Genomic DNA, 57,671 nt, shown 5'->3' with positions numbered 1-57,671 from the left:
GTCTGAATGGCAGGCAAACACAGTATGTAAATCATATTTCTCAGGCTGGAAAGCATTTACTCAGCCTTATAAATGACATACTTGACCTTTCAAAGGTTGAAGCAGGTAAAATGGAACTTACGTATGAACTTTTCTCTGTTTCTAATGCTATTGACGAGGTGAAATCATTAATATTCCCTCTTGCCATGAAAAAGAATATTCGGCTGGATGTTGAGGTTGATCAACAACTTGAAAGAATCAATGCCGACAAAAGTAAGATCAGACAAATATTCTATAATCTTGTAAGCAATGCCATAAAGTTCACTTCTATCAAAGGTTCAGTAACGATAAATGCACGATGTACAGGCGACATGGTTCAGGTCAGTGTAAAGGACACAGGAATTGGTATTTCTGAAGAGGATGTTGAAAAACTCTTCCAGCCTTTCAGGCAATTAAATTCGTATCTCACACATGAACATTCTGGGACGGGGCTTGGCCTTGCTCTTGTTAAGAAATTTGTTGAGCTTCATGATGGCAGGATATGGGTTGAGAGTGAAGTTGGTAAGGGGAGTATGTTTGTTTTTTCGATTCCCGTGGGTTCAATGCAGAAAACGATATAATATACTAAAATCTCAAATTTATCTGATTATTCCGATGCCAGAAACGACAGTATCTCGTTTGCATATTCTTCTGGGAGGTACTGCTCCCCTAAATGTCCTCCACCATCAAATCGAACAAATTTTGCATCAGGAATATTTTGTGCCATTTTTATGGAAATATCGGGTGGAGTGAGTGCATCCTTGTTGGCTGAGAGAAGCAGGACTTTGTTTTGAATTTCAGGCAGGCGTTCATATGTGCCGTTCCACTTCAGATTTGCTTGGGCATACTTTCTGAGGATCTGGTTTGTATCAGGGTCTGTGGAACGGTATTGAAGTTTGCTCTTCAGAATATTTGCCTCCGGGGCATCAAGGCTATAGGTTGTTGATGAAAGGATTAGCCGGTTCACTTTTTCAGGGTGAGCAAGAGTCAATTCCTGAGCAATTACCGATCCCATTGAGGAGCCGAATATATGTACGGAATCCAGTCCAAGTGTATCCATCAGGCCTGCAGTATCGTTGACTAACAGTGAGATTGAGAGTGGTTCGTTATTGTCAGATGAATATCCCATTCCCCGGTTATCAAAGAGGATAACTCTGTAACCACTCGATAGCTGCTTTACAAAGGAAGCATTACACATGTCCATTTTTGTGGCAAATGGCATAATCATCAACAGTGGCTCACCTGATCCAAATTCCCGGTATCCTGTCTCAATGCCATTGACAGAAACATATTTTACCGGTGAATCAACGATTGAAAAATTACTAGCATTGCAATTTGTGCTTCTGTTGTATATTGAATAATCATGCTGTATGTTCTCGCTTTCTATTCCAATACAGCCTGATAATGCAAGGGTTATGAGGATTGAGGTCAGAATCAGATTTGGTCTTAGTTTCATGTAATCGTAGAAAAGCAGCTTTCAGCACTCTTAGAATCGCAAAATAAGCATGATGGGCCCGGGGAGATTCGAACACCCGACCTCTGCCGTGTGAAGGCAACGTCATAACCAGCTAGACCACGAGCCCAGACTTAGATACATTATGTTCCCTGTCTATAAAGTTATCGTTAATTTTTTTGTTATTCTAATGTCAGCTCTTTTTTTTTACCAGAAGGTAAGTGGCAAGAGCTACAATGATGGTTCCTATAAAAATAGTAAGCAACGCTGTTGTAGATTGTAATGTCTTATGCGCTATGATTGCCAATAGAGTTCCAAGAATCACTGCAACAGGTATGAGCAAAGCAGTTTTCTTCATTGATTTTTCATCAAGGTCTAATTGTGCCATTTTAATCCCGTTTAAAGTGTTTTACTATAAGTGGTATAATATATATACAATTATATGAACATAGTCACTATAAATAGCTATTCCTTCATATTTTGTTGTTTCAAACATTGTGGCTATGAAAAAGATGTTTCACTGGATACTTGCCAGCGTCGTCAATGTAATGTATGCCAGTGCTGCGTATCTTGCCGTTTTCCCTATGAACACGTAAATAGAAAATGACTTAAAATCAAGTTTTAATAGTCCACCAGTCGCTGCAATAGCATCTCCTATCAGTGGCAACCACGTTAAAAGAAGCAGAAAGGTTCCGTATTTTGCAAAAAGCTGGTCTGCTTTTTCAAGTTGTTTTTTGGATATCGAAAAGAATCTTTCTATTATGTCCATTCGTCCCCTTAGTCCTATGTAATACGTAGTACACGCTCCAAGATAGTTGCCTATTGAAGCTACCATTATGACCGATGGGGTATCAAAGCCCTTGCTGATAAGTAATACGACAAGTGCTTCAGAACCAAGTGGTAAAATTGTGGAAGCAAGAAAGCTTGTTATGAACAGTCCAAGAAATGCATGGTCTTCTATTGATCCAAAAAGAGATTCTATCATTTTTAGTTCCTTATGTTTTGATCTTTTAAGAAAATCGAAAATCCAGTGAATGATATTTATATATTAACAAGTATATATGATTGATATGCAACAATTGAACATTTCCTTAAATCCACATTATCATATTAACAATTACCGAATCTCTATAATCTCAACTTATATTTTATCATAACACCACCCAAGGTTTACAGTATTATGGACAAAAAATTCGAATATACCATATTGGTCGTTGATGATGACCCTCTCAACGTCAAGCTTCTAGAAGTTTTCCTTTCAAGGGATTATGTTGTACGAGCAGCTTATAGTGGTTCAGAAGCTCTTGATATCATAGGATCTGAACATATTGATCTTGTGCTGCTCGACATAATGATGCCAGGTATGAATGGCTATGAAGTGTGTCATAGGATAAAGACTTCTGAGGCAACACGTTTTATTCCGGTCATTATGATAACTGCCCTGTCATCGAAGGACGACAGAATTGAGGGACTTGAGGCCGGAGCAGACGAATTTCTTGTCAAACCCATTGACAGGGTTGAGGTTCTTACAAGGGCACGTAGCCTCTTAAAGAACAAGCAGCTATATGATAAGCTTACCTTCGAAAGGGACAGGGCACAGAATTATCTTGATACTGCAGGTTGTATGATTATTGCTTTTAACAAGGATGGTACTGTACAACTTGCCAACAATAAATGCTGTCAGGTTGTCGGATGCGAAGAATCTGATCTGATTGGCAAAAATTGGATAGAAATGTTTGTACCTCCTGATGAGAAAGATGTTGTTCTCTTTGTTTTTAACAGTATAATTCAAGGTAACATCGATGAAGTAAGGGTGTTCGAAAACAGTATCCTCACAAAGAATAAAGGAAAAAGGATAATCCATTGGAACAATTCACCTTTTAAGGATCTGGACGGGAATATTTCGGGAATACTCAGTTCCGGCTCAGATGTGACGGAGGAGCGACTGGCTTCAATGAAATTGAAAGCATCTGAAGAAAAATCCAGGGTGCTGTTTGAAAACGCTGCAGATGCAATTATTATTTTTGACTTTGATTGCAATGTTATCGATGCAAATTTAGTTGCATCTGATATGCTTGGTTATGAAATTGAAGAATTGCTGATGATGACAAGGCATGATCTTGTAGCCCAGGAACATCAGGGAACCTGTGATGAAAAGGTGGCAGCAGTAATTAAAAATAAATATGATAGATTTGAGCTCACATATTTGAAAAAAGACAGCACCCGTGTTCCTGTTGAAATGGGTGTAAGGGTAATTGAATATAATGGGTCGAATGCTCTTTTGAGCAACTTAAGGGATGTAAGTGAGCGCAAATTCGCAGAAAAGATCTTAAAAGAAAGTGAACAAAAGTTCCGCCTTCTTGCTGAAAATGCAAATGATGTGATATGGACTCTGAGTCCCGAAGGTAAATTCACATATGTCAGTCCATCTGTTTTCAAATTACGAGGATATACGCCTGAAGAAGTTATCAACCAGACATTTGATGAAATCTTCCCTCCCGAGCATAAGAACACAATAGTTGGCGCAATTAACAGGTTCTATGAGAAATTGAAGGCTGGTGAAGATCACTATTCAGAGACTTTTGAGCTAGAACAATTTCATAAGAATGGATCTCGCGTGTGGACAGAAGTAGTTGCAAACCCTGTTTATGATGGCGATGGCAATTTCCAGTTCTTCCTTGGTGTGACCCGTGATATTTCTGAGCGCAAAAAAGCTGATGAGGAAATCAGTTTGTATACTGAGGAATTATCTCAAAAGAATGAGGAACTCAAATCTCTTGAGAAGATGAAAAACGAGTTCATTTCCAACCTGAGTCATGAACTCAAGACTCCTCTCATCTCTATTAAGGGGTACAGTGAACTTGTACACGACGAGGTACTGGGTCCGCTGAATGAAAAGCAGAAAAATGCCATGCAAATAGTACTGGATAAGTACGATCACCTGAGCTTTCTGCTGGATTCTCTCATCTATATGAGCATCGTGAAGTCCGGAAATGTCAATTACAGGTTCGATCCCATCAGGATTGAGGAAAGTTTGAAGAAAGTGGTAGAATATTTTTCATTCCGATCCCAGGATAAGGATATGATACTTCTCCTTGATTTTGAAGAGAATCTGCCGTTAATAAAAGGGGATGTAGGGTACATGCCTTATCTTTTCAGATCCATAATTGATAATGCCGTAAAATTCAGTCCCAACGGTTCAAAGGTTCTTATTCGTGCGTTTAAGGAAGAAGACGATGTTCATATAATGATCAAAGATTCCGGAATAGGTATCCCAAAGAATGAATTCTCAAATATCTTTAAGCGCTTTTACCAGATCGATGGTTCAATGGCAAGAAAGTATGGCGGCAGCGGACTTGGATTGTACGTGAGCAAAATGATTACGGATGTCCATGACGGAGAGATATGGATCGAGAGTGAAGAAGGCTCCGGAACAACCGTTCATGTATCTTTCCCTTCGTACTCTAAAAGCAAAAATCAATGTATAAGCAAATAACCCAGCAGCGCTTCTTTTACATTGAAAAAACCGCTTGTTTGCATTTCATCCTTTTTGAAGCACTGTTCACAAAGCATTTTATATTCCGGTGCCAGTCAATATTCTGATGTATGTGGAAGAAGTGCTCTCTCGCCTGAAAGAGCTTTATCCTGATGGATATTTTCATGTGAACCGGGATCCTTTCTATCTTCTTATCTCAACCGTCCTTTCCCAGCGAACCCGTGATGATGTTACCATTCCTACAACACAGAAGCTTTTCAAAGTATTCGGTAGTGTCCGGGAAATGGCAGAAGCAGATGTGGATGAAATACAGGAACTGATAAAGAACGTAGGTTTCTACAGGGTGAAAGCCCAGCGCATAATAGACATTTCCAGAATCATTTTACAGGATTACGGGGGAGTTGTCCCAAACAATATGGATGAACTTCTAAAACTTCCCGGTGTTGGCAGAAAAACTGCTAACTGTGTGCTTGGATATGGATTTGAACAGGACGTAATAGCAGTAGATACACATGTACATAGGATTTCCAATCGTATGGGACTGGTTGACACATCGGAGCCTGATGAAACAGAAAAAGAGCTTGAGAAGGTAGTCTCTAAGCAGGACTGGAAAGATATCAACGGGCTTATGGTGCTGTTCGGACAGAATGTTTGCCGTCCCGTGGGTCCGAAATGTAATGAATGTATAATGAACAATATATGTCCTAAGATTATTTAATATTTTTCAAACAAAAAAGGGAAGTTTCAACAAACTATTTATTGATCTATATTATATAAGGCACAAATCTGGTGTCATGCCGCAACTATAATATAAAAAGCGCTGGTTTTGCACGAGAAATGATAATTTCCATACTTACACTAGCATTAATTAACTAATAAACGACATAATATTTATCTTGTACATACGTAGGTGAATCATGTTACTAATCGGAGAAGCATTAATTGGCGAGAACCCAGAACTCGCACACGTTGACCTTATGATCGGAAATAAAGACGGTCCTGTAGGTCAGGCATTCGCAAACGGCTTAACACAGTTGTCAGCAGGTCACACACCTCTGCTTTCGGTTATCCGTCCAAATCTTCCGGCAAAGCCAGCTACACTTATTGTGCCAAAGGTTACGGTAAAGAATATGGATCAGGCTGCCCAGATATTTGGTCCTGCACAGGCTGCAGTTGCAAAGGCTGTTGCAGATGCTCTTGAAGAGGGAGCATTCGGTGACCTCGATATTGAGGACCTCGTTGTAGTAGCAAGTGTTTTCATCCACCCTGAGGCAAAGGACTACAACAGGATCTACAGATACAATTACGGAGCTACTAAATTGGCAGTAAAACGTGCAGTAGATGGCTTCCCTGACATTGATACGGTACTCAAGGAGAAGGATAGAATGGGTCACGCAATCATGGGATTCAAGGTATCCAGACTCTGGAACCCACCATACCTGCAGGTTGCACTTGACAACCCGAACCTCCCGGTTATCCAGGAAATTGTCAGACAGATTCCAAAGAGCGATCACGTAATCCTGGAAGCAGGTACACCTCTTATCAAGCGCTATGGTGTCGACGTTGTCACCAAGCTCAGGGAGATCCGTCCGGATGCATTCATAGTTGCTGACCTCAAGACTCTTGATACAGGAAACCTCGAGGCACGTATGGTAGCAGACGCAACAGCAGATGCAATTGTTGTTTCAGCTCTTGCACCAATCGCAACTCTGAACAAAGCAATCGAGGAAGCCCACAAGACCGGTATCTATGCTATCATGGACACCCTCAACTGCGATGATCCTGTAGCTGTACTTAAGGAGCTTGATGTACTGCCTGATGTGGTTGAACTCCACCGTGGAATTGACATAGAAGAAACTGCGCATGCATGGGGCAACATCGAAGACATCAAGGCACTCTCACCAAAACTCCTTGTAGCAGTGGCTGGTGGCGTACGTATCGACACAATGCCTGACGCACTCAAAGCAGGCGCTGATGTCCTTGTAGTCGGAAGAGCAATCACCAATGCAAAGGATGTAAGGCAGGTTGCAGAGAAATTCATTGAAGGTCTTAACAACCCTGAAATCGACCAGTTCAGAGTAATGACTGACTTCTAAGCGTGTGGTTTTCCACACGTCCTTTCTTCTTTTTAGTTTTTCAGCTTTTTTTGCTTTTCTTCACTTTTATATTTATAGTTGGAGTTACATCTATAATGCTGCGTACATTATACGTATACTGGTTATTCATATTGGAGTGATCGAATTTGAGTTCTACATTAATAGTCCTGAATCTTAAGACATATCTTGAGGGTACAGGAGAAGGCGCCGTAAAGGTTGCACAGGCATGTAAGGAAGTTGCAGATGATTCTGGAATCGAAATTGGTGTTGCACCGCAGTTCTGTGATATCTATCGTGTAGCATCACAGGTTGACCTGCCGGTATATGCACAGAGTCTTGATCCGGTAGGTGCAGGCAGCTTTACAGGACATGCTTTTGTCCAGTCTATCAAAAATGCAGGTGCAGTAGGAACCCTAATCAACCACTCCGAATGTCGCCTTACCCTGGCAAACATCGATGCATCCATAACAATTGCAAAGGATGCTGGTCTTAAGACAATAGTATGTACCAACAATGTAGCAACATCAGCCGCAGCAGCAGCTCTTGACCCTGATTATGTGGCAGTGGAACCCCCAGAACTCATTGGTTCTGGCATCCCTGTATCAAAAGCAGACCCGGGAGTTGTCACAGGTTCAGTTGAAGCGGTAAAGAAGATCAATCCGGCAGTACAGGTTCTCTGTGGTGCAGGTATCTCAAAGGGAGAAGATCTTGCAGCGGCTCTTGAACTTGGTTCGGTGGGTGTCCTGCTGGCATCGGGTATTGTGAAGGCTGCCGATCCGAAAGCAGCACTGAAAGACCTTGTGAGTAAGGTCTGAATCTTTTTTACTTTTTTAGGGCAGACTCAGCCATGCAATAAGCAATAGCAGAGTTGTAGCTATTATCCTTACACCCATCGAAATATCAACATTGAATTTTTCTTTAAGCATTCCGTATATGCCTACCGGAGGAGGTGCGATCAAAAGTGCGGCAACAAATAGTGGGATACCAGCTATGAAATTGTTTTCCACAATTATAAGGTAAAGTCCGTGGATTCCCAGATATATTCCAAAAGCTGCGGTAAAAAAGACACCTATTTTGTAGAAACGGATGTATTGTTGGGGATTTTGGGTAGAAGCATTCACATTATCACTTCTTTGAAGTAAGTTCAGATGCCTGATAACGTTTACCCTGATAACTTGTCAGAATAGTGTGAGCGATTAACCGGTAATTCAATTGCAATGCGTATTATGTTCTGAGTTTGCAGCCTATGCCGCAAAGCTGTTCCACAATCTCGTCATTCACTCTTGTTGCATCGGAATCTCCGGTTATATTGATGCGGTAAGTTACACTGGTTCTGTCCGTTCCTTTTACTCCTATGTACGTATCGATTTTCCTGACGGAAATAATATTGTCATTGCAGGCAATTACATTGCAAATAGCTTCAGGTTTTGACCCTTGTGGTATAAGTACTGAGATATCTCTTGTGTGATGCCTCAAAATCTTATTTTTCCATGCTTTTAGCTCTTCTGTGGAAAGGAGGCGTACATTCTCCATTTTAAGGGGCACTAATCTGTTACCTACAAAAAGGATAACGCTTCTCGGAGTAACCTTTTTTACTATTCCTACATGCACAATATTGGAATATATGTGCCTGACTCCAATTTCCTGGCCAATGGAAGCCAGCAATCTGTCAAACTCAGCTATCTTTGAGTTGATGAGTTTGTCCGAACGGCGCAGTGCCGATGCCGTATCCCCGAAATGCACCGCTGCATCTTTCATTTTTGCGGTAAAGGCTTCAACATCTTTTTTTCTGACGATGGAAGACATTTCGCTGCACTGCTCCATGAAAGCATCATGTACCTTGAGTACTTCCGGGTTCTCCATCTGGATATATGCATAGAGATATGGATTTTGTCCGATTATCCTACCAACGAAATCAAGCATAATGTCGTAAACCGGACTCATGAAGCGTCGGGACTCGTTCACACTGAAATCAAGGCTGTCAAAGGTCGTGCCAATGGTTATGTATGCAAAATGTGTCAGTCCCTGCACAATGGACACGAACCTGTCATGTTCTGTCGGATTGATGACTTCGATGTGTGCCCCGTTATCCTCAAAAAGCGATCTCATCACAGGGAACCATTTATCACAGCGTCCATTGATAGGTGTAAGTATGAATATCTGGCCGTGCAGGCTTGGAATGGATGGTCCGAACATAGGGTGAGTACCAAGAATCTCAACATCTTCAGGAGCGTATTTTTTCATGGCCTCCGTGGGTCCTACCTTAAGAGATGTAAAATCCATTAACAGGCTTCCACTCTTCATTTTAGGTGCAGTTTCGCTGATGACCTTTTCAGTTATATTGATGGGTACAGTAACGATTACTATGTCGCTTGTACTTATGGCCGCATCAAGGTCATGGGCAAATTCAACTCCCATTTGCTCTGCGACATCAACCTTTCCACTGCTGCCCCATACGGTAACCTCATAGCCGTGTTTTTTGAAGAAAGGGGTGAACCACTGTCCCATTTCTCCGGTACCGCCTATGATAAGGACTTTCAAATTCAGAGTCCCTCCAATACTGCTTTTTTCATCACGTCAATCGGGGGCTCCACTCCTGTCCATATTCTGAATGCTTCGGCACCCTGGTAGATGAGCATCATTTCACCGGTGACAGCTTTTGCACCTGCCTTCTTTGCTTCCTTCAAAAGTCTGGTTTCAAGGGGATTGTAAACGATATCAAAAACTGTGAGTTCAGGATGCATGTCCTCTGCTGTAGCTATCGTTCCATCGGTATTGGGATGCATTCCAAGGGTAGTGCAGTTAATAAGTATATCACTGTCAGCTATCACTTTTTTAATGTCTTCAAGACCACATCCGGTGGCATTACCAACTGCTGAAACCTCAGAAGCCAGGTTAACCGCCTTACTTTCGGTTCTGTTGGCTATGTTTATATTTGCCCCTTCCTTTGCAAACTGGAATGCAATTGCCCTAGAAGCGCCGCCTGCACCCACAATAAGAGCATTTGATCCTTTTATTTCAACATCCTTTTCTTCAAGAGTGCGTTTTGCACCTAGTCCGTCGGTGTTGTAACCTTTCATTCCGTCTTTGAAATCCACAGTGTTCACTGCACCAATACCTTCAGCAAGCGGATCGGCATCAACGATCTTCAATGCTTCCTGTTTAAGGGGGACTGTGAGATTCACTCCTCCAAAACCCATTGCTTTTGCTCCGAGAAGTGCATTTTTAAGATTCTCTGGTTTAACTCTGAATGCATGGTATGTACATTCCATATTGAGCTCCCTGAAAGCTGCATTATGCATGTCAGGGGATTTTGAATGCGCTATGGGGTCTCCGAATACACCGAAAACTGTTCTCAAAAGAGTATCTCCAGGGCTGATTTTAATTCATGTATCTTGATCTGTCCGGGCGCGACAGCTTTTGCTATTGCTCCGTATGTAAGAAGTGATCCGTAGCATGGGGCAACTATGCGGCTATGCTTCCCGACTTCACCCATTGCAATGGTGCACACAGGCTTTTCCATGTCTGCAGTTGCCTGTAATACATTAAGCACGTCCTGCTTTGATTGCGCCATAACTGCAAGTTTAGCAATATCTGCTCCTGATTCATGAGCTATGCTAAGTATTTTTTCCATTTCTTCAACGGAAGGCGTGACATTGAAATCATGAGCAGAAACAATAACTGTGACTCCAATTGCTTTTGCCGCCTCTATTACTTTATTTCGTTGCTCTTCATCTGCACTGAGCTCGATATCAACAGCTTCTACAAAGGGGAGTATGTCGATCAGGACTTTGATTCTTTCGCCCTCGCTACCTTCCCACTTGCCACCATCAGATTGTAATCTATTGGTTGCAATACATGGAAGGTTAGTGTTCGCTTTAATTCTTTCAATGGTTTTTTTAGTTTCATCAAGGTCTGAAAAATTGAGGAGATCAAGTCTCAGCTCAAGTACGTCAGCACCCAGCCAGTTTGCAGCCTTTGCGTTCTCTGCCGGATCATCGTCTATCACTGAAACGATCGCAGGCTTCTTATCAAGATCGAAGGTCCCTATCTTAACCATAAGCAACACCCCGGTGTTTACTTTTCGATAATTGTCTCTTCTATCTTCATTCCGAAGTGGCGGCCAATGTCTTCTGAATGGACAAGTATCTCATCGCCAACTTTGAGATCCGTAACAGCTATAGGTTCTTTATCCTTTGTAACGAGTTTAATGGTTTCAGCATTCTGCAGGATATTTTTGATGATCTTGCCGTTGAGGTCTGCCTCAACAAGGATCAGCGGCCTTCTTTCTATTTTCACCCTGCCGACTACTCCCGTTCTCTGCTTTCCTTCGCCGTCTACTATTGTGACTTCGTCACCTGCTTTAAGTTCGGAGAGGTAGCGGGTCTTTTCTCCTACCTTTATGTAAGCATGTACTGCACCGGCATTAACCCTGAAAGGACGGGATGCAACGTAAGGACTTTCTTCAGATTCCGAATGCACAAGGAACATCCCGTTTGCCTGGGAGCCCACAAGCATGCCCTCGCCCCTGATCATGAGGTTGCATGTATCTACGCAGACCCTGTCGCCCATACCGATGGACTCGACCCTTGTAACAACGGCAGTCTGAATTGGAAGGCTCTTGACACCTGCACTTTCAGCAATTTCCGCTGTTTTCTTGATCTGGCTCAGGTCCTTTGTATCAAGCAGGACACCGTCTGTTCCATGCTCCATCGTCTCGAACGCAAGTTTAGCCTCTTCTGAGGTCTGGACTCCGGACAAGAGCTTGACATCCTTTTTCTGAAGTCCTGCGATAAGGTTCTCCAGGGGAATTACCTGCCAGTCCGTACCTATGGTGATGAGATAATCACAAACGTTTCCCATCTCTGCTGCAAAGTTCTCATAATTCTTGTTGCGAATGATAACATAACCTGCAACCTTCAATCCTTTTTCCTTCAGACGAAGGGCTGTTGTTACATCAAGAGAACCACTGTAATCGGGTGGTAATGGCTTTGTACCGTCACCTTCTCCGCCTTTGCCTACTACAATTATGTCTGCTCCCTCTACGGGCTCTGAAGCAAAGGCAGCTACTTTAGTATTTCCAAGTTCCTTTACTCTCTCAACATCAGCAGCATCGACCAGTGTGGCATCCACGCCGGATTCCATCCCGGTGGTGATCACTGCCTTACGTTCATCCCAGTCGCCTTCATCGGCCTTGATCCAGATTATCTTATTATTCATATGAGCACGTCCGCAAACACAGAAAGCCGGCTGAGTTCATTTAAGCATTTCCAGTGCTTCTTCAACTGACTTTTTATGGTGCACTATCTCTGTTATTGCTCTTGTAATTTTTGTAGGGTTGTCGTGCTGGAATACGTTCCTGCCGATAGCAACACCTCTTGAACCACCTTCCATTGCACCTTCTATCATTTCAAGGAATTCCTTGTCAGTGTTTGTCTTCGGTCCGCCTGCAATTACGATTGGTACAGGGCATCCGTTCACGACTTCCCTGAAAGTATCAGGGTCCCCGGTGTATACGGTTTTTACGATGTCTGCGCCAAGTTCCGCACCTGCCCTTGCTGCATGTGCCACAAGTTCAGGATCATGTGGGTTTGTTATCTTCTTTCCGCGGGGGTACATCATAGCCAATAATGGCATTCCCCAGAAATTGCATTGTTCGGCAACAGTTCCCAGTTTCTGCAACTGGCCGGCTTCTGTTTCGGAACCTATGTTTACATGGATGGAAACCGCATCAGCTCCCATTTTCATGACCTCTTCAACAGTGCAGACCTGCACTTTGTTATTCGGGTCAGGTCCGAGGGACGTGGATGCGCTCATGTGGACGATGAGTCCTACGTCATGCCCGTATCCCCTGTGGCCGTGTTTTACTATTCCCTTCTGCATTAGTACGGCATCTGCTCCTCCTTCCGCAACCTTGTTTATAGAACCGGCTACGTCTATGAGTCCTTTTATGGGCCCGTCAGATAATCCATGGTCCATAGGTATGATGACCATGTTCCTGCTGTCTCTGTGCATGATTCTTTCTATACGAATACTTTTTCCGATATCTGTCATTTGCTTTCACCCTCATTTAATGTATGTATATGTACGTTAATGCACTTTATTGAACGTTAGTATATTTATTAATTCTTTGTTACTATGTCACATAGTAGCACGGTTTATTATTTAAGTTTTTTGTAGGGCTAAGTAAAAAAATAGGTAACTATTCAGCCTGATAAAAACGCTATCAATAACAATCTTGACAAAAAGTTGAAACGTAAATTTCATTAGAATCATTTATTTTGATTGTTGCTATTGATTGCTTTTTTGATTGTTAGATTGTTAGTGAGCAGACATCTCTATTTCGATGAAATCAGTACCAATAGGCAAATCGTGCCAGGCTGAATAGTTACAAAAAGGTTACAAATCCTTAAGGAACTTGCCGATTTGTATTCCGTCAGAATTGATGTTATATCCAATAAGATGTTTCTCATGGTCACTGCCATGCATCTTCATAATTGACATGGTTTTCCTGATCTCCTTCTCGATCTCTACGTGTTTTAGAAGTATCAGAACGTCCACAAGTGAGGAGACTGGTATTTCACTTGTAAGTACATTGTTGCCAGCTGCCCTGTTGCCACTGATCAGCATGGATGTGAGTCCCATATCCTTAAATATCCTCATCATGTTGGCGATATGCTCTCTTTTGGCAACCGGATCACTAAAGACATAGTCAAATCCGGATATGTCATCCAGAAGTATTCTTTTTGCTCCCATATTTTCAATAGTACTCTTGAGCTTTACTGTATGCTTGCAGGCATTTATCTCTGGGGGAGGCGTATAAATGATTTTGACCAGCTCTTTCTGTTCTAATTCTTCAAGCTCAAGTCCAAGACTTGCAGCATAACGACGTAATTCCGCAGGGGTATCCTCAAAGGTACTTATTATTCCAGGTTCTCCATTCCTGGCACCCTGAATTATAAAATAAAGTCCAAATAATGTTTTCCCTGTGCCTGTATTTCCTGCTATCAATGTGGATGATAGTTCAAAGAATCCACCACTTATCAACTCATTGAATCCGGGAATGCCTGTATCGACTCTTGTTTCCGGTGATAATTGCTCGGTGACCTGGGTGGTTATTCTTGGGTAGATACTGATTCCGTCGTTTGAAATATCAAAAGTGTGTTCCCCTTCAATGTAATTGGGAAGGTTCATTTTCACGATCTTTATCGTACGGTTGCTTCCCCTTCTTTCGATATTTTGCGAAAGGTATACTATTCCTTCAACCACGTCACTAACGACTGATCTGCACACATCAGTCTGTGACATTGTTCCTGTCAGATACACAATGGCATCCCATTCTCCAATTGCGGACATGAGGGAATACATGAATCTTCTTCTTTCAGCTTCAGGAAAACCAAACCCTATTGGGGTGACGGGGTCTATCAATATCCTGTCTGGTTTAAGGGATGCTACGATGTTCCCAAGGTCAACCAGCATGGTAAGTGGGTCTCTTTCCACGGAACTGGCGTTGAATGTATGTATGGTCAATGACTCCTCGTAAAAATCATAGTTAGAGAGGGCTTCTCTTACGGAAATCTCTGATTTAGAAGTCATGCATATATACAGTACATTTTCTCCGCTCCTTGCCGCTTCACACAAACCCTGGACTCCAAGTACAGTCCGCCCACTACCTGGGTTACCTGCTATCAATATTGTCGAAGGGGCCATTATGCCTCCACCGAGTATTTCGTCAAATCCTGGTATTCCTGTGGGTTTACTTTCCAATGTGGTACCTCATCTAAGCATTGTTATGATGGTAAAGAGAACATTCATACTCTAAGTTTGTATGAAATTACCTCTCCCTTATTTAGTTTACTTTGTACTTTTACTTAACATTATTCATTAGTATGTGTGGTAATGATTTTATACAGTCTCTTTTGAGCACAAAATATTATAACGGTATTATAAGTGTGAAAACATCTTATATGGTTAATTACTATTATGGCAATATTGCTACACTTATTAATACAAATAAATTCAGGAAACAATCTATGAGAGAATTAAAGATTCTTGTTATCAATAACTATGGGCAGTTTTGCCATCTGATTCACCGTGCTGTCCGTGATCTGGACATGGAAACAAAGATTGTTGCCAACACAAGCTCCGTCGAAGATATACTTGACGAAGAACCTGACGGGCTTATACTAAGTGGTGGTCCCACAATGGAGCGGGCTGGTATATGCTCGGAATATATTGAAAGCATTGACCGTCCTATTCTGGGTATCTGTCTCGGGCACCAGCTCATCGCAAAGACTTTCGGTGGGGAAGTAGGTTCGGGTTCATCAGGTGGATATGCGGACATCGAGATTGAGATCGTTGATGAAGACGAGCTCCTGAAAGGATTGGGTCCGAGGACCTCTGTGTGGGCATCACATGCGGATGAAGTTGTAAAGCTACCCGAGGACTTCATACAGCTTGCAAAGTCAAGTATTTGTGAATTCGAAGCAATGAGGCACGTAGATCGCCCAATATTCGGTGTCCAATGGCACCCGGAAGTGGCACATACGGAAAAAGGAGAACAGCTTTTGATGAATTTCTTTGAGATATGTGAGAACTACTGCTCTCACATACCCATTTTCTTCATCATTTTTTGCATATTGAATTTTCCACCACGGAATCCTTTCATGGCGGTTTGCATCATTTTGTGATATTTCAGTAATTCTCTGACGTCGTCGGCGCTGCATCCTGATCCCATGGCAATCCTTTTGATACGAGAACTGCCGATAAGCCTCGGATTGAGCATTTCTTCTTCTGTCATCGAATCCATGAGTACCCTGTAGCGCTGCATCTTGTCGCCGGTAACCTGGTACGCATCTTCCGGTATCTTGGCACCCATGCCTCCCAGAGGCAGCATCTGCATTATCTGCTTCATAGGCCCCATCTTGTTGAGACTTTCAAGCTGCTTGTACATATCTTTGAGGGTGAAACGCCCGGTCATCATTGCTTGGACGTCGATTTCTTCTTCACCCATTACCTCTTCTGCCTTTTCAATGAGACTCTTTATATCGCCCATTCCCAGAAGCCTGGAAATGAATCTGTCCGGCTCGAATTTTTCAAGGTCATCAGGTGTTTCCCCGACACCGATAAAAGCTATCGAAGAGTTTGTTTCGGATACAGCGGAAAGCGCACCACCACCCTTTGCGGTACCGTCAAGTTTAGAGATTACTACTCCGGATATTCCTACCGACTCGTTGAAAGCACGGGCTTGTTCGCTTGCCTGCTGTCCGATCGCACCGTCGAGTACAAGCAACTTGTAATCAGGTTCTGCGATTGCATGTATGTTTTCCATCTCAACAATAAGGTCGCTTTCAAGAGAGTGACGTCCGGCTGTGTCCACGATTATGACATCGTTCTTCTGGACCTCTTTAAGACCTCTTTCAACTATTCCCACGGCATCAGGGTTGCCTTCTTCTCCGTAGAACGCAACATTAAGTTTGTCACACAAGGTCTTTAGCTGCTGGTAAGCACCGGGACGGAATGTATCGGCACAGATAACCGCAGGCTTAAGTCCTTTTTTCTGGAAATAACGGGCAAGTTTGGAAGAGGTTGTTGTCTTACCGCTACCCTGCAACCCTATCATCATTATTTTCTGGGGTTTGAGAGGAATATCCGTACTCTTTCCGATGATGTTGGTCAGTTCCTGGTATACTATCCTGATCACATGTTCCCTGGGGTTCATTCCCGAGGGTACTTCTTCCTTGAGAGCACGCTCTTTGATGTGCTTTGACATCTCCATGACCAGTTTGACATTCACGTCGGCCTGAAGCAAAGCTCTCTGGATATCCTTCACAACTTCGTTTACAGTGCGTTCGTCAATACGTCCGGATTTTACCAGTTTTTTGAGGGCATCCTGCAAGGAACTTCCTAATTTATCCATAACCATTTAAGGATCGTCCTGTTCATCTTTTTGCTTTAATAAATGGGCAGTTCGTATTTAATCCTAGTGGGAATATGATTTTTTGCATACATTTTTCTGACCTTTTGTAATCTATATGGTAATACTACTGTAAGGGTGGTATTGAATGTCGCATATTCTGGACAACTTTGAATGTGGGTAAATAAAGCACTCCTCTTTCCATTTATGCTATCAGCACAACAGCTGCCATTGTAAAGATAATCCCTGCCCATTGTCTGTATACAAGCTTCTCTTTCAGGAACATCCATGCAAGCAGTACAGTTACGGCAGGGTAAAGCGATGTAAGGACTGCTGCGATATCCAGTCTTCCTGCCTGGGCTGCCAGCGCGTAGAACAGGTTTCCTCCGGTATCAAATATGCCTGCAAGCAGAATAATTGGAAGGTACCTGATGTCGGGTACTTTTGTCTGCTTCATGAAATAAGCAACAATTATGAATGTTGGAATAGTTGCCATCCTGGCTCCCACAAGAGGCCAGAATATTCCTTCGGCCTGTACCTGATCAATAAGTATCATAAACATCCCGAATCCAGTACCTGCAAGGCAGGGCAGTTTGAGTTTCTGCAGTTCTATTTTCGAACTCTCATGATCTCTGGATATAAGCCATACGCCGATGAGTGCAAAAAGAAAACCTATAAGCTGGCTTGTGTCAGGCAGTCCCTCTGTTATCATTCCAAAAACCACGGGAATGAGGGCACTCATAACAGCTGTGACCGGTGCTACAATTCCCATTTTCTCAACGGATAATGCATGGTACAGTGCAAGAACTCCCATTCCTCCGGCAAGTCCCGCAGATGCACCCCATAGCATGTCTGTCGTGGATGGTACGCTTTCAGAAAAAGCAAGTGCTGCTGCAATGAGGAGGATTATTCCAGTTGCCTGTGAAATGATGGCAACTGTCAGCACACCACTACGTTTTGTGGCAAAACCTCCACTAAAATCTGCGGTTCCCCAGCAAAGTGCTGCAGTAAGCCCGAATATAATAACAAACAGTTCCATCTATGTCCTCTTCAGTTTATTGAAAAAAGTAGTTCATGAATCATTAATAAGGTTGCTATTTGAGTAGCATCAAAAAGTTAGACATTTTGAACTCAAGAGCACAATAATAATTTAGAAAAGTAGCGGGGGATGGATTCGAACCATCGGTCTACGGGTTATGAGCCCGTCGGGATCTCCTGGCTACCCCACCCCGCTTCGAGGGTTGATGTTTAATTTGGAAGGATAATCTTCCTATGTCTGCATGCTATATATGTATATTTCCAAAATACGTCTCTAACACACTAATTGATAATTAAATCAAAATTGTAATATTAGTAAAGTAGCGGGGGATGGATTCGAACCATCGGTCTACGGGTTATGAGCCCGTCGGGATCTCCTGGCTACCCCACCCCGCTTCCTTGATTGATGTTTATTTTGGAAGGGTACTCCTCTTTCAACATCTACATCGTATATACATGTTTCGTATGGCAGTATTTTCAATATTGAAAAAATATATATCTTATCTTTTTAAATATAGTGTCTCGGAGAGAATACAAATGGTGTTACCTGATAAATTCAAATGTGTTGTTACTAACTGGGATTACATTTACGACCTTTGCAGGGAAGTTGCAAATGATGTGAAAGCTTCAGGATATGAACCTGACATGATAATAGCCCTCGCAAGAGGTGGATGGTTCGCAGGGCGCGTACTGTGTGATTTCCTCGGTCTTGATGACTTGACAAGCCTGAAAATCGAACACTACCTGGGTACTGCACTCGCAGGTGACGAACCCAAAATCAAGTATCCTCTCGCTGACAATGTCGTTGAAGGAAAGAACATTCTCATAGTTGACGATATCACAGATACCGGCAAGAGTCTGGTGCATTCTATTGAATATGTGAATCAAAGGGGCCCCAAAGAAGTAAGGACTGCAACCCTCCAGTACCTTGACTCATCTGAGCATGATCCTGATTATTGTGGTGAACGTCTCGAGGAATGGGCATGGGTTGTCTTCCCCTGGAATTTTATTGAGGATATGATCGAGCTGATATCGACCCTCATGGAAAAGGAGGACAGAAGCACATGGGATATACCTGCTATCCGGCATGGTCTTTATGTTTATCATTCACTTGACTCCTTTGCATTTGAGATTGCACAACCAGGCCGACTTCCTGAGGTTATGGCAGAGATGAACCGCAGGGGAATTGCAAGTTCTGTGAACGAAGATGGAAAACAATACTGGAAACTTGTCTAATAAAATGAGGGATAAAATGCAAGAAAATGTTGATATTGCGATAATTGGCGGAAGCGGCATATATGATGGTAATCTTCTGGACAGAGTTCGTGAAGTTGATATTGATACCCCCTTCGGAAAGCCTTCCGATTCTATCACCATAGGTGAACACGGTGACAAAACCATATGCTTTCTCCCCAGACACGGTGTAGGTCACAGGATTTCACCTTCCGAGCTGAATTCAAGGGCAAACATCTTTGCACTTAAGAAACTGGGTGTCAAACGTATTATTGCCGTATCTGCGGTGGGAAGTCTTAAGAAAGAACTGGCTCCGCTGGACATTGTTATTCCCGACCAGATATATGATCGCACCAGGTCAAGACCAAGCACTTTTTTTGAGGACGGTATCGTTGTTCACATAGGATTTGCAGATCCTTTCTGTCCTGAAATGTCGGAGACTGTAACGAACGTTGCAAACTCGAAAGGGTACAATGTCAGGCAGGGAGGCACTTATGTATGCATGGAGGGCCCCCAATTTTCAACACGTGCAGAATCCTGTGTCTACAAGGCACTTGGTTTTGATATAATAGGTATGACTGCTATCCCTGAGGCAAAACTAGCAAGGGAGGCTGAGATATGCTATTCCATGATAGCCACGGTTACGGATTATGACGTGTGGCATGATGAGGATGTCACCATTGAGACTGTCATTGCAAATGCAATGAAGAACGAAGAGGCTGTAAAGGATATTCTAATGGATGCCCTGGAGAAAGTAAGCATTGAGCAAAACTGCATGTGCAAAGATGCCCTGGCAGGTGCTATTACTACAACTCCTGACATGATACCGCACGAAACAAAAAGACGACTCGATCCTCTGATCGGCAAATACCTTAAAGAGTGATGAGCCTGCTGTCTATTACATGCTTGTCGTAAGTGTTTTAATATATCATTATGCTTATATAATTCGGTGAATCATGCCTCACAAATGTACCAGATGTGAATCTATCTTTGATGACGGTGCTTCTGTCATATTGAGCGGATGTCCTAATTGTGGCTGGAACAAATTCCTTTACGTAAAGGAAGATGAGCTTGAGAAGTCAGTTACCAAAAGTACTGAAGAATCTGAACACGAGGAAGTGCACAATGTTATTGACGAAACCTCCTCTGCAAAAACAGATGATAAACCATCTGAGCCTATCGTCCGTGAGATCGATGATATCATTGGTGATGATAAGGACATGGACAGTGTTACCGAGGAGGAAGGTGATCGTGTGGAATCCGTACGTATCCTTGGTCCTGGTTCATATGAACTCAATCTTGATTCTCTTCTCGACCGCAAGGAAATAGTCATGGCGATAAAGGAAGATGGAGCCTATGCACTGCACCTTGGCTCTGTTTTCAAGGATAATAAAGATAAGAATCGGGATAAGAAAAAGAAGAGAAAGTGATATTTTTCTTTCAGGGCCAGACAATGGATAAGATCCAGAAAAAACGATTCTTTGAAGTTGACGCTTTCCGCGGAATGGCCATCTTTCTGATGGTTATCTATCATTTCTTTTTTGACCTGGATTTTCTCGGAATCTATGAATTTAACACACATTCCGGCATTCTACTTGTTATCGGACGCAGTGCCGCAATTCTATTCATTTTCCTTGTGGGCGTTTCCCTAACACTAAGTTATTCCCGTGCGTTATCCTTACACGGCACACAGAACCAGTTCTCTCATTTTCTCAAAAGAGGTGCAGGTGTCTTTTCATGGGGTCTTGTAATCACAGTTTTCACAGCTGTTTTTCTTGCACGAGGAACAATCTATTTTGGAATACTGCACCTAATAGGTGTTTCTATTATCCTTTCATATCCATTTCTAAAATACAGGAACTTCAGTCTGATTGCAGGTATTCTAATCCTGTTTGCAGGTATTTTCATGGAAACTGCCTATGCAGATTTCTCCTGGCTGCTCTGGCTTGGAATAAAACCCTACGGTTTCTATACTCTTGACTACTTCCCACTGATTCCATGGTTTGGTGTTGTGTTGTTGGGAGTTTTTGCAGGGAACCGCCTGTATCCTGATTATCAGCGGAGTTTCAGGATGTGTGAGTGCGAGAACAATTCTGTTGTGAGATTGCTGGGATATTTGGGGAAAAAGTCGCTGCTGATATATTTGGTGCATCAGCCGGTGATTGTTGGGATTTTGTTATTGTTTCTAATACATATGTAATATTTTTAAGCATATTTATAATGGATGTATGTGTATTCATCTCTTGAATTAATATGTCGATGAAAGAACTAGAATTTGAAACCTGGTTGCTTAATGAATTGAAAGAGAGAAGATTTCATGAATTAATTGATAACTTCGATGAAATCAAGAATTTAGCAAAAGCCTATGAAAAAGATTCATTCATATCCAATTTGCATGGTTCTTTCAATCAACTACTAGTTCAAAATTGGTCCCAAGGAATTCTATTGATGGAACAATTGAAATTGGTAGATAATCAAATCGATATTATTAAAGGAAAAGGAAAGCCAAGTCAAATAGACATACTATTTCGAATCGAAGAAAAAGGTCTTTTTTCGATTGTAGAATTGAAAAGGCCGTTATCTCAAAAGAGTAAGAATAAATCAACAATAAGGGAAGCAGTTTCCGAAATATTAGGGTATGCAAATGGATTATCCACTGTATTTCCTGGGTTGCCTAGTAAAAGTCACTTGCTTATAATCGTATCTTCGGAATGGCCACAAATTATTTCAAATGCTATTTCTTTGCTATCTTCATTCCATGGATTTTCTATAATTGAAGTCAATGCAGAATACAAGAGTCCAGATGAAATTAGGCTGACTATAAGAAATCCTACTGATTTGTATTTGTCCAAAAAAGGGGGAATCAGCGCCGACATAGTCGAGTGTTTTAGCTTTGAATTTTCTGATGAAAATATTAAGCTTCAACTTTTACTAGATATGATTAAGCAGCAGCTACAAGGTTCTGATTTAAATGGATTTTTAATTTTATCTCAACCTTTAAAAAAGTCAAATGTAGATAACTTTATTTTGTCCTTTTGCATTATCAACCCATATTTACTATTACATAGCACGCTTGATGAAAGTGCTATTTCGTTAGTCAAGCAGAGTTTGGGATTACCATTTGAGTGTAGTATAGACGATGTAAAACTGGAATTGAATAATATTGCAAGAGAATGGAATTCAGGAATTGAATCAACTCTTTTAGAGAGCTTTAGTTTATTAAAATTATTCGGTATAGAAATAACCCCCTCGTTCAAAAAATCAAATTTGGGTTATTTTGTTAGTTATGGGCACAATGAAGAACTGATTTTCCACATTGATTTTATTGGTTTTATGACTGATTATTTTGTTCTTTGGTTCAAAAATGAAAAAAACAGAACTTTGATACAGAAATTCTGTTCGAATTTAGAAGGATGGGCGTATTATGAACAAATCCAAAGAAATCCTTTAACGAAATTATTTGCTATATCTGAATTATTTCAGATATCGGAGTTCAGAAGGGAAATCATAACTGCACATGATGTTTTTCTGCATGGAAGAAAATGGGGTAGAATTACAAATATTGCACTAATGGGTAGTAGTGAGGAATATGATTCGGAATTCCCTTTTTTCTTTATAGGTTTTGCTAGGTCTCCTTTTAAGATACCTATTACTATGGGGAAAAAAGGTATTGCAGAAAATGGTGAGAAATTTGTTGAAAGTATGTGTGAATTGTTATCTGATAGAGGAAATCCTGTTTATGGCTATCTTTTATTGATAGGTTATCTTTTGGAATCCAAGCTTTATATTCCCGAATCTTTGAGTATAAATACGTTTGTGCTTACTAATTTAGAAGAGCGCATTACTAATTTAATAAGATTAGTGGAAGAATCTGGCTACGATGATTTTTCCAATGAACTATCTAATTTGATAAAACATATTGATTTTAGTAACTATTGTATAGGATTATCAGATGACGTAAAGAACAGTATTGCTACATTTGAGACATTTTTAATAAATGACAATAGCATTGATTCTATTGGTTGGCAATATCTCGCAGGCCCAACGGTATGGACTTCTGATTTTAAAAAAATTAGTAACTATTCAGCCTACCACAATTAGCCTATTGATACTGATTTAATCAAAACGGAGATGTTTGCTCACTAACAACCTAAGAATCAAAAAAGCAATCAATGGCAACAATCAAAATTAATGATCCTAATAAAATGTAGGTCTCAACTTTTTGTCAAGATTGCTATTGATAGTGTTTTTATCAGGCTGAATAGTTACCAAAAATTATTAAATCTGATATTAAGAAGCCTTCATTTATCTATCCAATAGTTGTTGTATTGCCGAATGGAGATTTCGGTTACAATGGTTTGGAAAAAATTCCAGACACAATGCATCTTATAGATATCTGGAAAAAAACGGATATAGATTCTGAATTCCTAGCTATAGATTTAGGAGAAAATGCGGGTGTTGTAAGGAGAATCCCATTTGGAGATGACAATAATCCCGGTGTGGTTATAGATGAACGCTATGTTGAATATAATTCAAAAACAGAAGTAATAATTTGTCCAAAAAGTACCAATGATGTTGATGGTCCAAAATGCGTCTTATCATGTCAAATTTGTCCCATAAAAGGTTTGATTGATGTGCCAATGTTCAAGTCATTTTTATCAAAGTGCACCCTTCCAATGGATGAGAGAAAAAAAATGATACTGACAATTTATGAAAATATGTAATTTTTCACTTCACAAAAGTCCCGTTTCTGTAATCCTCAAACGCCTGCTGCAATTTGTCCCCTGTGGTGACAGTCTCCCCGATGGGCTTGCTGTTCATCAACAGGACACGTACGCCACTCTTTCCGGCATATCAATAAAAAAAGAATGTGATGCCGTTTATCCCGACAAACATCACTATGTTATTTTTTTGTCAGTGAATAGTCTACCATGACCTGCAGGAATTCACTGTCCACTTCCATGAGGACTGTCTGGAACATGGCGGCATGTACTTTTTCTTCTCTGGCTATGTCAAGCAGGATGATCTTGAGGTCCTCGTCGTCGGTAAGGTTTGCCATCTGTTCATACATGTTTATTGCATCGAACTCTGCCATGATGGCAACTCTCATGATCTCCTTGTCAAGGTCTTCTTTACTTACTTTTTCAATATCGATTGGAACTTCTGAGAACAAACTATCATCTCCCGGAGTTATTTTTCCAATTCTTCATCTACTTCTTCTCTGCCGGCTTCAAGTTCTTCTACCTGCTCCTCGTCCATTCTTAACAGGAGTGTCTGGAACTCTCCGATGTGGGTCTTTTCTTCTTTTGCAACATCAAGCAGAACTCTTCTTACTTCATCGTTCTCGGTCATATCTGCCATCTGCTCGTAAAGATTGATTGCATCCAATTCTGCGATAAGTGCAGCCCTGAGCATTTCTTTATTTATGTCTTCCTTGCTCATCTTCGTAATATCTATGGGTACTTTTGAAAACACTCTTTCACTCCCTGTTTACCATTTCTCTAACTGTGGATTGATTGGTTCTTCGAATATTTACTATTCAAACGTCTGAACCTACTCCCATTTATTCATGAGCGGCCTGATTACTTATATCTGCCGAGACTTGTCAAAAAAGATATTACAAAAAATCACTCAGAAATGTCTGTCTTTCATCAAGTTTCTCAAGTTTTGTGACTCCCACGCCAAGTAATCTGAACCTTCCCTTTCCAATGAACTCCTCCATCAGATTCAAAGCAGCCTTTGTTATAGCTTCCTTATCAGTGGTTGCTGCATGCAGGGTCTTTGCCCGTGTGTAAGTTCTGAAATCTTCAAAGCGGACTTTTATTGTCACTGTCCTGAATCGGAAATGCTTTTTGATAAGTGATACATGCACCTTCTCTGAAAGCTCGCTAAAGGATCTCTCAATTTCCAGAGGGTCATATATGTCTTCGTCAAAAGTATCCTCGGTACTTATTGATTTGACTACATCGCGTTCCTTCACTTCGCGCGTGTCGATACCGTTTGCAAGCTGATGCATCAGGACTCCTGATTTCCCGAAACGTGCAATAAGAAGCTGTACATCAATGGTAGCAAGTTGTCCTACCGTTTCTATACCCATTTCCTTCAGGATGGGCCGGGTCTTTTTCCCTATGCCGGGTATTTTCGAGACAGAAAGAGGAAACAGAAAATCTTCAACCTCTTCAGGCCTTACGACTGTCAGACCATCGGGTTTGTTGAAATCAGAGGCTATCTTGGCTATTATTTTGTTAGGCGCCACTCCGATGGAACATGTGAGTCTCTGCAAGCGCTTGACTTCACTTTTTATCTTTTCTGCAAGCAGTATTGCAGACTCGTAATCACTTATTGAATCTCCGATATCTATGTATGCCTCATCCACGCTAACCTGCTGGAACCTGTCTGCAAAGATGCGTATCAGGTCCATTATGTTTGCTGAAACTTCCTTGTAGAGTTTCATATTCACAGGCAGGTAGACTGCATCAGAGCAGAGCTTGTATGCTTTGGATATGGGCATTGCTGAATGTATCCCGAATTCTCTTGCTTCATATGAACATGTGCTGACAACACCTCTCCCTTTTCCTTTTCTTGGATCCGAGCCAACGACCACCGGAAGTCCTTTTAGTTCCGGCTTCTCCCTGGCCTCCACTGATGAGTAGAAACTGTCCATGTCCACATGGAGTGTTATTCGTTCTCTGGATGAGTTTTCCATTCAACACCTATTATATTCAGGGATTTAATTAAATTATGCATCTATTTTCTTCCTGCAAGATTCATTGCTGACGGAATCCTGATATAATATCACAGACCTTGAACAGATAACAGGTGCAAACATGTATACATATATAGCAATTCTGGCTTATGTTGTGGTTCTCTTCCTTACTTTGCGGGATGTTCGCATATATAAAAGAACCCGACTAGACTCTTATCGTAAGGGTGCTATGAAAGGTATATTTGCATCAGCTCTCGTTATGCTCGGTGTACTGTTCTCTTTCTCTAATCCTAATCTCGGGCTTTTGGTGGTACTCGTTGCTCTTTTTTTCAATCAAAAAGGCACAAGAGAACCTGTTTTTAAAAATGCAAAAGCAATTGACCGCCTTCTGGGAAAGACAGATATATAATAAAGTTCTCTGGTGCAGTTCCAGTATTCCAAAAGATATAAATGTAAGAGTCTTTATTATAAGCCGATACACACTTAGTGTCATAACTTTAAGTCCAATTTACAATTTCATCATACTAATGGAGAATTTTCATGGGAAATATTAGACAGACTAATATCAAGAACATTGCATTACGCTTAGTTGATAATTATGGTAACAGTTTTACAACAGACTTCGACACGAACAAGCACCTTGTAACAAAGTACACAACTATCGAGAGCAAGGTTATCAGGAATCGTGTTGCAGGCTACGTAACAAGAAAGATGACCCACAAGCCTAAAGAATAACCTTTGAGGGGACGATCCCATGTTCGAAGGAGTTCTACCCGCGCTTGTAACCCCGTTTTCTAAGGATAATACAATTGATTCTGAAAGTCTGAGGAATATTGTCTCTTTTGTTGAAGACGGCGGTGTTTCAGGTATAGTTGCCTGTGGTACGACCGGTGAATCGGCAACTCTCTCAATGGCTGAGCACAAAGAGTTGATCGACATTGCGATGGATTGTGCCAGTGTACCGGTAGTAGCTGGTACAGGGTCCAACAATACGGTTGAGGCGGTGGAACTTACCAAACATGCGGCTGATGTGGGAGCTGATGCAGCTCTTGTTATTTCTCCTTACTATAATAAGTCCAATAAGGCCGGGCTCATGGCCCATTTCAAGGCTATAGCCGAAGCTGCGGACATTCCAATTATTTTATACAATGTACCTTCCCGTACAGGGCAGGACATACCTTTGGAAGTCATTGTTGAGCTTTCAAAAGTAGAGAACATTGTCGCTGTAAAAGAGGCAAGTGGCAACCTTGTAAAAGTATCTGAGATACTTGAACAGACCGTGGATGAAGATTTTGCCGTTCTTTCTGGAGAGGACGGACTTACATTTCCAATACTTGCCATGGGCGGAGCAGGTGTAATATCCGTTGTTGCAAACGTAGTCCCTGAAATGATGGTAAAGCTTTACGATGCCGTAAACGCCGGTGACCTTGAAACAGCAAGAAAGCTTCACTTTGAAATGGCACCCTTGATCCGTGAATTATTCACAGAGACCAATCCTATTCCTGTGAAGCGTGCCGTAGAACTTCTCGGTCTGTCAAGCGGGACAATGAGACTTCCTCTTGCACCTCTTAGTGAAGAGAACAGTGTTGAACTTGAAAATGTTCTCCGCAGCATGGGGTGTATTGCATGATAAATGTTGGAGTCACAGGTGCTTCAGGACGGATGGGTAGGCTCATCATTGACAATATACTCAGGTCTGAAGATGTCTGCTTAACGGCCGCATTTGATCTTATGAACATTGGTAAGGACGTTGGTGAGGTGGCCCAGATCGGAACTTTGAGTGTGCCGATATCTGATGTAAGTGACATGGAATCCGTTCTAAAGGAAACCGGCACAAAGGTACTTATTGATTTTACAATTGCAAATGCTACAGTTGTCAATGCCCCAAGGGCGGCAGCAGCCGGTGTGAACCTTGTCATAGGTACGACCGGTTTTACTCCTGAACAGAAAAAAACAATTGAGGACTCAATTGTAGATAATAACGTTGCAGGAATAATCTCACCTAATTACTCAGTTGGTGTAAATGTGTTCTTCAGGATTCTCCATGAAGCTGCAAAATATCTTCCTGATACAGACATTGAGATAATAGAAGCCCACCATAACCAGAAGAAAGATGCTCCAAGTGGTACTGCAAAAGGTGCTGCTGAAGTTATCAGTGAAGCACTGGGTGGTAAGGACTATGTCTATGGTCGTGAAGGTCTTGCTCCCCGTGGAAAAGAAATAGGTATACATGCTGTTCGAGGTGGGGATATTGCAGGTGACCACACAGTTCTCTTTGCCGGTGACGGTGAAAGAATTGAGATAAAACACCAAGCCCACTCAAGGCAATCATTTGCAGGCGGTGCAGTAAAAGCAGCTGCATGGATTGGCAATGCTGAACCTGGGCTTTATACTATGCGGGATATTCTTGGCCTTTAATGGCAAAACCTTTTTTTTGGCTTGTTCATGTGTGGCACATTTCTCTTTCTCTGTGGGCACAAAACATAACAATAAATCATGAACAATGGCCAATCATATTATATATGTGCTAATATATAATTGAAGGTGTAACATGCGTATTTTAATGCCATGGTTACTACCTCCAAACGTTTCTTCTTTTTTATTTTTTTAACTTGCCCTAGAGTAGATTCTCTGCAATATTTTCTGATATAACCCTGGCACAATAAAAGCATCTGAGTTTCAGGCCTGTGTCTTCAGTAGTTACTTTGAATTTTGAAGTGATTGGTTCGTTGCTGTTGGAAATACAATTGGGGTTTATGCACCCTACAACACCTTCTACAAAAGATGGGATATGTACTTTGTTCTTGCGTGTTACATTGAAGTTACGTATGATGTTGATCGTTGCATTGGGTGCAATAAGTGCTATCCTGTCGACCTCTTCAGCCTTAAGTTCACGGTTCTCGATTTTGACAACATCTTTTTTCCCATATATTCCATGGGAATTTATCAGGACACTTACAACTCCATGGGATGAATCCGGCAGTCCGAGTATTTTCAGCACAATTAACGCTTTACCTGAAGTTATGTGGTCGATCACAGTCCCATTCTCTATTCTGCGCACTCTCAGTTCTGTTTCAATTTCAGTCATTCTATTGCCCCCAGAACCAGCCCTAAAAGCGCCATCCTCACAGGCACTCCGTAGAATGCCTGCTTGAAGTAACAAGCGTGGGGTGTATCGTCAATTCTGGTATCTATCTCATTAACTCTTGGAAGGGGGTGCATGATCTTCAATTCCGGTTTCACCCCTTTCAATGTTTCCATTGTGACCTTCAGTCTGTTGGCAACCTTTTGGTATTCAGCCGGGTCCGGGAACCTTTCCTTCTGTATGCGTGTCATGTAAAGCACATCAACATCATTGATGGCATCCTCAATAGAATCCGTTTCAACGATTTTTGCACCTCGCGCTACGATGTCACTGATTATTTCTTCTGGCATGCTCAGTTCTTTTGGTGATATCAGTGTTATATGGGCACCGTAATGGGATAATGCATAGCAGAGGGAGTGAACTGTCCTTCCATATTTCAAATCCCCGGCCAGTGCAATTTTAATTCCTTCAAGGTGGCTTTCACGTTTTATGGTATAAAGGTCAAGCAATGTTTGTGTTGGATGATGGCCTGCACCGTCTCCTGCATTAAGAATAGGCACTCTTGAAAACTCAGATGCAAGTTGTGCTGCCCCTTCTTTTGGGTGACGCAACACAATAGCATCGACGTACCCATCAACAACTCTCACGGTATCTGCTAGTGTTTCTCCTTTGGCTATGGAACTTGCATCCACGGAACCCAAATTCAGTACGTCTCCTCCCAGTCTTATCATTGCAGTTTCAAAGGACATCCTGGTCCTTGTACTTGGTTCAAAAAAGAGGACTGCAAGAACTTTTCCGGCAAGAAGATCTGATTTATGTTTCCCATGTGCAATGGGCTCCATTTTTTCAGCAGCATTGAGGATATGATCGATCATTTCTCTTGAGAATTCCCTCATGGAAATGATATGTTGGTCCTTGAATTTCATTTACTACTAAAGGCATTACATGGGATATAATAGTTGCCTGATATCCAGCTTTCATTTTTCTATTATATCTTCTGTCAATGAATTCCAATCATCTGTATTCACATCGTTGCATATATGCCTGTTTTTGAAAATGACTTTTCTCTTAGAGGATATTGTCAGTTCCTTGAGGTCCATGACAGCCCGCATAACACCTGCAGCCCTATCAAAGGTTTCTTTTGCCTCCTCGCGGCTCAGATGCTCATGTTCAAGACATTCCTCATATTCTTTTTCTTTGTCACTTAAAAGTTCCAGAAAGCGCTCTATGTTTCCCAGGTCAGCCTCTTCAAGTTTGGCTTTATTGACGATTTCCCAGACAACTTCATGAAGATTTACATTTTTTCCTTCGATACATACTTTATTTGGTATCTGTTCTCCTACCCAGAAAAGACATTTATGAAGTCTGTTAAGCAATTTTTGTCGTTCCTTATCAGATAATTCTTCGCTTTCAGTCATTTTTCCCCCAATTATTTCATAATATACCATTTTTGCGTGATTAAATTTATAGGTTTTCAAGTATTTTGGTAGTGTAAGTATTTCCAAAGGTGATCAGATTAAACCTATAATTCAGGTTGCCCTGGATCTTCTGGAAACAGATCGTGCTATCCAGATAGGGCATGAGGCTATTGAGGGCGGTGGCGACTGGATAGAAGCCGGCACACCCCTTATCAAAAGTGAGGGCATGGATGCCATCAGAAAATTAAGGGAAGCATTTTCCGGAAAAGTCATCGTAGCCGACATGAAGATTGCAGACACCGGTTCCATGGAAGTCGAAATGGCTGCGAAAGCAGGTGCTGATGTTGTTGTAATACTTGGAAGTGCGGATGATTCCACGGTTCTTGAGGCTGTCAGGGCAGCAAAGAAATATGGTGCGAGAATCATGGCTGATTTGATATCGACCTCAGATCCGGTATCCCGCTCAAAGGAGCTGGAAGAGATGGGTGTCGATATTATCAACGTGCATGCCGGAATAGACCAGCAGATGATGGGTAAAGATTCACTTTCCATCATGAAGGAAGTTGTGGCGCAGGTAAGTATCCCCGTTGCAATAGCAGGTGGACTTGATGCGGCATCGTGCTCTGAAGCCGTTTTTGCTGGTGCGAACATTGTAATAGTTGGCGGGAATATTGTTCGCTCATCCAATGTAACTGAATCATCAAAGGCTATTCGGCAAAGTGTTGACTCTCCTTGCGCAGCACCTATATTGAAAAGCTCTCCCGACGAAGAGATTCGAAAGATACTGGAAGGTGTTTCAACTCCCAATATTTCGGATGCAATGCATCGTAAAGGTGCTATGCAGGACATATTTTCTATGGTTTCCGGGAGGAGGATGATTGGCACTGCAGTCACCGTCCAGACCTTCAAAGGTGACTGGGCAAAGGCTGTGGAGGCTATAGATGTGGCCGGCAAGGGAGATGTTATTGTTATCTACAATGGCAGCAGGCATGTGGCCCCATGGGGTGGTCTTGCGACCCAGAGCTGCCTTAATAAGGGAATTGCAGGTGTGGTCATAGACGGAGCAGTAAGGGACATTGACGATATACGTTCCATGGGCCTGCCTGTCTTTGCGACCTGTAACGTCCCCAATGCAGGAGAACCCAAGGGATTCGGTGAAATAAATGCTGAAATCGTATGTGGAAACCAGACCGTAAGGCCGGGAGACTATATTATAGGAGATGACAATGGTGTCGTGGTCATACCCCGCGAGCGTGCATACGAAATCGCAAGGCGTGCAAAGGAGGTCGAGAAGACCGAACAGCGCCTTTTCGAGGAGATAAGCAGGGGATCAACCCTGTCAGAGGTAATGAAACTTAAAAAATGGGAGAAACACTGAAATGATGGAAATACTGAAAGTGCTTGCATGCATGCCTTTTTTACTTTACGCCTGCTACTCGGATATAAAAACACGCAGGGTTGTTAATGAGGTATGGGTGGTGATGTTCGGCGTCGGTTATGTCTTCATCCTCTACGACCTTATGAGACTCGGCCTGCCTTACCTTGTCAGGAATGTGCTTACGTTCATCTTCATTTTCATCTTCGTGTATATCCTTTTCCAGCTCGGAGCTTTCGGGGGTGCCGATGCGAAGGTCCTTATGGTCATATCACTGATAGTCCCAACTTTCCCGGCAATAATGATAGGTTCGACTTCACTTCCGCTTGATGGAATTCCGCTTATCAATTTGTTTGCCTTTAGTGTATTTGGCAACTCTATAATACTTACAATAATAGTTCCAATTGGGCTGTTCCTGTACAATCTGATAAAAAGTCCATCGGAATCTCTAAGGCGTCCCTTCTACATGTTCATTGGTTACATCATGCCGATATCAAAGCTGGAAAAAGGACACTTCCGTATGATCGAGTCATATGGCAAGACAAAGGAAGGAATTGAATTCAAATTCTCCAGATCAGGTACTGAACTTAGTTCTGATGTTATATCCGAACTGAAAGGTTACCGCAAGGAAGGCAAAGTAAAGGAGGGTGTGTGGATAACCCCTGGGCTCCCATTCATGATTCCGATAACTGCAGGTTTTATCACTGCAGTGGTTTTTGGAGATCTTATATTTTATCTTACAATGCAGTTCATGATGATGTGAACTGTTTTTTTCTTTTTCATTAACTTTTAATATTCCAAACTCTAATCTATAATTGGAGGTGGGTTATATAGAAGAAAAAACCCCTGAAGATAAAAAGCAGAAAAAGGAAGATGTAAAAGAGGCAAAAATCAGTCCAATTCATCCTGGCGATTCCAGGGTTCGCCCAAAAAGACATTTGTTGGATACCTGCGAATAATTGGACGTGAGCATTGGTTTGTATCATTTTCCCATTATAAGGGATTGATACACGTTTTTTATTTCATCATCAGAAAAAACGCCGCCTAGTTTGTCTTTTATCATTTTGACAACATCTTCTTCCAGGGCATCCATTGTCCTTACCAGTAGTTCCTTTTCAAGCTTCGGTTTTGAACTTGCCAGAGGCGCAGATGCAACAGGTTTTACAGTTTTCTTTTGCACTTCATTATCCGAAATTTTCAGTTCATGTTCTGCCTGCTTATTTCCTTCCAGTTCATCACGATGTTTTGCAATCTCTTTCAGGAAGAATTTGCCGTATTTCTTGAGTTTGTACTCGCCGACACCTGTGATCTTCAACAGCTCTTCATTATTTTCAGGTTTTTTAGTGGCCATTTGGCGAAGACTTGTATCAGCAAATATGATATATGGTGGCACATCCTGCATCTGGGCCATGGATATACGCAATTCTTTGAGTTTCTCAAAAAGGTCTTTGTCGGGATCATTACTTACCTTCCTGTGTATCACAGAAGGTGACTGTTCAGATATTTCATCTCTTTCAGGAGATTGTGTCACTGGTTCATAATCGGCCTGATTCTCTTCGTCTACTTTTCGCGTAAAGGTCACCATTCTTTTGCCGGACAGGACTTCCTCACTCTTCCTGTTGAGTTTGAGGAGTGGGTAACGTGCGCCTTCCACTTTGATGACATCCTGACGTACCATATCCCGGGCCATGTCCATCCAGTCAGCTTTAGGATACATATCGCCCTGACCAAAATTCTTGAGAAGCTGGTGTTTCTTATCTGTGATCTTTTTTGCCCTGCTACCTGTAAGCACATCAATTACATGGGTCATGCCAAAGCGCTGGTCAAGTTCATTGATACAATTAATCAGCAGCTTTGCATCTTCTGTACAATCGATTTTCTGTCTTGGTTTAAGGCAGACATCGCATTTGCCGCAATTGTCTTCTGCAAGTTCTTCTCCAAAATAGCCAAGAAGGACCTTCCTGCGGCATGTAGTACTTTCACAATATGCAACCATTTCCTGGACTTGTTTAAGGGCGATATCCCTCTCTTCTTTCTTCCCTTTTTGCTTTATGAAATATTCAATCCTGTACCTGTCTCCGCGGCTGAAAAAAAGGATACATTCACATTCAAGTCCGTCACGTCCGCCCCTTCCTGTCTCCTGATAGTATCCTTCCAGGTTTTTTGGAAGGTCATGATGGATAACAAAGCGGACATTGGACTTGTCAATCCCCATCCCGAAGGCGATAGTTGCCACAATGATGTCCACGTTGTCCTTGATGAACATTTCCTGATTCTTTTCTCGCCGGGAATCGCTAAGTCCTGCATGGTAGGGAAGTGCATTAAAGCCATCCTTCCTGAGTTTGGCAGCTAAGGTGTCTACATTCCTGCGGCTCTGGCAATAAATTATCCCGCTTTCTCTCCTGTGCTTTCTCAGATATTTCAGGATTTGGTTATAGGTGTCCTTCTTTGGCTTGATTTCGTAAAGCAGGTTCTGCCGGTTAAAACTGGCAACATAGGTCTTGCAGTTCCCGATGCCCAGTTGGACTATCGTGTCTTCCCGCACCTTGGGAGTAGCGGTGGCTGTCAAGGCAATAATGGGTACATCAGGGAACTTTTTCTTAAGAAAACTGAGCTTGCGATATTCCGGTCTGAAGTCATGCCCCCATTCGGATATGCAGTGGCTCTCATCAATGGCAAAAAGACTCACCTTTGCCTTCTGTATCAATGATATAGTATGGGACATAGTGAGTCTTTCAGGTGCCACATACAGTATCTTGATTTCATTATTCTCGATTTCCCTGTAGATTCTCTTTGATTCGGCTTGATTCAGGGTGCTGTTCAGGTATGCGGCACTTATTCCGCTTGCCTGCAAACTGTCAACCTGATCCTTCATAAGAGAAATAAGTGGAGATACAACAACAGTCAGTCCATCCAGCATAAGAGCAGGTAACTGATAGCACAGGGACTTTCCTCCTCCCGTAGGCATCAGTACAAAAGTATCCCTGCCTTCAAGTACATCCCTGATAATGTCTTCCTGAAGGGGACGAAAACATGAGTAACCAAAGTACTTCTGGAGAGTTTGATGCATCTTTTGACCATACTTGTTTTCCTGCATATATGTAACCGCTGTATTTAATTGTCTGCTAAGCAGGGTGAAAGTATTCTGTGGATTTTTGTTTTTTCTCTCTGGTAAGTCTCTTATGTTCGGGAGAGCATTAATATGTACGAAATACTATTTCAGGGTAAATCCCATTTTGGAGTTCTCATTCATGGTTAAAGTAGAAAAATTCATTCCAAAAGCAGTAGATAAGATCAGCCAGCAGGTCGATGGCAAAGCCATCATAGCACTCTCCGGAGGTGTTGACAGTTCAGTCTGTGCAATCCTGGCCCACCGTGCCATAGGTGACAGGCTGACACCTATCTACATTGACACAGGCCTGATGAGGAAAGGAGAAACCGAAAGGATAAAAGAGATTTTTTCCGACATGAACCTCCAGGTCGTTGACGCAAAGGATCGCTTCCTCGGAGCCCTTGCAGGTATCGAGGATCCTGAAGATAAACGTAAGGCTGTGGGCGAGACTTTTATACGTGTTTTTGAAGAAGAAGCAAGATTACTGAAAGCTGAATATCTCATACAGGGAACTATTTATCCTGACAGGATCGAATCAGAAGGCGGAATAAAGTCACACCATAACGTAGGTGGTCTTCCTTCTGTAATGGATTTCAAGTCAATAGTGGAACCTATAGAGGACCTGTACAAGGATGAGGTAAGGGAAGTAGCACGTGCCCTTGAACTTCCGCATGAGATTTCCGAAAGGATGCCGTTCCCTGGCCCTGGACTGTCGGTAAGGATAGTAGGCAAGGTGACCGAGGAACTGGTGGATATTGTAAGGGAAGCTAACGCCATCGTTGAAGAGGAGCTCGTAGAGCAGTTCCATCCGTGGCAGACCTTCGCGGCTATCATCGGTAAAGGGACCGGTGTAAAAGGTGATGTCAGGGTCCACGGCTGGATTGTTGCGGTGAGGGCTGTAGGTTCAAGAGATGGCATGACTGCAGAGGCTATGGAACTGCCCTGGGATGTCCTGAGCAGGATCGAATCCAGGATAACTGCACAGATACCCTCTGTTGCCAGGGTCCTGTATGATATTACTCCAAAGCCACCTGCTACAATAGAGTTCGAGTGAATAATTGATTTATGGAAGAGTTCAGGCAAATGTCCCTCAATAAAGCAGTCCTTGAGATAAGGAACAGGCAGAGGGTTAAACCCTCTTCTCCTGACAGGCCCTGTGCGGCATGGACAGGCACCGACCTGCTTGATGACCGGAAAGTCGACACTCTGACTGTTATTTTCAGGACATCAGGATGCTGGTGGGGTAAGGCAGGAGGCTGTACAATGTGCGGTTATGTCTATGACAGTGCCCAGACCGTTCCTTCTGATGATGACTTGATGGCTCAGCTTTCCCGGGCAATGAGGAAAGCTTCGGATTTTGATAAGTTCATGGTCAAGATATTCACTTCAGGCAGTTTCCTCGATACAAAAGAGATACCTCTTGAGGTACGGCACAAGATGCTGGCTGAGCTTGATGTGGATGAAAGGGTCGTAAAAGTGCTGGCTGAAACACGCCCTGAGTTTATAACTGAGGAAAGTGTAAAAGATTGTGTAAGCATTCTCAAAAACACGGATTTTGAAGTTGCAACGGGTCTTGAAACAAGTTCGGATGCCATTCGCAAACAATCTATCAACAAAGGTTTTACTTTTAAGAATTTCACCGATGCCGCCACTGCGGCAAGAGCAAATGGTGCAACAGTAAAAACCTATCTAATGCTAAAACCGCTGTTCCTGTCGGAGAAAGAGGCATTGGAGGATATTGTAAAGACCGTACGTGATGCGGCACAGTATTCTGATACATATTCTATCAATCTCTGTAACATCCAGAATGGCACATTTGTGGAGAAGCTATGGCAGAGGGGACAGTATCGTCCTCCGTGGTTGTGGAGTATTATTGATATTCTGAAAAGGACTAAGGAAGAGTTTCCCAATGTGGTAATAACTTCAGACCCGGTAGGTGCAGGTTCAAAGAGAGGCCCTCATAATTGCAAGAAATGCAGCAGGGACGTTGCAGATGCCATACGGCAGTTCTCGCTCACTCAGGATCTTTCATGCTTTGAGCATCTTTCCTGTGATTGCAAAGATCTATGGGAGCAGGTCTTAGAACTCGATGATCACACATTTGGCAGTCCGATAACGGATTAAAATGAATTAAGATGAGTTCTTACTCATCTTCTTTTTTGTATACCATTGTTCCTATTCCGGAGTCTGTGAATAGTTCCAGTAGTATGGAATGAGATATGCTTCCGTCGATAATGTGAACTTTCTCAACTCCACTTGTTACTGAACCTGCGGCACTTCTTATCTTAGGTATCATCCCACCTGAGATTAGCCCGCTGTCGACCATGTCATCAATTTCATCAATGGCAACCCTTGATATGCGTGAGCTTCTGTCATTGATATCTCTCAATAGTCCGGGCACATCGGTCATAAGGACAAGTTTCTTGGCTCCTATTGCAGCTGCAATATCGCCGGCTATTGTATCTGCATTGAGATTCAGGGCCTTTCCGGCCAGATCCGTGGCAATTGGTGATATTACTGGAATATAGCCTTCTTTTATGACAATGTTCAGTATCTCCGGGTTTATTATCTCAGTATCTCCGACCCATCCAAGATCAACTTCATGCTCGACACTTTCGATGACCACTTTCTGGGATGGTTTTTTCTTTGCGATAATCATCCTGCCATCTTTGCCGGAAAGTCCTATACCTTTGCCACCATGGCTGCCTATGAGTGAGACGATTTCAGTATTGATGTTACCGACAAGGACCATTCTTGCTATCTCCAGGGTTTCGTCGTCGGTTATGCGTAAACCACCTACGAATTCCGGTTTCTTGCCCATGCGTTCCATCTTTTCCGTGATCTCAGGTCCTCCTCCATGAACAATTATAGGATGGATGCCTACGTACCTGAGTAAGACAATATCCTGTACGATGTCGCTCATTATTTCAGGGTTGACCATGGCATGGCCACCTACTTTGATTACCATTGCGGAGTCATGGAATTCACGTATATAAGGAAGCGCTTCTATTAGCACGTTCTCTCTTTTGAGTGTCATGATATTTCACCTGCTATCATTTATTATAAGCCCGGTATCTGCATGGCTATAACTTCGGAGCTTACTATTAATAGGGTTAAATGATTTAAAAGTTATTTCTGCTACAGGCAGCAGATATGTAAAAAAAGATGTTTAAAACAAAAAGACCCATGAAATGGGTCCCTCATGAAATTCAGATCTTGTCCAGTTTTTCAATGCCTACTTTCTTTACGAATGGCTTGTTGATCTTGTCAGGCATCCAGTCAGGCTTGTTCTTTGGAGCTGCAACCATCTCTCTCCATCCCTTGAATATGTGGATCTTCTTTGTTCCACGCTCACGAAGCCTGATATCTTCTGGCTTTGATTTTGTTCCTTTTCCTCTGTTAGCTACCTTCAATGCTGCCTGACGTGGCTGCTTTCCGGTGAACACCCCATGTTCATTTCCTTTCTTGTCTCTTAACACAAAGTTTCTTGTTTCAGACATCTTGTCACCTCGTAATCATTATGCGATTACCACTGCTTATCGTATTTAGTAGATCAAGTATATATATTTTTCTTCTAATGTCGTCCTTTGTTCTTGATTTAACACATCTACCACAATTTTGACCATTTATTACCTGTCACTATGGCCTGATTTTTATAATATTTGTGCTGGGTTATCGTTCATTAGAGAGCGGCATGCCGCAACATGTCAAGTATACTTGATTTATTAATTGGCTATTTATCTCATATGTATCAGGTCGCAGTTACTTGTTTTGTATCTTGTATCTTCTTCTGTATCCATTTTGTTTTCTTTTAGTCGTGGGCTCTTAACACAACATTTACATGCAATGAGTCCCTTGAGCATGATATAATTTCTATCCATCATTATAAGGTGGTTTGCCATCTTTTAATTTGAGGTAATATCATGGAAGTTCCAGTTGTCAAACTACCGGATATACAGGCTAATAAGCCTCAAATCCCAATCAACCTTACCCGTGTAGGGGTTACTAACGTAAAGAAACTTGTTGAGGTCAAGAGAAAAGAAAAACGTCCTGTTGTTCTTATAGCTACGTTCGATATTTTCGTAGACCTTCCTTCTCATTTAAAAGGGGCAAACCTGTCGCGTAACTTCGAAGCAGTTGACGAGGTTCTTGAAAAAGCAGTCAATCTACCTGTTTATGAGATTGAGCAGCTGTGCAGCGATGTGGCGCAGAGTCTGCTGACGCGTCATGAATATGCAACCCGTGCAGAAGTGATCCTGAAAAGTGAATATGTTATAAAAAGAGAATCCCCTTCTACAAAAATGGAATGTCAGGAAGTAGTGGATATCTTTGCGGAAGCAATTGCATTGCGTGGGGAAGGGGAAAATATGGTTGTCAAAAAACTCATAGGTGCTGAAGTAGTCGGAATGACTGCTTGCCCCTGCGCGCAGGAAATAATGAGAGATAACGCCAAACAGGAGCTTGAAGCTATGGGGATCGACAATCAGAAGATTGCCGAATTCCTTCACAGGGTACCCATGGCAACCCATAACCAGCGTGGACGTGGCATAATCTCAATCGAAGTAGAAAATAATCAGTTCGTTTCCCTGGAAAAGATCATTGAGATCATTGAAAATTCCATGAGCTCAAGTGTTTTTGAGCTCCTCAAGCGTTCCGATGAGGCAATGGTTGTTCAGAGGGCCCATAACAATCCCAAGTTCGTGGAGGATTGTGTACGTACGATGGCGAAAAATGTCGTAAGGGAGTTCCCTTCGTTGGCTGACGAGGCCATCATAACTATAAAACAGGTTAACGAAGAAAGTATTCACAGGCACAATGCCTTTGCTGAAAGAGTTGCAAAGATTGGTGACCTGCGTCTTGAAATCTCTCAGGATGCTTAAACTTTTAAACTGCCCATGTTCATTGTACACTAAGTGAATTACAGGAGTTGCGCTATGACAGATTCTGAAATGATCGAAGCTCTGGACGTTGATGGAAATCCAATTGTAATTGACTCTGTGGTAAGGTACCTAAATACTGGTACCGTAGGCAGGGTTCTCGAGCTTAAGGAAGATGAAGACGGTGTCTGGGTATTGATGGATACCACAGGTCTTTACTATAAGCCGGAAACACTTGTTCTTGCAGATGCAAGCGAGATCATCAAAGAAAAAATAGAACGTAGTTCTGTTAAAGATGCTGAATCCTATCTAGACGATTATTCTAGTGTAGATGACATTGGCGCTGACATTGAACAGGTAACTGGCGGAGGTTAATCCGCCAAATGAATTTTTTTTAAATATGTTAAATAAGACCTTCTTTTTCAAGCAGTGTCAGGGAACGTATCCATTCTCCTTTTGGTTCTCTTGACGTGCCCACTACAAGTCTTTTGAGGTTTCCTACCTGCTCTACCGTGCCGCTGGCTTCTATTACTTCGCCGGCAAGAGCCTGGCCTGCATAGGTATGTGTATAGGAAAGTACATGGTCAATTTCCTCATGCTCAACTATGTATACTGAAGGGCTGTCAAATGCGAGATCCGCATTCACGACCTTTGCTTCGATTTTCATTTTTCCAATATCTTCTCCCCTCTGAATGGACTCATTTATCTGTTCCCAGTCGCGCACAAAGAGAAGATCAAAATATGTTCCTTCAACCATTCCACGGTTGCCTTTTCTTTTCTCATGGGCAATGAATTCCTTAAATGAAATCTCAGGGATGCGTTTGTTGTATATTTTCTTCCACATCGTTTCGTCAATATCTTCAATAGGCCCGCTTTCTGACTTTGCTTTTGCTATTGCGTCCCTTGCAATGAACCACTGTGCACCATAGACTACAAAATCTATATCTGAGCCTTCATTCTGAAGCCCCGGTAAAAGTGAACCGGTAACGCCCATCATTTCTCTGCTGATGCCTGCTTCTTCAAGGGTGTCAACAACCACGGCAACTCTTTTGTCAGAATCATACAGTTCTTCAATCACATCGTTTGGTCTAAGGACTTTTTTAATACTGTCTTCGGGAACCACATGTACATCCTCTACCCATTCGGGCCGGTTCTCGCGCATAAAATCAAAAGATACGTCAAAATCATATTTTTTGTAACGGATACCATTGAGTTCTCTTTCTCCGTTCTCATCCGGCACGTACCTTAAAGTTGACCTGATGCCGTGGGGATGGAAATAATCGGAAACTGCGAAAATCCAGTCATCTTCTGTTATAAGGAAGTCCCTTATCCTTGTTTTTATCATCTTTAGCCTTCCTGGTAATTTTCCGGTGTTTTTCCGGCAGTTATTTGTACAGGTAAAATGCCTCTTAACATAAAAATAGTGCTGACATAATTCTTGTATCAAATACGATACATACTTTTGATTACATAGTTTGTTTTGTATAATTTATGTTAATAGTCTGTGTGAGGTGAAATAATTTGCAATCCTTTGAAAAATGGGTACAGCATACTCGCCGTGAGTTTCACAGGAATCCAGAACTAAGTTTTCATGAATACGAAACACAGTCCCGGATAATGTCAATTCTGGAAGAGCTTGGAATTGATTACAGAAAGATTGCTGATACAGGTGTGCTTGCAGAGGTCCGCGGCAAGGGTCTTGGTCCATGTATAGTCATCCGTTCGGACATTGACGCACTTGCAGCACATGAGTCTCTTACTAAGTTAAATGAAACCTATATCTCCGGGAATCCGGGAGTTATGCATGCCTGCGGTCACGATGGTCATATGGCTATCGTGCTTGGGGTTTCCCGGCTTTTTCAGGAACAAAGGGATAAGTTCAATGGGACCGTTCGGTTGATATTCCAGCCTGCTGAGGAAGTTCCTCCCGGCGGAGCTGTAAGGGTTATAGAAGAAGGAGGCATTGAAGATGTGGATGCCATTATCGGTCTTCATATATTCGGTGACGTCGATTCGGGCAAAATAAACATACGCCCGGGTCCTTTCATGGCAAGCTCGAATCGCTTCACCGTTAAGATATTCGGGAAAGGCGGGCACCACTCAACACCTGAGTACTGCATCGATCCCATAAAAATGGCTTCTGAATTCATATGTTCTCTTAATTCCTTGATATCCCGGAAAGTACCTTCTTCGGACTATGTGCTTGGTTTTGGTACTATCAACAGCGGTAAGCAGTTCAACAGGACGCCGGATGAGATCGAACTAGTGGGCAGTTTCAGGACATTTGATGATGGGGATACTGATGTCATAGAACAAACGATGTCTTATATTCTTGATTCCTTAATGGTTTCCTATTCACGAGAAGACTTTGATGGAGTTCCTTCTTATGAACTTGAAGTTTATCGTGGTTATCCTGTACTTTTCAATGATCCTCTTTTTACAGAAGCAGCTTCAAAATTATTAAAAATGAAGTTCCCCATTGTTAACACTCATGTAAATGCAATATTCGGTGCGGAGGATTTTGCATATTACCTGAGAGAAGTGCCGGGAATGTATGCCATCATTGGAACAAGAAATCTGGAAAAGGGTATTGTGGAAGGGAATCACTCTTCCAGTTTTGATATCGATGAAGATGTACTAATCATTGGTGTTGAGTTGCTATCTTCAATAGCACTCGATTTTTTGAAAAATTCCGGAGCATATCTGGAATGAACATAATCTCATTTTCATCAGACCTTTCTTCAAAAACAAAGTCATTTGTACTTGGTGTACTTGCAGATGAAGGATTCGCGTATGATCCTCTGAAGGACTTTGACCTCGATGACATAGGAGGCAATTATCTCCGTGCAGGTGGTGCATTTTTCATATCATTGCACGATGGTAAGGTCGTTGGGACATCTGCTGTGAGGTGTTTGGATTCGGATTCCTGTGAAATCAAGCGGTTATATGTAAAAAACGAATGTCGTGGAAAAGGCCTTGGTCTGGCTCTTTTCCGAAAGGCACTGGATTTTGCAGAACGGAACTATTCATCTATACAATTAAAGACAGACAGTTCTCTTGAAAAAGCTATATCGATGTATCTAAGGCATGATTTTATTGTTATAAAAGAAGAGAACGGAACAGTTTATTTTGAAAGATCCGTGTAGCTGCTCAGATAGTTTTCATCATTGCGACTTCGTCACAATTAGGGAACTTGGGACATTTTATACATCCTGTCCAGACTTTGTGTGGAAGTAGCTGTTTGTCTATCTTTTCAAATCCCTGCTTCTCAAAAAAAGGAATTGCATAAGTCAGTGTGAATACATTTTTGATACCAAGGTCCCTTGCTTCTTCAAGGCAGGCCTTTATCAGATCTGTGCCGATTCCCTGTTCTCTGTACTCTTCCTTCACAGCAAAGGACATCACTTCAGCCATATGCTCCCAGCTAACCTGAAGAGCACAGCATCCCACGATTTCATCATCTATCTCACAAATATAAAAACTACGAGTGAATTCATACAACTCGCTCAAAGAGCGCTGAAGCATCATTTCCTGTTTTGCATAATGGTCTATGATGCTTTTGATTTCTGGTATATCACTGACAGTAGCCTTTCTGATTGTCAATTATCGTTCTCCGGTAGTTATATAAAAGAAAAATAGCGAGCGTGAAGGGATTTGAACCCCCGGCTTGCAGCTTAGGAGGCTGCCGCCATATCCTGACTAGGCCACACGCTCATAACGCGGTACACTGTAATAGCATTCAGTATCTTAAACTTATTGGTGAAATACATTTCCGATCTATATATTTCTACAACATGTGAGGAATGTATTTTTAAGATTCCATTCCTGCGTCCAGTAAATTCATAAACTTCTTGTTCTTCTCGATGTCTGTATCAATCCCGAGCATTTCCGGGGGGAATCCCAGAGCAAGTCCCAGAAGTTGAGTGTAATGAAGTACAGGTATGTTGTAATCTACTCCTGTTCTCTGTTTAATTTCATCCTGCCCGGCATCAAGCTGCATATGACAGAAAGGACATGCATTGACTATGCAATCTACTTCTGCTTCCTTGATTCTTGAGAGTTTGTGGTCAGCCATTTTCAGGGAATCATCCTTCAATGCAGAGCGTACCCCTCCGCCAGCTCCGCAGCATTCCATCTTGTCCGGGTAATCCACGCTTGTGGCTCCAAGTGCAGTGACCAGCTCGTCAAAGAATGTTGGTCTTTCAAAATTACCCAGTCCTCTGTCCTTTGTGGGTTTGATGAGGTGGCATCCATAGTGTACTGCGACCCGGATGTCCAGTTGTCTTTCAACATAAGAAGCAATCTTTTCAGGTCCGTATTCTTCATACAGGAATTCTATAATGTGCCGGACGTCAATGTTGCCTTTTACTTCCTTTCCGATTTTTTCCAGATGCTCGTTAACCTTTTCTTTTGCAGAGTCATCTTCTTTTATACTGTGGTTTGCATCTGCAAGAGTACTGAAGCATCCGTTGCAGATGGTGAGCATGTCTCTTTCCATTTGTTCTGACAGTACTATATTGCGGCTTGCAAGCGTCAGCCATGTTGTTCTGTCAAATGATCGGAACACCCCGGGAGCCGGACAGCAGGATGCACCGGGCAGATCTGTACAGTCAATGTCAAGCTTTGCAAGACATAGTTTTGTTGCCAGTTCGATTCCTGGGTAGCGGTTGGGTACAAGACATCCTAAAAAGAGTGATAGTCCTTTCATGTTTTATCTTCCGTTACTCCACTTTCAGTATGTTCTATGAGTTTTCCAAAACCACAGGATGCAAGCAGTGACTTCACTTCTTCAAGCCCGTCCACGTACTTGTGTACGGTCTCGGGAAGCTCTTCCAGTCCGAGATTCACCCTTTTTTTCCTGTTCTTTTCATTAATGGGTACTGCATGTCCATATTCGAGCAACATTTCGCAGACCGCCCTATGTTCGGGATGTATGAATCCCTGATGCACGGAAATAGCCCTGATGTCCAGTAGTATATCTACAATATTTATATTCCTTGGACATCTTTCCTGGCAATTGTAACATGTGGTGCACATCCAGAGTTCTTCACTGCTGAGAATGTCGGTCGTCTTGCCTGCAATCCTTACAAGTTTCCTTATATTCAGGGTTGTATGTCTTCCAGAGGGGCAGCTGGCACTGCAGACTCCACATTGCATGCATTTGGATGCATCAATGGATGTATTTTTCAGTTCATCCAAAATTCCAGTTTCAACCTCTTTTATGTCTTTCATATCCCATCTCGCTTATCTTAAAATCAATATTTTTGCAAGAATAATAAACCTTCCGTAAGTATCCCTGTAAGGTTGCGGCAACCTCAGACATAGACATCCTTTTTCCTTTGTTTTAACTTTTTGCAGAGAATGGAATTTTGATATGAAACTGGTTTTGTACTATCTCTAAAAATGTTGATTTATTTTTCAGAATCCTGTTTTTTGTTATTTTGTATCATTTTAGAGGCAAGTTTTAATTATTGTAAGGTTTTGTTTTTATTTAGTAAGTGGTCAGTTTTATTCTTCCAATTATGCAAAGATATATATAGGTGGGGATAGGTAATGGGTTACTTATAACCTCTAGTGAATAAAGGAGTAATCAAAATGGTAAAAGCAAATCCAGTAACAAAGGAAGACGTGTTACAGGCTGTAACCGAGTGTGATGTTAAGTTTATAAGAACCCAATTCACCGATACCCTCGGCATGATAAAAAGCTGGGCAATCCCTGCAGAAGATCTTGAGGGTGCATTTGAAGACGGTGTAATGTTCGATGGTTCATCAATCGAAGGATTCACGAGGATCGAAGAATCCGACATGATTCTCAAACCGGACCCAACTACCTTCAGAGTACTCCCATGGAGACCAAAGGAAGGTGCAGTTGCACGTATTATTGGTGATGTATACAGGCCTAACTGTAAGCCATTCGAAGGCGACCCAAGATATGTCCTGAAGAAGGCTATAGCAAAAGCAGCAGAAATGGGATTCACAATGAACACAGGTCCCGAACTTGAGTTCTTCCTTTTCGAACTAGATGAGAAAGGCCATCCGACAACAAACCTCACAGACAAAGGGGGATATTTTGATTTTGCACCTCTTGACAAGGCACAGGATGTCAGAAGGGCTATCGACTTTGCTCTTGAGGAGATGGGTTTCAAACTGGAAGCTTCCCACCACGAGGTTGCTCCGTCACAACACGAAATCAACTTTAGATTCGGTGATGTTCTCACCACATGTGACAACATTGTGACATTCAAGTACGTTGTAAAGTCCATAGCAGCACACATGGGCTATTATGCAACATTCATGCCAAAGCCACTCTTCGGTGTAAACGGTTCAGGAATGCACTCCAACCAGTCACTCATGAGTAATGGGGAGAATGCATTCTACGATGAAAGCACCCCGGACCAGCTCTCAACAACTGCAAAACAGTACATTGCAGGTATCCTTGCACATATCCGTGAGTTTGCTGCAATCACAAACTCAACTGTCAACTCATACAAGAGGCTTGTTCCGGGATACGAGGCACCTATCTACTGTACCTGGTCCGCATCCAACCGCAGTTCCCTTATCAGGATCCCTGCATCAAGAGGTCTTGGTACAAGGGTAGAACTAAGATGTCCTGACCCGGCATGTAACCCATATCTTGCATTTGCAGCAATGCTCAGTTCAGGTCTTGACGGTATCCAGAATGAGATGGAAGCACCAGCACCTACTAATGTCAACATCTTCAACCTTACTGAAGAAGACAGGGCAGAAAGAGGTATTGAGTCTCTTCCAGGCAACCTTAAGGAGGCAATCGATCTCATGGCGGGTAGTGAGTTCATTAAGGAAGTAGTTGGAGATCACGTATTCGAAAACTATCTCAAAGCAAAGAATGCCCAGTGGGATGACTACAAGGCTCAGGTCCACCAGTGGGAGCTTGATACCTACCTTAGTACATTGTAAGGAGAAATTCCTTACTCCCAATTTATGAAAAATTCAATATATTAAATTGTATCTTTAGCCGGCAGTATTTTCCGGCTGCTAAAACGTGAATTAAGTTGTTCATGAAATTCGGGCTTTCCCTTTGTGAATTTTTGCATGGTTAAATTCATACCGGGTATATATCATGGCCCCCAGAATAAAATACTTATAGTGATCAACATGTGCGGAATTATAGGCGTAATCGATCGGAACATGGGCAGAATGGATGGCTCCAGCATTAAAAAGGCCCTTAGTCTGATGGATGAAAGAGGAAGTGGAGAAGGAGCCGGATATGTAGCCTATGGCATATATCCCGACTATGCAGATTGCTACGCTATCCACGTATTTTTTGATAATCTGCTTGAACCGAAGTCCCAGGTGGACAATATTCTGCAAAAATGGGGCAGAATAGTCCATCAGGAAGAGATCCCGACATATGAACAGCCGGATCTCAAAAGAGAACATATTCCCTGGAGATATTTTTTCAAACCTTATACTGATCTGATGGTGGGTACCACAGACCCTGATGATGATAACGTAAACCATCTCGTGATGACCATAAATTCAACTGTGGAAGGTGCTCTGGTCTTTTCATCCGGGATGAATCTTGGAGTCTTCAAGGCTTCAGGATGGCCTGAGGATGTGGCTAACTTCTACAGGATAGAGGACTACAAGGGCTACATCTGGCTTGCACACAACCGTTATCCTACCAATACATCCGGATGGTGGGGTGGAGCTCACCCGTTCAACCTGCTTGACTGGTCGGTTGTCCACAACGGTGAGATCACATCCTATGGTACTAACCGCCGCTATGTGGAAAGCAACGGTTACAAGTGTACGATGCTGACTGATACGGAAGTTGTGGCTTACCTTTTCGACCTTATCGGAAGAAGGCACGGTCTTCCTTCTGAGATGGTGGTTGAAGCTCTTGCTCCTCCTTTCTGGGATGAGATCGACGAGATGCCCGAGAAGAAGGAAGAATTCATGCGCACACTACGCCTTACATATGGCCCTGCACTGATGAATGGTCCCTTTGCAATAATTGTTGCCACAAAGGACGGAATTGTCGGTTTCACTGACAGGATAAAGCTGCGTCCGCTTATCGTAGGAGAGAACGGCTCACGCCTTTACATCTCCAGTGAAGAGGCAGCAATTCGTATAATGGACCCGGATGTGGAATCAATATACATGCCAAGAGCTGGTGAACCGGTTATCGGGAGGGTTTCACAATGAGTCTCGGAAGTGTTCCTCTCAAGTACAAGATAAGCATTGACCGTGACCAGTGTATGAAGTGTATGCGTTGTGTCGATAACTGCTCCTATGGTGTTTACCGGATTGAAGAAGACAAGATCATCATTGACTCCAGAAAGTGTACTGCATGCCACCGCTGTATCTCTATGTGTCCAAGGGACGCTATTATGCTTCAGGAAAGGCCAGTGGATTATCGCAGCCATCCACTCTGGACAGTAGAGGCACGTGAAGATGTCATTAACCAGGCACGTTCCGGAAAGATCATCCTGGCTGGAATGGGTAATGCGATTGATTATCCCATCATATTTGACAGGCTAGTACTGGATGCATGTCAGGTTACCAATCCAAGTATCGATCCTCTCAGGGAGCCAATGGAGCTGAGGACTTACATTGGAAAGAAACCTGCAAAACTCGAATTTACAAAAAACAATGGTGATATCGATCTTAAGACGAAGCTGACTCCCAACCTTAAGCTTGACACCCCGATTATGATCGGCCACATGAGTTATGGTGCCATTAGCCTTAACGCACAACTCAGTCTTGCAAAGGCAGTTGCAAAGACCGGAACTTTCATGGGAACCGGTGAGGGAGGAATGCATGAAGCAATCTATCCTTATCAGGACCATACGATTGTGCAGATCGCATCAGGACGTTTTGGTGTTGACATTAACTACCTTGAGCGTGGTGCGGCAATTGAGATTAAAGTAGGTCAGGGTGCAAAACCCGGAATAGGTGGTCACCTTCCGGGAGAGAAAGTATGTGACGATGTGTCCTGTACCCGTATGATTCCATTGGGTTCGGATGCTATCAGTCCTGCACCTCATCATGATATTTACAGTATAGAAGACCTTGCCCAGCTTGTGCGCAGTCTCAAGGAAGCGACAAATTGGGAGAAACCGGTCTTCGTGAAAATCGCCGCAGTGCATAACGTAGCCGCGATTGCCGCAGGTATCGCAAGATCATCGGCTGATGCTGTGGTAATTGACGGATTCCGTGGCGGTACTGGTGCGGCACCAAAGGTATTCAGGGACAATGTAGGTATTCCTATTGAAGCCGCTATTGCCGCAGTTGACCAGAAGCTCAACGACCAGGGAATCAGGAATGAGGTCTCTATCATAGCCAGTGGAGGTATCCGCAATAGTGGTGATCTGGCAAAGTCAATAGCACTCGGTGCCGATGCAGTCTATATTGGAACTGCATCGCTCATAGCACTGGGATGTCGCGTGTGTGGAAACTGTTATCGTGGGCTCTGTCCGTGGGGAATTGCTACCCAGAAGCCTGAACTTGTCGAGCGTATCGATCCTGAGACTGGCTCTGAACATGTTGCAAACCTCATCCACGCCTGGACGCTTGAACTGAGTGAACTTATGGGTGCTGCGGGTCTTAACAGCATTGAAAGTCTTCGCGGTAACCGTGAACGTCTGCGTGGCTACATGCTTGATGAAGGTCTGCTTGATGTGCTCAAAGTAGAATCCGTGGGGGCCTGATGATGGCGGAACCTTTAGTAATTGATGTAAAAGGTATGCATTACACTCCACTGAACAGGAAAATTCGTGAAGTAGTAGCTTCAGGTACAAAGGAGATAGTGCTCAATAACGTTCTGGGACAGCGTTTCATAGGTAACGGATTAAGAGGGGATGCGAAGATAACTATCAACGGAGTTCCCGGAGGAGACCTCGGAATGTTCATGAGTGGTCCGGAATTCGAGATTTTCGGCGATGCTGAACATGCTCCCGGCAATACAATGGATAGCGGAGCTTTGATCATTCACGGAAGTGCGGGTGATGCGGTGGCACACAGTATGCGTGGAGGAAAAGTTTTCGTAAAAGGAAATATCGGCTATCGTGGTGGCATTCACATGAAGGAGTATGAAGACAAGCGTCCCATACTTGCAGTAGGTGGTACATCCCACGCATTCCTCGGGGAATATATGGCTGGTGGTCTCATCCTTGTGCTTGGCATTGGTCAGGAACCAGCGGTCCTGGATCGTGGAATAGGAAGTGGCATACACGGTGGAGAGATTGTGATCAGAGGTGATGTCAGCGATAAACTGCTGGGTGTCGGAGCCATGAAAGTTAAATTTACTGAAGAAGACTTGGAAAGGTTAACTCCTGTAATTAAAGAATTCTGTGAAAAGTTTGGCATAGATGCTTCCGATTTCCTGGATACGAATTATTCAAGAATAATTCCTGCTAGCAGCAGGCCCTTTGCAGGTAAATACACATGGGAGTGATCAAAATGGCAGGTAAAAATTATCTAGATCTTAAGGCAGAAGTCTGGGATACCGGAAAGTGCGCAGCATGTGGTGCCTGCGTTGCTGTATGCCCGGCTGATGCTATATACTTTAAAACCGGTGAAGAATCAACCCGTCCTTTCAACAGTGGATATTGTAAGGATGTGAATGACGATGTACCCTGCGGTGCATGTTATGAAGTGTGTCCCAGACTCGATAGACAACCTTCTGAGGTCCTTGGCAATTATCTCGATATAGTGTCAGCAAAGGCATCATTTGAGATACCGGGAAAACAGAGTGGTGGTGCAGTCACGGCAATTCTTTCAAACGCATTGGAGCAGGGAATGATAGATGCGGTTGTAACTGTCGTGGAAGACCCATGGAGCCGGAAACCTTCCTCAGCAGTAATAACATCAGAAGAGGCACTTATACACCATGCGGGAAGCCGCTACAACTGGTGGGTACCTCTGGTAGCTTCTCTTAAAGAAGCGGTCATCGCTCGTAAGTACACTAACATAGCAGTTGTTGGTGTTCCATGTGTCATGCAGGCTGTAAGTAAGATGAGAAGCAGTGAAATGGATCTTTTACGTCCCTTCAGGAAATATATTCGTCTTGTTGTGGGTCTATTCTGTACGGAAACTTTTGACTATGAGAAGCTTGTACAGGACAAGCTGATCTCGGAGAAGCATATCGATCCCTTGGACATCATCCATTTCGATGTGAAAGGGCAAGCTTGAGATCACACTGAAGGACGGAAGCATGACGGTCATCTCACTGAAAGATGTTGAGGATTGTGTGCGTCCCGGATGCCATATATGCACAGATCTCACAGCACTGGCTGCTGACATATCAGCAGGTTCCATTGGCAGTGCCAAAGGTTACACAACCCTGATAATACGCAATCCGGTTGGCAAGCAATTTGTTGACAATGCAGTAAGAAAGGGTAAACTTTCACTTGCAAATGATGTAAATCTGGAATCCATTGAAAAGCTTTCTGCAAAGAAAATTGAGAGGATGCCAGAGGAGTAATCTGAAAAGAAATCACATTTATGGGCACGATACCTATACACTTCCTCTATTCTTCCTAACCATGCGATAGGTATCGTGTCCGGACTTTTTTCAACCAATGCGATCAAAATCTTTGAGGATGAAATATCCTGCAAAGCTTCACGCAATGATAGTAATTTTTCAGGAAAAGACAATGTTATCGAGAATCTTATCGTATATTATTGTTTTGGATAATGTGATCCTATATTTTCTTCTTGTAATATATTGTATCTATTCCTTTTCCCCTGTCATTGAGAATGACTGAATATGCACAATATCCAATATTTTCATAGAATTTCATCGCAGCTGGATTACTTGACCAGGTGCAAAGATATATCTTTTTGATACCCTGTTTCGTCAGAATCTCTTCCAGTCTCAGGCAGAGAGCTTTGCTAATTCCATAGTTTCTGTGGTCTGGATGTGTTGCAAGAAAATTGATGTAAGCACTGTCGTTACCTTTCCAGTTCCTTGTGCAACCCAGCATCCCTACAAATCCGTTAAGAGTGTCATATGGATCTCTTTCTTCTAATCTGGCAACAAGGAAATTTGCTTCAGGCGTGTCCAGATTTCCATCTACTCTTTCAGGAATACCACCTCCCCTTTTACTCAGGGGAGGGTAAAAATCATTATCTACAAGTTCAATGAACCTTTTGACCTGCAGATAATCCGCTTTTCTTGATTCCTTAATAGAATATGCCCGATTCATGCTTCAGATAGTATTCAGGTAACGCTGTACTTCCCAGTCGTGGACCTGTGTTCTGTATGCATCCCATTCTGCTCTTGCAATTCTCAGTATATTATTGTGGACGTGTTCTCCAAGAGCGTCTTTAAGGACTTCATCATTTTCAAGATGATTGACACTTTCATTAATGGTTGATGGCAGTGTTTCAATTCCTCTCTCGGCAAGTTCCTTTACTGTAAGGTCAAAGACATTGTTTTCCATCATTCTTCCCGGGTCCATCTGATTCTTTATCCCGTCCAGGCCGGCAGCAAGGATAGCTGCAAACGTCAGGTATGGGTTACATGATGGGTCCGGACTTCTGAGCTCTACCCTTGTGCTCTTTCCTCTGGCAGAAGGTATGCGTATGAGTGAGCTTCGGTTTGCACCTGACCATGTGATATATACAGGTGCCTCATATCCGGGGATGAGTCTCTTGTATGAGTTTACAAGTGGGTTTGCAATGCAGGTTATGGCTTTGACGTGTTTCAGGACACCTGCGATGAAATATTTTGAGGCGTCACTGATCTCCATTTCACCTTTAGGGTCATAAAATGCATTTTCGTCTCCCTTGGATAGTGAAAGATTCACATGCATACCTGATCCATTCTCAACAGCAATGGGCTTTGGCATGAAAGTTGCATGCAGTCCGTGCAGTTTTGCAATGGTTCTTGTAACATACTTGAATGTCATTACATTGTCAGCTGTTGTCAGTGCATTACCGTATTTAAAATCTATTTCATGCTGTCCAAAAGCGACCTCGTGATGTGATGCCTCTATATCGAAGTTAAGTTCAGTGAGGGTCAGGACTATATCTCTTCTGATATCCTCGCCAATGTCAGTAGGTGCAAACTCAAAATATCTTCCATAATCATGGGGTATTGTAGTTGCCTTTCCTTCTTTCTTTTCGAAAAGGAAAAACTCAAGTTCAGGGCCTACATTCAGGGTATATCCCATATCTCCAGCTTCTTTCATGACCTTTTTAAGGACATAACGAGGGTCAGCTTCGAACTCTTCTCCGTTTGGCAGGTGAATATCGCATATAATTCTTGCAACCACACCTTTATCCTTGTTCCATGGAAGGATAGCAAAGGTCTTGATATCCGGTTTTAGCACCATGTCCGATTCATCGATCCTTACAAAACCTTCTATAGATGATCCATCAAAGGATATTCCTATGGTCAAAGCCTTTTCGATCTGCGTCACAGGGATCTCAACATCCTTAACTACTCCCTGAATATCCGTAAACTGCAAACGTATGAACTTTACGTTGTTCGTCTCGATGGCTTTGATAACGTCTTCCTTATTTTCAATTATCATTAAATCGCCTGCTATTCTTCCTCTATATTCTGCACATGCAATGCAAAATTATTTCTGGTTATCTAACTCCATGCAATTATAGATTGCCATGAAAGTGACATTTAAAGTTCAAAAATAATAAGATAAATAAAAAAAAGTAAGAAAGCAGGTGCAAAATTCAAACGAATTTCAGACTGATATCCTTCATTTCATTCCTTGCTGCAACATTGATCAACAAAGGTGTTAGGGATTCGATCATTCCTGCAGTTTCAAGTGGTCCAATGTCAAGAGGTCTCATGTTGGATATATCCCTTACAAGATCGAATACTATATTTTTTGAATGCATGGAATTTCCGCAAACACCGATGTCATAGTCAAGTTCCATCTCAAGGTTTGCCAGTTTCTTTGCAGGTACAGTATGGAATGCAGCTACAAGTTCTGTATTATCGGGTAGCATCATTTGTATTTCCTGGGCAGCGCTTCCAGCTTCAGGCATTGAAAAACAGAAGTATTCTGTATTGAAATCATCACTATTTATTGGAACTGTCAGGTGTTCAGCACCGGAATCTATGTAGCACATGTTCTTTTCCATTGGAACGACTACACTGACAATTATCTTGTTCTCTATGACCGGGTGTATCAGTTCCATTACAGGCTTAAGCTGATTGTATCTGATGGCAACGACGATTATCTCTGCATTTTCGGCAGCTGTTTTGTTATCAGTACCTGTTATGTGTGCAGTGTGGCCGAACTTGCCAAGTACTTCATTATATTCTGCAGCGACTGCTTCGGCTTTTTCTATTTCCCTGGAGCCTATGATTATTTCGTGTTTCTGGCCCCAACGAAGCGCAAAGCCCTTGCCTATTTTGCCTGTGCCTCCAAGTATTGCGATCTTCATGAAGTTTCTCCTGCTTTGGTCGGAAATGTAATCATATTTTATTATTTGTTAACGTTTTTAGTATCCTCATAAAGGGATTATTTGACTGTGTTAATCATTGTCATGGTATATATATTAATTCCTCATTTACTATAATCACCGACAGTATTTATCTGCTACTAATGCCGACAGTAAAAATAAGCAAAAAAAGAGTGACCTGATATTGGATAATCCATTGTTCCATTCAGGTAAATATAGGGGGATAATGCAAGAATAAATAGCTTAAAAGAATCCTTTGATCATATTGATAAGACTGCTTAGCAACCCGGTGCTTTCTTTTGATACTCCTTCGTTGCTGACTTCATCAGTTGGGGCATTACCATTATCTGTTTTATCTATTGTTTTTTCCTCACCCATACTTCCATTTCCTGGGAAGTCACCCTCGAAAGATTCTGTATTCGCAGTGTCTCTCTCTGGTCTTTCACCATCCATGGCGACCTGACCTTCTCTTTCCATCGGGTTGTTTTGCATCAATGTCTCACGCAGTTCTTCAGGTGCTTCTTCAATTGAGCTCCTGAGTTCATTCATAATCTCCACAATTGCCGCTTGATCATCAGTAGTCTCAAGTTCCGTTTTCAGTGATTCCATCTGCTCGAGCAGACTAGCAACAGAATCCAGAAGTTCTTCATCGTCACTCTCTGACTGGAGGCTGGTAAGTGAATCAATGTTACTATCTATCATTTCCATATTCATTTCTTTCATCTGTTCAGCATTTATCTCTGGCATTCCCATGCTTTCCTCATCTTGCATGGCATATACTCCTGGTATTGAAGTGCTGAAGAGTATCATCATTAAAGCAAATGTAATCGTGATCTTTCTCATCATAATAAAACTCCTTATAAGTTGGTAAATTAAATTTTTGTGAGATAGGAGATGTCCTATCTCATAGTTGGTGGTACTAATTATTTCACGGTCGATCGATTTGGTCCTATTCTGCGGTTACTTTTTCCTTAAAACCAGGGTTCATAGGTCCGTATTCTCTTCCGTGTCCACATGCTTGTGGATTGTTATCTCTTGCTTCTTCCATTATCTCCTTTAGTTCATCCAGTGTTGTTGCACTTTCGATGTCTTCCAGGAGTGCTTCCATTTCAGTTATGTGCTCTTCAATTGACTCTTCAGTGATGTTTTCATTGTCTATTTCATCAATGTTTTCGAGCATTTCGTTCAATCTTTCAATTCTATCGTTGATTGATTCTGTCTGCTTCTCTACATGGAATTCTATCTCTTCTTCTTCGGTTTCAAACTCCATTTCTTCGATTTGTGTTTTTTCACCCATCATTCCATGCTTTTCCATCATCATGGTTTTTCTTGCTTCTTCCATGGTCTCTTTGAGTTCGTCCAGTGTTGTTGCACTTTCGATGTCTTCAAGAAGTGCTTCCAGTTCAGCGATTTGCTCTTCAATTGATTCCTCAGTGATGTCCTCGTTATCTATCTCATCAATGTTTTCGAGCATTTCGTTCAATCTTTCAATTCTGTTATTGATCGATTCTGTCTGCTTTTCTACATGGAATTCCAATTCTTCTTCTTCAGTATCAAAGACGAGTGCTTCCATGGGTTCCTCTTCATTCATCTCAGGATTTCCACGTGGTGAGTGCATCATCTTATGATCTTTCAATTCTTTTGTTTCTTCAGCGGTTCCTGTTTCATCAGCAAAGGCGCCTGGTGCCATAGCACTAAACACCATAAGTACTAATGAAAGACAGGCAATTGCTTTTATGAATCTGTGTTTCATTTTTTTCCTCCTTTATTATGTCTGTCAGATTCAGTGCCGGATAATTAGCAGTGCTTTTCTGACATTCCCATGATTAGCAGACTTGAATATAAGTATACTTAGCGAAAAAACGTGTAATTAGGCCTTTAAATTCAAAAATAAAGCTTTAATAAAGGTTTAGGGTCATGCACAAACTTTAAAAAACTCTAATGAACAATTATGCTTCTTCAGAATTATTCCATGCCATGAAATTCTCAGGTATTTGTGAATCAAGGTTCAATTCCAATTCTATTATGGCATTATTCTTACATATTCATAATTATACAGTTAAATCAGCAAAAAACTCTTATGGTGAGCAATTTGCCTGTTTATACCAAAAATATGTTATTATTTAACAATCCATGCTGTGAAAAAGCTTCATAAAGAGTAAGATACTAATAAATTACTTTGTTTTTTTCAAAACATATCTTCCAGCTAAAGTATGTTTATATTTAAATCTTTCTTTTTTGTGTAATATGAGAAAAACGTTAAGATTTATTGCAATCTGTTTATTCATATTGATAAATAGAATTATATGGAAGCGTTTGAGTAAGGTGTAATATCCAATGAAAAAGCTGCCACTTACAATGATAATATTCCTTATATCTATCGTATTGATATCTGGTTTTATTGAATCAGAACGTTTCTCTGATATTCGTGAGGATCACCGTGGTTTATCGTCCTCACATCCTGCTTTTATCAACGAAGAACTCTTAGATGAAAGATTTCTTATCGAGTCTGATAATCGCAAACCTCCAAGAGATGAAGGTATTATTTTTGCAGATAATATTAAAAAATCAGATGGAATGGTAGAACGTCTCGAGGGTGCAATTCTTGATTTGAAAGAAAAAGGGAATGATGTTCGGGAACTTGAACAAATGGTTGAGAATTACTCTTTTCTAGTGTCCGAGGCAAAAAACAATCTTTCAAAGGCTGATGCTTCTTCCTCACTTTTAGATAAGCAAACATATCTCGCTTTGTCAAAAGATAATATAATTCTTGCAAATTCGGAGCTAAAGGACATTTTCGATAAGATGCAAACATATTTTCCCAAACCTGTCAGTATAGCCGGGAATGATAGTCTGACTGCTCAGGGAAGTGGTATCATCATTTTGTCAGGTGACCTTAACATTGAACTTAGTCTGTATATGGGTAAGTTTTCAGTAGTTGATTTTGCAGGAGACCTGAATATTGATACAGAAGGCATGTACAGCCCTGAAATAATCACAGAGAAAGTAATTCCATCCAATGATTCCAAATTTCCACAAACGATGCTTTCCTATAGGGATATAGAAGGCAATGTAAATCTGTCCGGTTCAGTGCTTACTGTGGTTATTATGGGTGATAATGCAAGTCTTTTTGTAAAAGGAAATGGAGAAGCTGAATTATACGGTAACGGAACCTATTATCTTAGCAATGGAAACGTGGAGCGGGAAGGTACCTGGTCCTCCTCGATATTTGATATTGACTAAAACAATACTGTTAACGTCTTAATGTGGTATGAGGAGTTATTTCAAAATAAATCGTAACTATTCAGCCTGGCACGATTTGCCTATTGGTACTGATTTCATCGAAATAGAGATGTCTGCTCACTAACAATCTAACAATCAAAAAAGCAATCAATAGCAACAATCAAAATAAATGATCCTAATGAAATTT

At 42.1% G+C, this 57,671-nt stretch carries 58 protein-coding genes, 4 tRNA genes and 2 pseudogenes (1 of these 64 running past the window's edge); 30 read left to right on the top strand and 34 right to left on the bottom strand.

Annotation, left to right across the window (positions count from 1 at the left end; all coding sequences use genetic code 11):
• Positions 1-599: the end of a PAS domain S-box protein gene (locus V7O67_RS00320; protein WP_406670471.1), read on the top strand. Its footprint begins 1,276 nt before the window's first position; the window shows 599 of its 1,875 coding nt (coding positions 1,277-1,875); its start codon lies beyond the left edge, outside the window; its stop codon occupies positions 597-599.
• A gap of 26 nt (positions 600-625) precedes the next feature.
• Here V7O67_RS00320 and V7O67_RS00315 read toward each other — a convergent pair whose 3' ends face one another.
• From V7O67_RS00315 to V7O67_RS00300, 4 genes are all read right to left on the bottom strand, one after another.
• A complete protein-coding gene (locus V7O67_RS00315; protein WP_342303994.1) occupies positions 626-1,474 on the bottom strand; it encodes an alpha/beta hydrolase in 849 nt (282 codons plus the stop codon).
• A 53-nt stretch (positions 1,475-1,527) separates the two neighbouring features.
• A tRNA-Val gene (locus tag V7O67_RS00310) sits at positions 1,528-1,601 on the bottom strand.
• A gap of 63 nt (positions 1,602-1,664) precedes the next feature.
• Entirely contained in the window at positions 1,665-1,859 is a 195-nt protein-coding gene (locus tag V7O67_RS00305) for a hypothetical protein (protein ID WP_342303995.1), read from the bottom strand.
• 129 nt (positions 1,860-1,988) lie between these two features.
• Positions 1,989-2,456, bottom strand: a complete 468-nt coding sequence (locus V7O67_RS00300) for a YqaA family protein (RefSeq protein WP_342303996.1) — start codon at positions 2,454-2,456, stop codon at positions 1,989-1,991.
• 195 nt (positions 2,457-2,651) lie between these two features.
• Here V7O67_RS00300 and V7O67_RS00295 point away from each other — a divergent pair, with 195 nt between their 5' ends.
• The 4 genes from V7O67_RS00295 to tpiA all read left to right on the top strand — a co-directional run bounded on the left by V7O67_RS00295 (position 2,652) and on the right by tpiA (position 7,878).
• Positions 2,652-4,967 (top strand): PAS domain S-box protein, encoded by a 2,316-nt coding sequence (locus V7O67_RS00295; protein WP_406670468.1) that lies wholly within the window; start codon positions 2,652-2,654, stop codon positions 4,965-4,967.
• A gap of 106 nt (positions 4,968-5,073) precedes the next feature.
• Entirely contained in the window at positions 5,074-5,685 is a 612-nt protein-coding gene (nth, locus tag V7O67_RS00290) for an endonuclease III (protein WP_406655632.1), read from the top strand.
• Positions 5,686-5,884: 199 nt separating this feature from the next.
• Positions 5,885-7,063 carry a bifunctional 5,6,7,8-tetrahydromethanopterin hydro-lyase/3-hexulose-6-phosphate synthase gene (locus tag V7O67_RS00285; protein WP_406655630.1) on the top strand — a complete coding sequence of 393 codons (1,179 nt, stop codon included), beginning with the start codon at positions 5,885-5,887 and terminating at the stop codon, positions 7,061-7,063.
• Between the two features lie 146 nt (positions 7,064-7,209).
• On the top strand, positions 7,210-7,878 hold the full coding sequence (tpiA, locus tag V7O67_RS00280) for a triose-phosphate isomerase (protein ID WP_406655629.1): 669 nt from the start codon (positions 7,210-7,212) through the stop codon (positions 7,876-7,878).
• 15 nt (positions 7,879-7,893) lie between these two features.
• Here the strand turns inward: tpiA and V7O67_RS00275 are convergent, their stop codons facing one another.
• The 7 genes from V7O67_RS00275 to V7O67_RS00245 form a co-directional block, all read right to left on the bottom strand.
• Entirely contained in the window at positions 7,894-8,184 is a 291-nt protein-coding gene (locus tag V7O67_RS00275; protein ID WP_406670466.1) for a hypothetical protein, read from the bottom strand.
• A 103-nt stretch (positions 8,185-8,287) separates the two neighbouring features.
• The gene (locus V7O67_RS00270) at positions 8,288-9,604 is read right to left on the bottom strand and encodes a prephenate dehydrogenase (protein WP_406670464.1); all 1,317 of its coding nucleotides are present in this window, start codon (positions 9,602-9,604) and stop codon (positions 8,288-8,290) included.
• 2 nt (positions 9,605-9,606) lie between these two features.
• Positions 9,607-10,422 carry a shikimate dehydrogenase gene (gene aroE, locus V7O67_RS00265; RefSeq protein ID WP_406655625.1) on the bottom strand — a complete coding sequence of 272 codons (816 nt, stop codon included), beginning with the start codon at positions 10,420-10,422 and terminating at the stop codon, positions 9,607-9,609.
• Positions 10,419-11,123, bottom strand: coding sequence for a type I 3-dehydroquinate dehydratase (aroD, locus tag V7O67_RS00260; protein ID WP_406655624.1), 705 nt, complete (start codon positions 11,121-11,123; stop codon positions 10,419-10,421). Before aroD ends, aroE begins: the two co-directional genes overlap by 4 nt.
• Before the next feature lie 17 nt (positions 11,124-11,140).
• Complete coding sequence (locus V7O67_RS00255; RefSeq protein WP_406655623.1) at positions 11,141-12,283, bottom strand: 3-dehydroquinate synthase II; 1,143 nt, start codon at positions 12,281-12,283, stop codon at positions 11,141-11,143.
• A gap of 36 nt (positions 12,284-12,319) precedes the next feature.
• A complete protein-coding gene (locus V7O67_RS00250) occupies positions 12,320-13,117 on the bottom strand; it encodes a 2-amino-3,7-dideoxy-D-threo-hept-6-ulosonate synthase (RefSeq protein ID WP_406655622.1) in 798 nt (265 codons plus the stop codon).
• A gap of 345 nt (positions 13,118-13,462) precedes the next feature.
• Positions 13,463-14,830: an ATPase domain-containing protein gene (locus V7O67_RS00245; RefSeq protein ID WP_342304006.1), complete on the bottom strand. Its 1,368-nt coding sequence runs from the start codon at positions 14,828-14,830 to the stop codon at positions 13,463-13,465.
• A 266-nt stretch (positions 14,831-15,096) separates the two neighbouring features.
• Between V7O67_RS00245 and V7O67_RS00240 the strand changes: the two are divergent.
• Positions 15,097-15,663 (top strand): annotated as a pseudogene (locus V7O67_RS00240) (GMP synthase subunit A); the annotation flags it as partial.
• Between the two features lie 5 nt (positions 15,664-15,668).
• On the opposite strand, the gene V7O67_RS00235 reads toward V7O67_RS00240, so the two are convergent.
• The 4 genes from V7O67_RS00235 to V7O67_RS00220 form a co-directional block, all read right to left on the bottom strand.
• Positions 15,669-16,988, bottom strand: coding sequence for a signal recognition particle protein Srp54 (locus V7O67_RS00235; RefSeq protein WP_406655619.1), 1,320 nt, complete (start codon positions 16,986-16,988; stop codon positions 15,669-15,671).
• A gap of 196 nt (positions 16,989-17,184) precedes the next feature.
• Positions 17,185-18,018: an EamA family transporter gene (locus V7O67_RS00230; RefSeq protein ID WP_406670461.1), complete on the bottom strand. Its 834-nt coding sequence runs from the start codon at positions 18,016-18,018 to the stop codon at positions 17,185-17,187.
• 120 nt (positions 18,019-18,138) lie between these two features.
• Positions 18,139-18,213 (bottom strand) — tRNA-Met (locus tag V7O67_RS00225).
• A gap of 125 nt (positions 18,214-18,338) precedes the next feature.
• A tRNA-Met gene (locus V7O67_RS00220) sits at positions 18,339-18,413 on the bottom strand.
• Between the two features lie 141 nt (positions 18,414-18,554).
• On the opposite strand from V7O67_RS00220, the gene V7O67_RS00215 reads away from it, so the two are divergent.
• The 6 genes from V7O67_RS00215 (at position 18,555) to V7O67_RS00190 (ending at position 23,974) form a co-directional block, all read left to right on the top strand.
• Positions 18,555-19,253 (top strand): phosphoribosyltransferase, encoded by a 699-nt coding sequence (locus V7O67_RS00215; protein ID WP_406670459.1) that lies wholly within the window; start codon positions 18,555-18,557, stop codon positions 19,251-19,253.
• A 16-nt stretch (positions 19,254-19,269) separates the two neighbouring features.
• Entirely contained in the window at positions 19,270-20,133 is an 864-nt protein-coding gene (mtnP, locus tag V7O67_RS00210; RefSeq protein WP_406670457.1) for an S-methyl-5'-thioadenosine phosphorylase, read from the top strand.
• A gap of 73 nt (positions 20,134-20,206) precedes the next feature.
• Positions 20,207-20,680, top strand: a complete 474-nt coding sequence (locus V7O67_RS00205) for a Zn-ribbon domain-containing protein (RefSeq protein WP_406670455.1) — start codon at positions 20,207-20,209, stop codon at positions 20,678-20,680.
• Positions 20,681-20,703: 23 nt separating this feature from the next.
• Complete coding sequence (locus V7O67_RS00200) at positions 20,704-21,450, top strand: heparan-alpha-glucosaminide N-acetyltransferase (RefSeq protein ID WP_342304014.1); 747 nt, start codon at positions 20,704-20,706, stop codon at positions 21,448-21,450.
• A 59-nt stretch (positions 21,451-21,509) separates the two neighbouring features.
• Positions 21,510-23,351, top strand: coding sequence for a hypothetical protein (locus V7O67_RS00195; protein WP_342304015.1), 1,842 nt, complete (start codon positions 21,510-21,512; stop codon positions 23,349-23,351).
• A gap of 227 nt (positions 23,352-23,578) precedes the next feature.
• Positions 23,579-23,974 (top strand): hypothetical protein, encoded by a 396-nt coding sequence (locus V7O67_RS00190; protein ID WP_406670453.1) that lies wholly within the window; start codon positions 23,579-23,581, stop codon positions 23,972-23,974.
• A 179-nt stretch (positions 23,975-24,153) separates the two neighbouring features.
• On the opposite strand, the gene V7O67_RS00185 is transcribed toward V7O67_RS00190, so the two are convergent.
• The 3 genes from V7O67_RS00185 to dinB all read right to left on the bottom strand — a co-directional run bounded on the left by V7O67_RS00185 (position 24,154) and on the right by dinB (position 25,956).
• The gene (locus V7O67_RS00185) at positions 24,154-24,423 is read right to left on the bottom strand and encodes a ferritin family protein (protein WP_342304017.1); all 270 of its coding nucleotides are present in this window, start codon (positions 24,421-24,423) and stop codon (positions 24,154-24,156) included.
• 17 nt (positions 24,424-24,440) lie between these two features.
• Positions 24,441-24,725: a ferritin family protein gene (locus tag V7O67_RS00180; protein ID WP_342304018.1), complete on the bottom strand. Its 285-nt coding sequence runs from the start codon at positions 24,723-24,725 to the stop codon at positions 24,441-24,443.
• Between the two features lie 142 nt (positions 24,726-24,867).
• Positions 24,868-25,956, bottom strand: a complete 1,089-nt coding sequence (gene dinB, locus V7O67_RS00175; RefSeq protein WP_406670452.1) for a DNA polymerase IV — start codon at positions 25,954-25,956, stop codon at positions 24,868-24,870.
• Between the two features lie 121 nt (positions 25,957-26,077).
• On the opposite strand from dinB, the gene V7O67_RS00170 reads away from it, so the two are divergent.
• From V7O67_RS00170 to dapB, 4 genes are all read left to right on the top strand, one after another.
• The gene (locus tag V7O67_RS00170) at positions 26,078-26,365 is read left to right on the top strand and encodes a hypothetical protein (RefSeq protein WP_342304020.1); all 288 of its coding nucleotides are present in this window, start codon (positions 26,078-26,080) and stop codon (positions 26,363-26,365) included.
• Positions 26,366-26,496: 131 nt separating this feature from the next.
• Positions 26,497-26,691, top strand: coding sequence for a 30S ribosomal protein S17e (locus tag V7O67_RS00165; RefSeq protein WP_406655609.1), 195 nt, complete (start codon positions 26,497-26,499; stop codon positions 26,689-26,691).
• Between the two features lie 19 nt (positions 26,692-26,710).
• Positions 26,711-27,586, top strand: a complete 876-nt coding sequence (gene dapA, locus V7O67_RS00160) for a 4-hydroxy-tetrahydrodipicolinate synthase (RefSeq protein ID WP_406670449.1) — start codon at positions 26,711-26,713, stop codon at positions 27,584-27,586.
• Positions 27,583-28,374, top strand: a complete 792-nt coding sequence (gene dapB / locus V7O67_RS00155; RefSeq protein WP_342304023.1) for a 4-hydroxy-tetrahydrodipicolinate reductase — start codon at positions 27,583-27,585, stop codon at positions 28,372-28,374. Before dapA ends, dapB begins: the two co-directional genes overlap by 4 nt.
• Before the next feature lie 199 nt (positions 28,375-28,573).
• On the opposite strand, the gene pyrI is transcribed toward dapB, so the two are convergent.
• From pyrI to V7O67_RS00140, 3 genes are read right to left on the bottom strand one after another with little or no spacing between them, the layout of a single operon-like run.
• Positions 28,574-29,044 (bottom strand): aspartate carbamoyltransferase regulatory subunit, encoded by a 471-nt coding sequence (gene pyrI / locus V7O67_RS00150; RefSeq protein ID WP_342304024.1) that lies wholly within the window; start codon positions 29,042-29,044, stop codon positions 28,574-28,576.
• On the bottom strand, positions 29,041-29,967 hold the full coding sequence (gene pyrB / locus V7O67_RS00145; protein WP_342304025.1) for an aspartate carbamoyltransferase: 927 nt from the start codon (positions 29,965-29,967) through the stop codon (positions 29,041-29,043). Before pyrB ends, pyrI begins: the two co-directional genes overlap by 4 nt.
• Positions 29,968-30,018: 51 nt before the next feature.
• A complete protein-coding gene (locus tag V7O67_RS00140; RefSeq protein ID WP_342304026.1) occupies positions 30,019-30,459 on the bottom strand; it encodes a DUF5788 family protein in 441 nt (146 codons plus the stop codon).
• Positions 30,460-30,538: 79 nt separating this feature from the next.
• Here V7O67_RS00140 and V7O67_RS00135 point away from each other — a divergent pair, with 79 nt between their 5' ends.
• Positions 30,539-31,837 (top strand): bifunctional hexulose-6-phosphate synthase/ribonuclease regulator, encoded by a 1,299-nt coding sequence (locus V7O67_RS00135; protein WP_406671499.1) that lies wholly within the window; start codon positions 30,539-30,541, stop codon positions 31,835-31,837.
• A 1-nt stretch (position 31,838) separates the two neighbouring features.
• On the top strand, positions 31,839-32,597 hold the full coding sequence (locus tag V7O67_RS00130; protein WP_406670446.1) for an A24 family peptidase C-terminal domain-containing protein: 759 nt from the start codon (positions 31,839-31,841) through the stop codon (positions 32,595-32,597).
• 219 nt (positions 32,598-32,816) lie between these two features.
• Here the strand turns inward: V7O67_RS00130 and recQ are convergent, their stop codons facing one another.
• Complete coding sequence (gene recQ, locus V7O67_RS00125; protein WP_406670444.1) at positions 32,817-34,931, bottom strand: DNA helicase RecQ; 2,115 nt, start codon at positions 34,929-34,931, stop codon at positions 32,817-32,819.
• Between the two features lie 154 nt (positions 34,932-35,085).
• On the opposite strand from recQ, the gene guaA reads away from it, so the two are divergent.
• A complete protein-coding gene (gene guaA / locus V7O67_RS00120) occupies positions 35,086-36,000 on the top strand; it encodes a glutamine-hydrolyzing GMP synthase (RefSeq protein WP_406670442.1) in 915 nt (304 codons plus the stop codon).
• A 29-nt stretch (positions 36,001-36,029) separates the two neighbouring features.
• Positions 36,030-37,070, top strand: a complete 1,041-nt coding sequence (locus V7O67_RS00115) for an archaeosine biosynthesis radical SAM protein RaSEA (protein ID WP_406670440.1) — start codon at positions 36,030-36,032, stop codon at positions 37,068-37,070.
• Between the two features lie 19 nt (positions 37,071-37,089).
• Here the strand turns inward: V7O67_RS00115 and argB are convergent, their stop codons facing one another.
• Entirely contained in the window at positions 37,090-37,983 is an 894-nt protein-coding gene (gene argB / locus V7O67_RS00110) for an acetylglutamate kinase (RefSeq protein WP_406670438.1), read from the bottom strand.
• Between the two features lie 172 nt (positions 37,984-38,155).
• Positions 38,156-38,446 (bottom strand): non-histone chromosomal MC1 family protein, encoded by a 291-nt coding sequence (locus tag V7O67_RS00105; protein WP_406655591.1) that lies wholly within the window; start codon positions 38,444-38,446, stop codon positions 38,156-38,158.
• A 423-nt stretch (positions 38,447-38,869) separates the two neighbouring features.
• On the opposite strand from V7O67_RS00105, the gene mptA reads away from it, so the two are divergent.
• Together mptA and V7O67_RS00095 are read left to right on the top strand one after the other, a co-directional pair.
• Entirely contained in the window at positions 38,870-39,826 is a 957-nt protein-coding gene (gene mptA, locus V7O67_RS00100; RefSeq protein ID WP_406670437.1) for a GTP cyclohydrolase MptA, read from the top strand.
• 54 nt (positions 39,827-39,880) lie between these two features.
• On the top strand, positions 39,881-40,198 hold the full coding sequence (locus V7O67_RS00095) for a DUF2098 domain-containing protein (protein WP_342304035.1): 318 nt from the start codon (positions 39,881-39,883) through the stop codon (positions 40,196-40,198).
• Positions 40,199-40,226: 28 nt separating this feature from the next.
• On the opposite strand, the gene V7O67_RS00090 is transcribed toward V7O67_RS00095, so the two are convergent.
• Entirely contained in the window at positions 40,227-41,168 is a 942-nt protein-coding gene (locus tag V7O67_RS00090; RefSeq protein ID WP_406670435.1) for a nucleotidyltransferase domain-containing protein, read from the bottom strand.
• Between the two features lie 176 nt (positions 41,169-41,344).
• Here V7O67_RS00090 and V7O67_RS00085 point away from each other — a divergent pair, with 176 nt between their 5' ends.
• Positions 41,345-42,535, top strand: a complete 1,191-nt coding sequence (locus tag V7O67_RS00085) for a M20 family metallopeptidase (RefSeq protein WP_406670433.1) — start codon at positions 41,345-41,347, stop codon at positions 42,533-42,535.
• The gene (locus tag V7O67_RS00080; RefSeq protein ID WP_406670431.1) at positions 42,532-42,969 is read left to right on the top strand and encodes a GNAT family N-acetyltransferase; all 438 of its coding nucleotides are present in this window, start codon (positions 42,532-42,534) and stop codon (positions 42,967-42,969) included. The genes V7O67_RS00085 and V7O67_RS00080 overlap by 4 nt, the downstream gene beginning before the upstream one ends.
• 4 nt (positions 42,970-42,973) lie before the next feature.
• Here V7O67_RS00080 and V7O67_RS00075 read toward each other — a convergent pair whose 3' ends face one another.
• The 4 genes from V7O67_RS00075 to hdrC all read right to left on the bottom strand — a co-directional run bounded on the left by V7O67_RS00075 (position 42,974) and on the right by hdrC (position 45,055).
• Positions 42,974-43,426, bottom strand: a complete 453-nt coding sequence (locus tag V7O67_RS00075) for an N-acetyltransferase (RefSeq protein WP_406655585.1) — start codon at positions 43,424-43,426, stop codon at positions 42,974-42,976.
• Positions 43,427-43,462: 36 nt separating this feature from the next.
• Positions 43,463-43,537 (bottom strand) — tRNA-Arg (locus V7O67_RS00070).
• Between the two features lie 97 nt (positions 43,538-43,634).
• Positions 43,635-44,531 carry a CoB--CoM heterodisulfide reductase subunit B gene (gene hdrB, locus V7O67_RS00065; RefSeq protein WP_406670429.1) on the bottom strand — a complete coding sequence of 299 codons (897 nt, stop codon included), beginning with the start codon at positions 44,529-44,531 and terminating at the stop codon, positions 43,635-43,637.
• Complete coding sequence (gene hdrC / locus V7O67_RS00060; protein WP_342304041.1) at positions 44,528-45,055, bottom strand: CoB--CoM heterodisulfide reductase subunit C; 528 nt, start codon at positions 45,053-45,055, stop codon at positions 44,528-44,530. The genes hdrB and hdrC overlap by 4 nt, the downstream gene beginning before the upstream one ends.
• A gap of 363 nt (positions 45,056-45,418) precedes the next feature.
• On the opposite strand from hdrC, the gene glnA (V7O67_RS00055) reads away from it, so the two are divergent.
• From glnA (V7O67_RS00055) to V7O67_RS00035, 5 genes and pseudogenes are all read left to right on the top strand, one after another.
• Positions 45,419-46,759: a type I glutamate--ammonia ligase gene (gene glnA / locus V7O67_RS00055; RefSeq protein ID WP_406655582.1), complete on the top strand. Its 1,341-nt coding sequence runs from the start codon at positions 45,419-45,421 to the stop codon at positions 46,757-46,759.
• Positions 46,760-46,957: 198 nt separating this feature from the next.
• Complete coding sequence (locus V7O67_RS00050) at positions 46,958-48,010, top strand: glutamine amidotransferase family protein (RefSeq protein WP_406658265.1); 1,053 nt, start codon at positions 46,958-46,960, stop codon at positions 48,008-48,010.
• Positions 48,007-49,515 (top strand): glutamate synthase-related protein, encoded by a 1,509-nt coding sequence (locus V7O67_RS00045; protein WP_406655581.1) that lies wholly within the window; start codon positions 48,007-48,009, stop codon positions 49,513-49,515. The genes V7O67_RS00050 and V7O67_RS00045 overlap by 4 nt, the downstream gene beginning before the upstream one ends.
• 2 nt (positions 49,516-49,517) lie before the next feature.
• On the top strand, positions 49,518-50,261 hold the full coding sequence (locus V7O67_RS00040; RefSeq protein WP_406670427.1) for a hypothetical protein: 744 nt from the start codon (positions 49,518-49,520) through the stop codon (positions 50,259-50,261).
• A pseudogene (locus V7O67_RS00035) lies at positions 50,252-51,290 on the top strand (Coenzyme F420 hydrogenase/dehydrogenase, beta subunit C-terminal domain). The gene V7O67_RS00040 and the pseudogene V7O67_RS00035 overlap by 10 nt, the downstream one beginning before the upstream one ends.
• A 220-nt stretch (positions 51,291-51,510) precedes the next feature.
• On the opposite strand, the gene V7O67_RS00030 reads toward V7O67_RS00035, so the two are convergent.
• The 5 genes from V7O67_RS00030 to V7O67_RS00010 form a co-directional block, all read right to left on the bottom strand.
• The gene (locus tag V7O67_RS00030; RefSeq protein ID WP_342304048.1) at positions 51,511-52,014 is read right to left on the bottom strand and encodes a GNAT family N-acetyltransferase; all 504 of its coding nucleotides are present in this window, start codon (positions 52,012-52,014) and stop codon (positions 51,511-51,513) included.
• Positions 52,015-52,017: 3 nt separating this feature from the next.
• On the bottom strand, positions 52,018-53,346 hold the full coding sequence (gene glnA, locus V7O67_RS00025) for a type I glutamate--ammonia ligase (RefSeq protein WP_342304049.1): 1,329 nt from the start codon (positions 53,344-53,346) through the stop codon (positions 52,018-52,020).
• A gap of 157 nt (positions 53,347-53,503) precedes the next feature.
• A complete protein-coding gene (locus tag V7O67_RS00020; RefSeq protein ID WP_342304050.1) occupies positions 53,504-54,223 on the bottom strand; it encodes an NAD(P)-binding domain-containing protein in 720 nt (239 codons plus the stop codon).
• Between the two features lie 261 nt (positions 54,224-54,484).
• Positions 54,485-55,087, bottom strand: a complete 603-nt coding sequence (locus tag V7O67_RS00015) for a hypothetical protein (RefSeq protein ID WP_342304051.1) — start codon at positions 55,085-55,087, stop codon at positions 54,485-54,487.
• A gap of 103 nt (positions 55,088-55,190) precedes the next feature.
• Entirely contained in the window at positions 55,191-55,994 is an 804-nt protein-coding gene (locus V7O67_RS00010; RefSeq protein WP_342304052.1) for a hypothetical protein, read from the bottom strand.
• Between the two features lie 584 nt (positions 55,995-56,578).
• Between V7O67_RS00010 and V7O67_RS00005 the strand changes: the two genes are divergently transcribed.
• Positions 56,579-57,484, top strand: a complete 906-nt coding sequence (locus V7O67_RS00005; RefSeq protein WP_342304053.1) for a hypothetical protein — start codon at positions 56,579-56,581, stop codon at positions 57,482-57,484.
• The last annotated feature ends 187 nt before the right edge of the window (positions 57,485-57,671 follow it).

Source organism: Methanolobus sp. ZRKC4 (genome assembly GCF_045291305.1).
Lineage (GTDB): Archaea > Halobacteriota > Methanosarcinia > Methanosarcinales > Methanosarcinaceae > Methanolobus.
This window is presented reverse-complemented; position numbering and strand designations above follow the sequence as displayed.

Excerpts from the sequence above, each read along its gene's own strand:
- V7O67_RS00250 (WP_406655622.1), bottom strand. The coding sequence starts at position 13,117 with ATGACAGATATCGGAAAAAGTATTCGTATAGAAAGAATCATGCACAGA.
- V7O67_RS00115 (WP_406670440.1), top strand. The coding sequence starts at position 36,030 with ATGTCCCTCAATAAAGCAGTCCTTGAGATAAGGAACAGGCAGAGGGTT.
- pyrI (WP_342304024.1), bottom strand. The coding sequence starts at position 29,044 with ATGACTGAAATTGAAACAGAACTGAGAGTGCGCAGAATAGAGAATGGG.
- V7O67_RS00010 (WP_342304052.1), bottom strand. The coding sequence starts at position 55,994 with ATGAAACACAGATTCATAAAAGCAATTGCCTGTCTTTCATTAGTACTT.
- V7O67_RS00305 (WP_342303995.1), bottom strand. The coding sequence starts at position 1,859 with ATGGCACAATTAGACCTTGATGAAAAATCAATGAAGAAAACTGCTTTG.
- V7O67_RS00095 (WP_342304035.1), top strand. The coding sequence starts at position 39,881 with ATGACAGATTCTGAAATGATCGAAGCTCTGGACGTTGATGGAAATCCA.
- V7O67_RS00020 (WP_342304050.1), bottom strand. The coding sequence starts at position 54,223 with ATGAAGATCGCAATACTTGGAGGCACAGGCAAAATAGGCAAGGGCTTT.
- V7O67_RS00165 (WP_406655609.1), top strand. The coding sequence starts at position 26,497 with ATGGGAAATATTAGACAGACTAATATCAAGAACATTGCATTACGCTTA.
- V7O67_RS00015 (WP_342304051.1), bottom strand. The coding sequence starts at position 55,087 with ATGATGAGAAAGATCACGATTACATTTGCTTTAATGATGATACTCTTC.
- V7O67_RS00295 (WP_406670468.1), top strand. The coding sequence starts at position 2,652 with ATGGACAAAAAATTCGAATATACCATATTGGTCGTTGATGATGACCCT.
- V7O67_RS00300 (WP_342303996.1), bottom strand. The coding sequence starts at position 2,456 with ATGATAGAATCTCTTTTTGGATCAATAGAAGACCATGCATTTCTTGGA.
- V7O67_RS00005 (WP_342304053.1), top strand. The coding sequence starts at position 56,579 with ATGAAAAAGCTGCCACTTACAATGATAATATTCCTTATATCTATCGTA.
- V7O67_RS00215 (WP_406670459.1), top strand. The coding sequence starts at position 18,555 with ATGGTGTTACCTGATAAATTCAAATGTGTTGTTACTAACTGGGATTAC.
- argB (WP_406670438.1), bottom strand. The coding sequence starts at position 37,983 with ATGACACTCAAAAGAGAGAACGTGCTAATAGAAGCGCTTCCTTATATA.
- V7O67_RS00040 (WP_406670427.1), top strand. The coding sequence starts at position 49,518 with ATGGCGGAACCTTTAGTAATTGATGTAAAAGGTATGCATTACACTCCA.
- mptA (WP_406670437.1), top strand. The coding sequence starts at position 38,870 with ATGGAAGTTCCAGTTGTCAAACTACCGGATATACAGGCTAATAAGCCT.
- dinB (WP_406670452.1), bottom strand. The coding sequence starts at position 25,956 with ATGGAAAACTCATCCAGAGAACGAATAACACTCCATGTGGACATGGAC.
- dapA (WP_406670449.1), top strand. The coding sequence starts at position 26,711 with ATGTTCGAAGGAGTTCTACCCGCGCTTGTAACCCCGTTTTCTAAGGAT.
- V7O67_RS00090 (WP_406670435.1), bottom strand. The coding sequence starts at position 41,168 with ATGATAAAAACAAGGATAAGGGACTTCCTTATAACAGAAGATGACTGG.
- hdrB (WP_406670429.1), bottom strand. The coding sequence starts at position 44,531 with ATGAAAGGACTATCACTCTTTTTAGGATGTCTTGTACCCAACCGCTAC.
- V7O67_RS00235 (WP_406655619.1), bottom strand. The coding sequence starts at position 16,988 with ATGGTTATGGATAAATTAGGAAGTTCCTTGCAGGATGCCCTCAAAAAA.
- nth (WP_406655632.1), top strand. The coding sequence starts at position 5,074 with ATGTATGTGGAAGAAGTGCTCTCTCGCCTGAAAGAGCTTTATCCTGAT.
- V7O67_RS00205 (WP_406670455.1), top strand. The coding sequence starts at position 20,207 with ATGCCTCACAAATGTACCAGATGTGAATCTATCTTTGATGACGGTGCT.
- V7O67_RS00195 (WP_342304015.1), top strand. The coding sequence starts at position 21,510 with ATGAAAGAACTAGAATTTGAAACCTGGTTGCTTAATGAATTGAAAGAG.
- aroD (WP_406655624.1), bottom strand. The coding sequence starts at position 11,123 with ATGGTTAAGATAGGGACCTTCGATCTTGATAAGAAGCCTGCGATCGTT.
- V7O67_RS00080 (WP_406670431.1), top strand. The coding sequence starts at position 42,532 with ATGAACATAATCTCATTTTCATCAGACCTTTCTTCAAAAACAAAGTCA.
- glnA (WP_342304049.1), bottom strand. The coding sequence starts at position 53,346 with ATGATAATTGAAAATAAGGAAGACGTTATCAAAGCCATCGAGACGAAC.
- V7O67_RS00030 (WP_342304048.1), bottom strand. The coding sequence starts at position 52,014 with ATGAATCGGGCATATTCTATTAAGGAATCAAGAAAAGCGGATTATCTG.
- recQ (WP_406670444.1), bottom strand. The coding sequence starts at position 34,931 with ATGCAGGAAAACAAGTATGGTCAAAAGATGCATCAAACTCTCCAGAAG.
- V7O67_RS00255 (WP_406655623.1), bottom strand. The coding sequence starts at position 12,283 with ATGAATAATAAGATAATCTGGATCAAGGCCGATGAAGGCGACTGGGAT.
- V7O67_RS00315 (WP_342303994.1), bottom strand. The coding sequence starts at position 1,474 with ATGAAACTAAGACCAAATCTGATTCTGACCTCAATCCTCATAACCCTT.
- guaA (WP_406670442.1), top strand. The coding sequence starts at position 35,086 with ATGGTTAAAGTAGAAAAATTCATTCCAAAAGCAGTAGATAAGATCAGC.
- V7O67_RS00045 (WP_406655581.1), top strand. The coding sequence starts at position 48,007 with ATGAGTCTCGGAAGTGTTCCTCTCAAGTACAAGATAAGCATTGACCGT.
- V7O67_RS00200 (WP_342304014.1), top strand. The coding sequence starts at position 20,704 with ATGGATAAGATCCAGAAAAAACGATTCTTTGAAGTTGACGCTTTCCGC.
- V7O67_RS00140 (WP_342304026.1), bottom strand. The coding sequence starts at position 30,459 with ATGACTGAAAGCGAAGAATTATCTGATAAGGAACGACAAAAATTGCTT.
- glnA (WP_406655582.1), top strand. The coding sequence starts at position 45,419 with ATGGTAAAAGCAAATCCAGTAACAAAGGAAGACGTGTTACAGGCTGTA.
- V7O67_RS00105 (WP_406655591.1), bottom strand. The coding sequence starts at position 38,446 with ATGTCTGAAACAAGAAACTTTGTGTTAAGAGACAAGAAAGGAAATGAA.
- V7O67_RS00130 (WP_406670446.1), top strand. The coding sequence starts at position 31,839 with ATGATGGAAATACTGAAAGTGCTTGCATGCATGCCTTTTTTACTTTAC.
- V7O67_RS00050 (WP_406658265.1), top strand. The coding sequence starts at position 46,958 with ATGTGCGGAATTATAGGCGTAATCGATCGGAACATGGGCAGAATGGAT.
- mtnP (WP_406670457.1), top strand. The coding sequence starts at position 19,270 with ATGCAAGAAAATGTTGATATTGCGATAATTGGCGGAAGCGGCATATAT.
- V7O67_RS00285 (WP_406655630.1), top strand. The coding sequence starts at position 5,885 with ATGTTACTAATCGGAGAAGCATTAATTGGCGAGAACCCAGAACTCGCA.
- pyrB (WP_342304025.1), bottom strand. The coding sequence starts at position 29,967 with ATGAAATTCAAGGACCAACATATCATTTCCATGAGGGAATTCTCAAGA.
- V7O67_RS00170 (WP_342304020.1), top strand. The coding sequence starts at position 26,078 with ATGTATACATATATAGCAATTCTGGCTTATGTTGTGGTTCTCTTCCTT.
- V7O67_RS00230 (WP_406670461.1), bottom strand. The coding sequence starts at position 18,018 with ATGGAACTGTTTGTTATTATATTCGGGCTTACTGCAGCACTTTGCTGG.
- dapB (WP_342304023.1), top strand. The coding sequence starts at position 27,583 with ATGATAAATGTTGGAGTCACAGGTGCTTCAGGACGGATGGGTAGGCTC.
- hdrC (WP_342304041.1), bottom strand. The coding sequence starts at position 45,055 with ATGAAAGACATAAAAGAGGTTGAAACTGGAATTTTGGATGAACTGAAA.